A 57,671-nucleotide genomic window follows, 5' to 3' on the forward strand; every position below is an offset into this window, starting at 1 on the left:
CCGCCACTGTAATACTGTTCCTCCCAACTGCGAACCAGTGTGGAATTGCCGAGGTTGTAAAGCGCTGACGTGGCACGCAACGAAAGGTCTTCGCGCCATTTATGATGAAGAATGGCGAGCTTGAACTCGGCGCTGTAATGGCGGCCTGTTTTCTCCAGACTGGCCTGACCGTGCGTACGGTAGGCCGCGACCCAGCGACGAAGGAGCGTCGGATCCATTTGGAACTGTGCGGCAACATGGCGAAAGCCATACCCGCGATCAAGAAAGGCCTGAATGGCTGACAGCTTGAACTGCTTTGAATACCTGCGCATAAAAACCCCAAAAGTGGACGGATGTCCAACATTTGGGGCGCAGCTCATTCCGGTGTAGGAGCGGTCTTGTGCCGCGATGGGCCGCACAGCGGCCCCAACGATACGCGCTGCGAGCCAAAATCCCTGGGCTGCTGCGTTCCCCCTCGGGGTGCTTCCCCAGAACCTGGGCACCCCCTGCCACTGATCCCGAGCCCCGCCCCCCTCGAACCGTTCATCCCCCACGGTTGAAATCCCGCCTTGCACCCCCATATGAGTTTGCAACAGGCATTTTCGCCCCGCTGCGTGGAGACTCTCCCTTGACCACCATCGTTTCAGTCCGCCGCAATGGCAAAGTCGTCATGGGCGGCGACGGCCAGGTATCCCTCGGCAACACCGTGATGAAAGGCAACGCCAAGAAAGTGCGTCGCCTGTACCACGGTCAGGTCATCGCGGGCTTTGCCGGCGCCACTGCCGATGCCTTCACCCTGTTCGAACGCTTCGAAGGCCAACTGGAGAAACACCAGGGCCACCTGATTCGCGCGGCCGTGGAACTGGCCAAGGAATGGCGTACCGACCGTTCCCTCAGCCGCCTCGAAGCCATGCTGGCCGTGGCCAACAAGGATGCGTCGCTGATCATCACCGGCAACGGTGACGTGGTCGAGCCTGAAGACGGCCTGATCGCCATGGGTTCCGGCGGCGCCTACGCCCAGGCCGCAGCCCGTGCGCTGCTGAACAAGACCGACCTCTCGGCCCGTGAAATCGCCGAGACCGCGCTGAACATCGCCGGTGACATCTGCGTGTTCACCAACCACAACCTGACCATCGAGGAGCAGGATCTGGCCGAGTGATCAGCTGCTCTGGCGCCCCGTCCCGGTGACGGGGCTTTTCCACGCTGAATCATTCGTATCAGGACCCTATTGATCATGTCCATGACCCCCCGCGAGATCGTCCACGAACTCAACCGCCACATCATTGGCCAAGACGACGCCAAGCGCGCCGTGGCCATCGCCTTGCGCAACCGCTGGCGGCGCATGCAGCTCCCCGCCGAGCTGCGCGCCGAAGTGACGCCCAAGAACATCCTGATGATCGGCCCCACCGGCGTGGGCAAGACCGAGATCGCCCGGCGCCTGGCCAAGCTGGCCAATGCCCCGTTCCTCAAGGTCGAAGCCACCAAGTTCACTGAAGTGGGCTATGTGGGCCGCGATGTGGAATCCATCATCCGCGACCTGGCCGACGCGGCCTTGAAGATGCTGCGTGAGCAGGAAATCATCCGCGTGCGCCACCGCGCCGAAGATGCCGCCGAAGAGCGCATCCTCGATGCCCTGCTGCCACCGGCACGGGTCAGCAGCTTCAGCGAGGAAGCCGCCCAGACCAGTTCCGATTCCAACACCCGCCAGCTGTTCCGCAAGCGCCTGCGCGAAGGCCAGCTGGACGATAAGGAAATCGAAATCGAGGTGGCCGATGCCGTGGGCGTCGAAATCGCCGCGCCTCCTGGCATGGAAGAAATGACCAATCAGTTGCAGAGCCTGTTCGCCAACATGGGCAAGGGCAAGCGCAAGTCGCGCAAGCTGAAGGTTCGCGAAGCGCTGAAAATGGTGCGCGACGAGGAGGCTGGTCGCCTGGTCAATGAAGAAGAGCTCAAGGCCAAGGCGCTGGAAGCGGTCGAGCAGCACGGCATCGTGTTCATCGACGAGATCGACAAGGTCGCCAAACGCGGCAATGTCGGCGGTGCCGATGTCTCCCGTGAGGGTGTGCAGCGCGATCTGCTGCCGCTAATCGAAGGCTGCACGGTCAATACCAAGCTGGGCATGGTCAAGACCGACCACATCCTGTTCATCGCCTCCGGCGCGTTCCACTTGAGCAAGCCGAGCGACCTGGTGCCTGAACTGCAAGGTCGCCTGCCGATCCGTGTGGAGCTCAAGGCCCTGACGCCGGAAGATTTCCAGCGCATCCTGCGCGAGCCGCATGCCTCGCTGACCGAGCAGTACCAGGCACTGCTCAAGACCGAAGGGCTCAACATCGAGTTCGTCGAGGATGGCATCAAGCGCCTGGCCGAGATCGCCTACCAGGTCAACGAGAAAACCGAGAACATCGGTGCCCGTCGCCTGCACACGTTGCTCGAACGCCTGCTCGAAGAGGTGTCGTTCAGCGCTGGCGACCTGGCCAGTGCCCATGACGAAGCGCCGATCCAGATCGACGCAGCTTACGTGAACAGCCACCTGGGCGAGTTGGCCCAGAACGAAGACCTGTCCCGCTACATCCTGTAACGGGCCTGCGCCAGGCTGCAAGCGAGCCCGTGCGGCGCTTGCAGCCTGGCGACACAGGTTTTTTGCTCAAGAAGCTGGCGAGCGCTTCTTGCAGCGGGTAGCGTGCGGTGTGTAACTCAAACAGAGATCACGCCCATGGCTCGCATGCCTACCGCCATCAACCTGCACAAAGCCTCCAAGACCCTGCGCCTTACCTATGGGCCCGATGAGGTCTACCACCTGCCCGCCGAATTCCTGCGCGTGCACTCCCCCTCCGCCGAAGTCCAGGGGCACGGCAACCCCATTTTGCAGTTTGGCAAGGTCAACGTCGGCCTCGTCGGACTGGAGCCGGCGGGTCAATACGCCCTGAAACTTACCTTCGACGATGGCCATGACAGCGGCCTGTTCACCTGGGAATACCTGGAGCAGCTGTGCCTGCGGCAGGATGCCTTGTGGGCTGAATACCTCGAGGCGCTGCACAAGGCCGGCAAGACCCGTGACCCTTCGGAGTCCGTGGTCAAGCTGATGCTTTAGCCGCTCCCCTCGCACGCGCCTTCGTCCGCCATGCCGGCCCAACTGACAATGATAAGGAGCTTACGACAGCGCCAGGTTGCTTCGCGCCTGAAACTCGGGTAACCAGTAGAAGTGGCCATTTACCAGCATGGCGCTGCAGGCGCCTGATCGTCCGTAGCACTGCAGGACGCGGTCACGGATTACCCGAGTAGCGGTATCGGGGACACGTCGGTGCACCCACGCCAGCCGGTACTCGTCTCAGACAACGGAGCGTCGCGGATGAGTAACAACAACAATGAAGATCAGCAGCAGAGCCCGCAACGCGCCACGGGCCTGAACCCGATGGTCGGCGTTCGACGTAAGGACCTGTTGGGCACGGCCCAGACCGTGCTGCGCCAGGCTGTGCGTCAGCCCCTGCACAGTGCCAAGCACGCGCTTGCCTTCGGGCTCGAACTGAAAAACGTGATGCTGGGCAAATCGAGCCTTGCCCCTGCCAGCGATGATCGCCGCTTCAACGACCCGACCTGGTCACAGAACCCGCTTTACCGACGTTACCTGCAAAGCTACCTGGCATGGCGTAATGAACTGCAGGCCTGGATCAGCAGCAGTGACCTGCCCCCTGAGGACATCAGCCGCGGGCAGTTCGTCATCCAGCTCATGACCGAAGCGCTGGCGCCTACCAATAACCTGTCCAATCCTGCCGCGCTCAAGCGTTTCTTCGAGACCGGCGGCAAAAGCATGCTCGATGGTCTGTCGAACCTGGCCAGGGACGTGGTCCACAACGGCGGCATGCCCCGCCAGGTGAACATGGATGCTTTCGAAGTGGGCAAGGACCTGGGCAGCAGTAGCGGCGCGGTCGTGTACCGTAACGAGGTGATGGAATTGATCCAGTACAGCCCCCTCACCGAGCAGGTGCATGAGCGGCCACTGCTGGTGGTGCCACCCCAGATCAACAAGTTCTACATCTTTGATCTGTGCCCGGAAAAAAGCCTGATGCGCTTCTGTCTGGACGCCCGACAACAAACCTTCATGGTCAGTTGGCGCAACCCGACCAGGGCGCAGCGTGACTGGGACTTGTCTACCTATGTGCAGGCACTTGGCGAGGCGGTGGACGCCGTGCTGAGCATCACCGGCAGTGCGACCCTGAACATGCTCGGTGCATGCTCAGGAGGGATTACCTGCACCGCGTTGCTGGGTCATCTAGCGGCGCGTAATGAAACCAAGGTCAATGCCTTGACCCTGCTGGTCAGCGTGCTGGACGCCACGCTCGACAATGCGCTGGCATTGTTCGTCGACGACCAGGCGCTGGATGCGGCCAAGCGTCAATCCCAGCAGGCGGGGGTACTCGAGGGCAGCGACCTGGCCCGGCTGTTTGCCTGGATGCGTCCCAATGACCTGATCTGGAACTACTGGGTCAACAATTACCTGCTCGGCAATGAGCCGCCAGCGTTCGACATCCTGTACTGGAACAACGACACCACGCGCCTGCCCGCCGCATTCCATGCCGACCTGATCGAGATGTACAGGCGCAATCCGCTCACCCGTCCCGGTGGCCTCACCGTCTGCGGTACCGCCATCGATCTCAAGCAGGTCAAGTGCGACCTCTTCAGCGTGGCGGGCAATGCCGACCATATTACGCCTTGGCAGGCCTGCTATCGCTCGGCGCGACTGTTCGGCGGCAAGGTCGAGTTCGTGCTGTCCAACAGTGGGCACATCCAGAGCATCATCAATCCGCCCGGCAATCCGAAGGCGCGCTTTCAGGCTGGGGATGGCCAGCATGACGATCCGCTTGCCTGGCAACAGGACGCCGTCAGGCACGTCGATTCATGGTGGCTGCACTGGCAGGGCTGGCTGGCCGACCGAGCCGGGGCATTGATCGAGGCACCGAGCCACTTGGGGTGCCGCAGCCATCCTGCAGCCGAAGCTGCGCCAGGCAGCTACGTGCACCAGCGTTGAACCCCTGCGCCGTGGCCACCTGCGCGGTGCCAAGGCGTTTACCAGCTCCAGGAGCCATGCGCATGCCGTCACCTTACGTGTTCAAAACGGTCGAGCTCGATGGCCTGTCCATCCGTACCGTCGTGCGTCCAGGTCAGTCGACCTTGGCGCCCTTGCTGATCTTCAACGGCATCGGGGCCAACTTCGAGCTGATATTTCCGTTCATCGAAGCACTGGACCCCGACTTGCAGGTCATCGCCTTCGACGCCCCAGGTGTGGGCGGTTCATCCACGCCGCAGCGGCCTTATCGGTTTTCAGGACTGGCCCGGCTCGCCGCTCGGCTGCTCGACACGCTAAATTACGGCCAGGTCAACGTCATCGGCGTGTCGTGGGGAGGCGGGCTGGCTCAGCAATTCGCCCATGACTACCCGCAGCGCTGCCGAAAACTCATCCTGGCTGCCACGGCCGCAGGCGCGGTCATGGTACCTGGCAAGCCCAAGGTGTTGTGGAGCATGGCCAGCCCCCGCCGGTACGTAGACCCCTCCCATGTCATGCGCATCGCGCCGCTGGTGTATGGCGGCGGGTTTCGCCGGGATCCGCACCTGGCGCTAAAGCACGCGGCCACGGCACGCTCGGCTGGCAAGCTGGGTTATTACTGGCAACTGTTCGCGGCACTTGGCTGGACCAGCATCCATTGGCTGCACAAACTCCGCCAGCCCACCCTGGTGCTTGCCGGGGATGACGATCCGTTGATTCCGCTGGTGAACATGCGTCTGCTGGCCTGGCGTATCCCCAATGCGCAGTTGCACATCATCGATGATGGTCATCTGTTTCTGATCACCCGGCCACACGCCATCGCGCCGGTCATCATGAAGTTTCTGGCCGAGCCAACCTGAAACGCCCCATTCGCGATCACCGGCCGAACCGGGCCGAACGGCCGGTGTCCAGATTCAGGCAAGTGCCTTGTCCAGCGCCCGCTCGATTTCGCCCTTGATGGTGCCGCTCATCATCGACATCATCATGCCGAGCTTGAGATCGACACGGATGCTGTCCTGGCCGATGTGCACGCTGCCGTTCGCGCCGCTGCGTGCCACATCGACGCGGTCGCCATCCCACGAGGCCTTGAGGTCATACTCGCGGCTGAGGCGGTCCACCAGCGCTTGGGCCTTGGAACGGGCGGCGTCGCGCCCGAGGGTGTGTTTGCGTTCGACGCTGATCTGGGTCATGCGGGTGTTCCTGAACATGTAGACATAATCGGCATTATGCCCGCCCCCGCCTGGCGGCACACCCCGCCAAGACAAATCCGCTCGTTCGCCCTAGAATGGCGTCAATTAATTTCGGTGAAGCGATATGAACGACCAGCGCAAAGGCGACCACGCCGAACCCACGACCCATTTTGGCTACCAGGACGTGCCTGAAAGCCAGAAGGCGCGCAAGGTTGCCGAAGTGTTCCACTCGGTGGCGGCCAAATACGACCTGATGAACGACGTGCTGTCCGGCGGCATGCACCGCCTGTGGAAGCGCTTCACCATCGAGCTGTCGGGCGTTCGCAGCGGCAACCGTGTGCTGGACATCGCCGGCGGCACGGGCGACCTGGCAGCCAAGTTCTCGCGCCTGGTGGGCCCGACCGGGCACGTGGTGCTGGCCGACATCAACGAGTCCATGCTCAAGGTCGGCCGCGACCGCCTACTGGACCGTGGCGTGGCCGGCAACATCGAGTTCGTCCAGGCCGACGCTGAAAAGCTGCCGTTTCCGGACAACCATTTCGACTGCGTGACCATCGCCTTCGGCCTGCGCAACGTCACCCACAAGGAAGATGCCATTCGCTCCATGCTGCGCGTGCTCAAGCCGGGTGGCCGCCTGCTGGTGCTGGAGTTCTCCAAGCCGACCAACAAGCTGATGTCCAAGGCCTACGACGCCTACTCATTCGCCTTCATGCCCCTGGCCGGCAAGCTGATCACCAACGATTCCGAGAGCTACCGCTACCTGGCCGAATCGATCCGCATGCACCCTGACCAGGAAACCCTCAAGGCCATGATGGTGCAGGCCGGGTTCGACCGGGTGACCTACCACAACATGACCAGCGGCATCGTGGCCGTGCACCGGGGGATCAAGCCCTGATGCTCATGGCCGGTCTGCTCGCCAGTGCCGAACATGGCCTGAACCGCGTCCTGCGCATGGACAGCACGGCATTGCCAAGGCTAGCAGCGCTGGAAGGCAAGGTCATCGAGATCGACTGCCGCCAACCGGCCATGCAGGTCTTCATCCTGCCTGACGAGCAGGGCCTGATGCTGGCCAGTGCCTGGGAAGGCGAAGTCGACTGCCGGTTGAGCGCGCCGGCGGCAAGCCTGGCGCACCTGGCGTTGTCGCGAGACAAGACGGCAGTCCTGCACAGCCCCCATGTGGCGTTGCACGGCGATACCGCGGCCTTGCTCGATCTGTTCGGCATTTTCCAGGACCTGGAGCTGGACTGGGAGCATGAGTTGCAGAAGTGGCTGGGCCCTGTGCCCACGGCCCTGATCGCAGGGCACATCCGCCTGCGCACCCGGTGGACCCGTCAAGGCCTGGCACGCCTGAGCCAGAGCCTGTCCGAGTATCTGGCGGAAGAATCGCGTACGCTGGTAGGCAAACGCGAAGCCGAGGCCGCCTTCAGCGAACTCGATGCCATGAAGGTCGATACAGAACGCCTCGAGGCGCGCATCCTGCGCCTTTCCCGATCCCTTGATTCCAGCGATAACGCATGAAGCTGCTCGCCTTCCGCCGCCTTTTCCGCATCCAGCGCGTCGTCATCCGCTACCGGCTCGATGACTTGCTGTTCGACTACCCTCTGCCCTGGTGGTTGATGAGCCTGCGGCTGCTGTTGCCGTGGCGCTGGCTACCGCGTCGCGCCTCGGAACTGAGCCGCGGCGCGCGGTTGCGCATGGCGCTGCAGGACCTAGGGCCTATCTTCATCAAGTTCGGCCAGCTGTTGTCTACCCGGCGCGACTTGCTGCCCACTGACATTGCCGACGAGCTGATGCTGCTCCAAGACCGCGTACCGCCGTTCGACCCGCAAAAAGCCGTGGCGCTGATCGAAGCCCAGCTTGGGGCCAAGGTGGGTGAGGTGTTCAGCCGCTTCGACGTGGAGCCCCTGGCGTCCGCATCGGTGGCGCAAGTGCACGCCGCGCGCCTGAAAAGCGGTGAAGAAGTGGTGGTCAAGGTGGTACGGCCGGGGCTCAAGCCAATCATCGCTGCCGACATTGCCTGGCTGTTCCTGATCGCCAAGGGTGCCGAGCGCCTTTCTGCCGATGCACGTCGCCTGCACCCGGTGGAGGTTGTCGGCGATTACGAGAAAACCATCTACGACGAACTCGACCTGCTTCGCGAGGCGGCCAACGCCAGCCAGCTGCGGCGCAATTTCGAGGATTCCGAGCTCATGTACGTGCCCCAGGTCTATTGGGACTGGTGCCGGCCCAAAGTGCTGGTGATGGAGCGTATCTACGGCGTGCCGGTGACCGACATGGCCACCCTCGCCGATCAGCGCACCGACATGAAGATGCTGGCCGAGCGCGGCGTCGAAGTGTTCTTCATGCAGGTGTTTCGTGACAGCTTCTTCCATGCCGACATGCACCCGGGCAACATCTTCGTGAGCACGGTCAAGCCGTGGAGCCCCAAGTACATCGCCATCGACTGCGGCATCGTCGGCAGCCTCACCGATGAAGACCAGGATTACCTCGCGCGCAACCTGATTGCCTTCTTCAAGCGCGACTATCGCCGCGTCGCCCAGCTGCACATCGACTCGGGCTGGGTACCGGCCAACACCAAGGTCAATGAGTTCGAAGCGGCCATCCGCACCGTGTGCGAGCCGATCTTCGAAAAACCCCTCAAGGATATTTCCTTCGGCCAGGTGCTGATGCGCCTGTTCCAGACCGCGCGCCGCTTCAACATGGAAGTGCAACCTCAACTGGTGCTGCTGCAGAAGACCCTGCTCAACATCGAAGGCCTGGGGCGTCAGCTGTACCCTGAGCTGGACCTGTGGAGCACGGCCAAGCCTTATCTTGAGCGCTGGATGCGCCAGCGCATGAGCCCCAAGGCCTTGCTGGGCAACCTGCACAGCCAGGCTGAGCAGTTGCCGCACCTGGCCAACATGACCCGGGACTTGCTCGAACGACTGTCGCAACCGCACCTGCACGACCCCAAGATGCCAGAGCGCCGAAATGGCGACCATTGGGCCCTGCGCCTGCTCGGTGCCGGCTTGCTGGGCGGGGGTGTGATCCTGGGCGGTGTCGCCCTGCAGGCCGGTAGCCTGGCGGCCGCCACGGCGTGGCCGGCCTGGTTGATGCTGGCCGCAGGCCTTTACCTGATCGTGCGCCAATAGCCAGCCGCGCCCGTGGCTGGCACACTAGCGCAAAAGGCCCGCGACGCAGACGGGCCCGTTTTGGAGTCGACGATGAAAGACTGGCTGGACGAGATCAAGTGGAACAGCGATGGCCTTGTGCCGGCCATCGCCCAGGACCACAAGACCGGACGCGTGCTGATGATGGCGTGGATGAACCGTGAAGCACTGGCGTTGACCGCTGCTGAGCAACGCGCCATCTACTGGTCGCGCTCGCGTGGCAAACTGTGGCGCAAGGGCGAGGAGTCGGGCCATGTGCAAAAACTTCACGAAATGCGCCTGGACTGCGACGCCGACGTGATCATCCTCATGGTCGAGCAGGTGGGCCACATCGCTTGCCATACCGGCCGGGAAAGCTGCTTCTACCGCATCTACGCAGACGGCCAGTGGGCCACCGTCGACCCGGTCCTGAAAGACCCGCACGCCATCTACGACGCAGGACACTGACATGAGCGACACCCTCAACCGGCTGGCCGCCGTGCTCGAAGAACGCAAACAGGCGGCGCCGGACAGCTCCTATGTGGCCAGCCTGTACCACAAGGGCCTCAACAAGATTCTGGAAAAGCTCGGCGAAGAGTCGGTTGAAACCATCATTGCCGCCAAGGATGCTGCGCTCAGCAAGGACTGCAGCGACGTCATCTATGAAACGGCCGACCTGTGGTTTCACAGCCTGGTGATGCTCAGCGCCCTGGGTCAGCACCCGCAAGCCGTGCTCGACGAGCTCGACCGGCGCTTCGGGTTGTCGGGCCATGACGAAAAAGCCGCCCGCCAGCCTTCGGCCTGATGTATGTTCAGGGCTGACGCCCGGTGACCTTCACACAATTTTCGGGAGTACGAAATGGGTATCTTTGACTGGAAACACTGGATCGTCCTGCTGGTCGTGGTGGTGCTGGTGTTCGGCACCAAGAAGCTGAAGAACCTCGGCAGCGACCTGGGCGAATCGATCAAGGGCTTTCGCAAGGCCATGAACGAAGAAGAAACCAAGCCGGCTGAACCTACCCCTCCTCCGGCCCAGCCCGTACCCCCTGTGCAACCGGTGCAGACCACTGCCCAGGCCAGCCAGGGCCATACCATCGAAGGCCAGGCCCAACCGGTCCAAGAGCCGCAGCGGAAAGACTGACTTATGTTCGGCATCAGTTTCGGCGAGCTGCTGCTCGTCGGCCTCGTCGCCCTGCTGGTGCTCGGCCCCGAGCGCCTGCCGGGCGCCGCCCGCACGGCGGGCTTGTGGATCGGCCGGCTCAAACGCAGCTTCAACAGCATCAAGATGGAAGTCGAACGCGAAATCGGCGCCGATGACATCCGCCGCCAGCTGCACAACGAGCACATCATGCACATGGAAGAGCAGGCCAAGCGCATCCTCAACCCCAATGCGCCGCCTGCCCAGCCTCCGGTGACCACGGCCACCGTGCAGCCCCCTGCTGGCCTGCCAACTACGCCAGCTGAAACCGATGTAACTGCCCCTGCCACTGCGCACCCTACCCCTGTAGCGCCCGAGCCGCCGCGAGCCCCATGAGCGAGAACCCGGAACACGACCAGCCCATGCCGCTGGTTTCGCACCTGACCGAACTGCGCACCCGCCTGCTGCGTTGCGTTGCCGTCATCTTCCTGATCTTTGCCGGGTTGTTTTCCTTCGCCCAGCAGATCTACACCCTGGTCTCGGCGCCGCTGCGTGATCATCTGCCCGCCAATGCGACCATGATCGCCACTGACGTGGCCTCGCCCTTCCTGACGCCGTTCAAGCTGACCATGATTGTTTCGCTGTTCCTGGCGATCCCCTTCATCCTGCAGCAGATCTGGGGCTTCATCGCACCAGGCCTGTACCGTCATGAAAAGCGCATCGCCATACCCCTGCTGATGTCGAGCATCGTGCTGTTCTATGCCGGCATGGCCTTTGCCTATTTTCTGGTCTTCCCGTTGATCTTTGGCTTCTTCGCCAGCGCAACGCCTGAAGGCGTATCGATGATGACCGACATCGCCAGCTACCTGGACTTCGTGATGACGTTGTTCTTCGCCTTCGGCGTAGCCTTCGAGATTCCGGTGGCCGTGGTGCTGCTGGTCTGGATCGGCGTGGTCGATGTGAAGTACCTGAAGAAGATCCGCCCCTACGTGATCATTGGCTGCTTCGTTGTCGGCATGGTGCTGACGCCCCCGGACATCTTCTCCCAGACCCTGTTGGCCGTCCCCATGTGGCTACTGTTCGAGGTCGGCGTGCTGTGCGGCAGCCTGATTCGCAAGCGTGGCAGCGACGAACAGCCTGCCGATGATCATCAAGACCAACCACCCGCGACGCAGCCGTGAACCTGCTTCTGCTGGAGGAGGCCGATTTCATCGCGGCTGACCGGGTTGTATTGGCTGATCGGCGTTTCGTCCATATGCAGGATGTGCACGGGGTCGCCGTAGGTGACACGTTGCGCGTTGGCCGCATCAACGGCCTGATGGGCCTGGCGATGGTGCAGCGCCTGGAGCGCCATGAAGCCGAGCTTCACGTCAGCTTCGATCAGGCGCCACCGGCCAAGCTGCCGTTGACCCTGGTGCTGGCGGTGCCACGGCCCAAGATGCTGCGCAGGCTGTTCCAGACCGTCGCCACCCTTGGGGTGCCGCGCCTGATCCTGCTCAACAGCTACAAGGTGGAAAAGAGCTTCTGGCAAACCCCCTTCCTTCAGCCCGACGTCATCCGTGAAAACCTGATCCTGGGTCTGGAACAGGCACGTGACACCGTGCTGCCAGAAGTCATCATCGAAAAACGCTTCAAACCCTTCGTCGAGGACCGTCTGCCTGCCATTGCCGAAGGCACCCTTGGGCTGGTCGGTCACCCAGGCGACTATCCCGACTGCCCTCGCGCGGTAGAACAGGCAGTCACCCTGGCCATTGGCCCGGAAGGCGGGTGGATCCCCTACGAGGTGGATCTGCTGGGCAAAGCGGGTTTGGCCCCGGTGCAGCTCGGTGCACGCATCCTTCGGGTGGAAACGGCCGTCACGGCCTTGCTCTCACGTATATTCTGACGAACCGGTCAGCTTTTACCCATCAAGTTTCTGTTTCCCTGGCCGATGGCATTGGCAACAACAACTAAATCGTGCTGCCAAGCCGCCAGGGAGTTTCTATGAATCAATGGTTAACCCAGCTTTTGGGCAACGTGAGTGTGACCCGCAAACTGGCGCTGGGCTTCGGCCTGGTGTTGCTGCTGACACTGATCATCACCCTGACCGGGTGGCACGGCATGAACAGCATCACGGCCAGGGGTGACAAGCTGGGCAACATCTCGGTCATCCAGCAGTACGCCCAGGAGCTGCGCATTGCCCGTCAGCATTATGAACGCCAGCGCGACGAAGCCTCGATCGGCGAGATGGAGAAGGCGCTTGGCACCCTGGACCGTCAGGTTCAGCTGATGCTTGGCCAGATCGACGAACCCGCCGATCATCAGCGCCTCGAACAGCAGCGCGATGCGGTAGCGGCCTACCAGCAAGCCTTCGCGCAGCTCAAACAGTCGAACTTGCGGCGCGAGGCCAGCCGTGGCGTGTTGGGGGACAGCGCGGACAAGGCCGTCGAACTGGTGGGCCGGGTCCAGCAGCGCCTGCTTCAAGCGGGCGATATCACCCAGTACCAATATGCCGTCACCGTCAACAGCCTGCTCCAGCAAGCGCGCTTCCAGGTGCGTGGTTACACCTATAGCGGCAACGCCGACTATCAGCAAACGGCACTCAAGGCCATCGACCAGGCGCTGGACGAGTTGCGAGGGCTGCCCGCCAAGCTGCCTGCTGAATTCGCCGCCGGTTTGAGCGACGCCAGTACCGCCATGGGCGGCTACCGCGACGCCGTGATGCAGTTCGGCGAAGCGCAGAGCGCCAGCGCCCAGGCGTTGCAGCAGATGGCCGACCAAGGCGTGACCTTGATGCAGACCAGCCAGGCCATGACCAGCTCGCAGACCCAGGTACGTGACACGGCGGCCGCTCAGGCAAAGGCGTTGCTGGGGTTGGCCACGGGCCTGGCCGTCTTGCTGGGCCTGCTGGCAGCCTGGGTGATTACCCGCCAGATCATCCTGCCGCTGCGCGAGGCGCTGCGCGGGGCTGAACGGGTGGCCAGCGGCGATCTCACCCTGCATGAGCCTTCGAGGCGTCGAGACGAGCTTGGCCAGTTGCAGGCCAGCATGCAGCGCATGACCCAAGGCCTGCGCGACCTGATTGGTGGCATAGGCGATGGCGTAACCCAGATTGCCAGTGCTGCCGAAGAGCTCTCGGCAGTGACCGAGCAGACCAGCGCAGGGGTTACCAACCAGAAGGTGGAGACTGACCAGGTTGCCACGGCGATGAACCAGATGACGGCGACCGTTCACGACGTGGCACGTAACGCCGAGCAGGCCTCGGAGGCAGCCGTCATGGCCGACCAGCAGGCCCGTGAGGGCGATCGTGTGGTCAGCGAAGCGGTGGCGCAGATCGAGCGGCTGGCCAGCGAGGTGGCCAACTCCAGCGAGGCCATGAGCCAGCTCAAGGGGGAAAGCGACAAGATCGGTAGCGTGCTGGATGTGATCAAGTCGGTGGCCCAGCAGACCAACCTGCTGGCACTCAACGCGGCGATCGAAGCGGCCCGTGCAGGCGAGGCCGGACGCGGGTTTGCAGTGGTGGCTGACGAGGTGCGCAGCCTGGCGCAACGCACGCAGCAATCCACCGAAGAGATCGAGGAACTGATCGCCGGCCTGCAAAGCGGCACCCAGCGCGCAGCGAGCGTGATGGACAGCAGCCGGCAACTCACCGACAGCACCGTCGAACTGACCCGCCGTGCAGGCAGCTCGCTGGAAAACATCACCCGTACGGTCTCGTCCATCCAGGCGATGAATCAGCAGATCGCCACGGCAGCCGAGGAGCAAACGGCGGTGGCCGAAGAGATCAACCGCAGCGTGATCAACGTACGGGATATTTCAGACCAGACCTCGGCGGCCAGCGAACAGACTGCCAGCTCCAGCGTCGAACTGGCCCGCCTGGGCACTCATTTGCAGGGCTTGGTGGGGCGTTTCAAACTCTGACGGGCAGGCCTGTCGATACGATTAATGACAATGCCGGTCAATCGGCGCATTGGGACTGAGGCTGCTACGCAGCCTCTTCATGCGCGCGCGGGTGGCTGGAACGGGCGCGCACTGGGCATTGCCGTTATGGCTGCGTAACCGAAAAAATCTGACCGATCGCTCCGAATTTTCCTACGCGGATTTCAGGTCAAGTCCTACACGTCCTCCGCCGATGGGCAGGGATGGCTTGCACGTATTGCGCGTGCTCTTCATTCCTTCCACTTGCACGGAGAATCCCCATGCTCGGTTACCTCAACCGCAAGCTCGGCAACATCAGCGTCGCCGCCAAGTTGGCCCTCGGTTTCGCCGTGGTCCTGCTGCTCACGCTGGTCACTACGATCAGTGGCTGGCGCGCTTTGGACGGCGCCATCGTTCGTTCGCAGCAATTGAGCGAAATTGGCCAAATCAATGACCTGACCAAGGATCTGCGCGCCGAGCGCATCACGTACCGTGTGCTCGACGATGAGCAGAGCAAGACGCGGATCGGCCGCATACTCGAACAGCTGAGCGATAGGCTCACTACCCTTCAGCAGCGCAGCAACGTCGAAGAATCACGGCAGATGCTCACCGAAAAGCTGGGTTTGCTGCAGCAATTGCGCGATGACTTCACTGAGCTGCAGCGCACTGCCACCAGCCGCGCCACCTTGCGCCAGGCTCTGCTCGTTCAGGAACAGAAACTCAGCACGGCCATCGATGAACTTGAAACCCAGGCCCTGTTGAAGATGCCTGCCGATGGGCAGCAGACCAACGTGCTGGGCATGATGGACACCCTGAGCCGGCATGTGGAGAGCGCCAACCAGCAGAGCCTGGTACCGGCCTACACTTTCTCCCCTGTCGAAGACTTCGCCAAGGTCGGTGAAAGCGCCTTGGAGGCCGCAAGCACTAGCCTGGCTCAGCTGGTCAAAGGCCTGGCGCCTCTCGGGCTGCCGCGCGCCGTGATCGAGCAACCAGGCACCGAATTGGCCCGATACCGTGCCACCTTGGATCAATACCGCCAAGTTGCCGTCAAGGCGGAGCAGCTGCAGAACACCATGGAGCGCCGCGGCGACGAGTTACGCTCGGTGAGCCTGGAACTTGGCAAGCGCAAGGTCGAACAGCGCGACAGGGAAGCACTGGCCGCCCGCTCGCTGTTGACCACCGTGGCACTGCTGGCGCTGTTGGTCGGCGTGGTCGCCGGGTGGCTGATCACATTGCAGATCACCCAACCGCTGCGCCAGACCCTGGAGGTAGCTGCGCGTATCGCCAAAGGGGATCTGAGCCAGGTCGAGCCGGTGCAGCGCCGCGACGAGATGGGCAAGCTGCAGGCCAGCATGCGTGAAATGACAATAAGCTTGCGCGAACTGATCGGCGGCATCGACCACGGTGTCGGGCAACTCTCGCAAGCCGCGTCGCAATTGGCCTCCAGCAGCGAAGACACCAAGGTGCGCATCAACCAGCAGCGAGAGGAGACCGACCAGGTCGCCACTGCCATGAACCAGATGAGCGCCACGGTCCAGGAGGTGGCGCAAAATGCAGAGCAGGCATCGATGGCCGCCACCAATGCCGACCAGCAGGCGCAGGTGGGCGATCAGGTGGTGACCGAAGCCATTGGGCGTATCGAACAGTTGTCCGGGCAGATGGACCATTGCCTGGCAGCCATGCAGCACCTGGCCGGCGAGAGTCAGCGCATCGGCAGTATTCTGGACGTGATCAAGTCTGTCTCCGAACAGACCAACCTGCTGGCGCTCAACGCCGCGATCGAGGCGGCACGGGCGGGTGAAGCCGGGCGGGGCTTCGCGGTGGTGGCCGACGAAGTGCGCGGCCTGGCCCAACGCACCTCCACCGCCACGGAAGAAATCGGTCAACTGATCGACAGCCTGCACAACGGCACCGACGAAGTTACGCGCTTGCTGGACAGCAGCAAGAACCTTACCGAGCAAAGCGTGGAATTGAGCCGCAAGGCAGGCGATGCGCTGAGCCAGATCACCGGGACGGTCTCGAGCATCCAGGGTATGAACCAGCAGATCGCCACTGCCAGCGAACAGCAGAGCGTGGTGGCCGAACAGATCAATCGCAGCGTGTTGAATGTGCGTGATGCGTCCGATCAGACCAGTGCAGCCAGCGAACAGACTGCAGCATCCAGTGGTGAGCTGGAACAGTTGGGGCAGCAGCTGCGGGGTATGGTAAGGCGGTTCAACATCTGAGCGCTTGGCTTGGGAGCCCTGTAGCTCACAATCCGAAGGCTACCCACTGCGGGTGGGTAGCCTTCACGTTCAGAGCACTTGCCGCAAAAATGCCTGCGCACGCGGATCTTTCGGGGCGGCGAAGAACTCGGCGGGCGATGAGTCTTCCAGCAGCTTGCCATGGTCGAAGAACAGCACGCGATCGGCCACTTCACGGGCAAAGCCCATTTCGTGGGTGACACAGACCATGGTCATGCCCTCCAGGGCCAGGGTCTTCATCACATCCAGCACCTCCCCTACCATTTCCGGGTCCAGCGCCGAGGTGGGCTCGTCGAACAGCATCACTTTCGGGTCCATGGCCAACGCGCGGGCAATCGCGACCCGTTGCTGCTGACCGCCCGACAACCGCGACGGATACTCGTTGGCTTTCTCCGCGATCCCCACCTTTTGCAACAAGGCCCGGGCCTTGGCTTCGCGGTCGGCCTTGTTGCGCTTGCGCACCACCTTCTGTGCCAGACACAGGTTTTCCAGCACGGTCATGTGCGGAAACAGGTTGAAATGCTGGAACACCATCCCGACTTCGCGGCGGTAGGCGTTGATGTCGGTCTTGGGGTGCGCCAGATCCAGGCCGGCGATGGCCACATGGCCCTCGTCGAAGTGCTCCAGGCCGTTGAGGCAACGCAAGAAGGTCGACTTGCCCGAGCCCGAAGGGCCGAGGACCACGACTACTTCGCCTTTTGCCACGTGCGTGGTGACGTTGTCGACCGCCCGCACCACATGGCCACGGGTGTCGAATACCTTGAGTAGGTCACGGACTTCAATCACTTTGCGCAAGCCTCCGCTCGAGCCGGCTGGCAATGTGCGACAGCGGCAGGTTGATCAGCAGGTACAAGCCTGCCACGCAGAACCAGATCTCGAAGGTCGAGAACGACGTGGTGATGGCTTCCCGTCCGCTTTTCGTCAGTTCGGTAATGGCGATCACCGACACCAGCGAGGTGTCCTTGACCAGGCTGATGAACTGACCAGCCAACGGCGGCAGTACACGCTTGAACGCCTGGGGCAGTATCACATGACGCATCGACTGCCCGGCATTGAGGCCCAGCGAGCGCGCAGCTTCGTTCTGCCCCTTAGCGATGGACTGCACGCCGGCACGCACGATTTCCGCCACATAGGCACCTGTGAACAGCGCCAGGGCGGCTACACCGGCAAACTCCCGCGACAGGTTCAGGACCGTGCCGATGAAGAAGTAGAAGATGAAGATCTGAACCAGCAGCGGCGTGCCGCGCACCAGCTCGACATAGACGGTCGACAGGTCATGCAGCGTGGGGTTGGTCGACAACCGGCACAGGCCGGCAAACAGCCCGATCAGCAGCCCCAGCGCACCGGAAACCACCGAAATCCACAGTGTGGTCCACAACCCCCAAGCCAGTGGCCCTGCGGCCCAGTGCCGGGTCACCCCTATCTGGTCCCCTTCGGCCACATCGTCGCCGCGGCTCAGTTGCAGGCTGTCCTTGGCCACGTCCAGGACCTGAAGCGCCCCGCTTTCATCCTTCAAGGTGACGCGGGCTTCATCCCCGGTGATGACGACTTCCTGCACGGTGCCGTAGTCGCTCGCGCGCTGTACGTCCTCGGCCTGATAGGCGAAATACTGAGGGACGCGGTTCCAGCGCCACTCGTAGGAAATCATCGAGGTGGCCATGTACAGGCTGACGGCCAGGCCTACCAGGACCAGTGCAGTCAGCCCATGCCAGGGCCACTGGGCCTTCTTGTGTTTGATCACGTTGGATACTCCGGAAAACGGCAGGCCGCAAGCCACAAGCCGCAGCCTATGGCCGATCCCGTAAGGTCGGTCACTGGCTGCGGCCTGCAGCTTGCGGCCTGAAGGTGCCTTTTATTCCATGTCCTTGAGCCAGTCCTTGTTCTTGAACCACTTGTCGTGAATACGATCGTAGGTCCCGTCATGCTTGATCTGGTGCAGGAAGTTGTTGATGAAGTTGATGCTGTCGTAGTCGCCTTTCTTCAGGCCGAAGGCCAGCGGCTCGTAGGTGAAGGGTTCTTCGAGGAACAGCAGCTTGCCCGCACCGGCCTTCTCGACGGCCACTACGTTATAAGGAGCGTCATAGACAAAGGCATCCGCCTTGCCGTTGACCACATCCATGACCGCTTCCTGCTCATTGTCATAGCCGTGGTACTTGGCTTTGCCGATCAGCTTCTTGGACACCATCTCGCCGGTGGTCCCCAGCTTGGAGGTCAGGCGATACTTCTCGTTGTTCAGGTCCTTGTACGACTTGATCTCGCCGGCCAGGTCCTTGCGGATCAGCAGGGTCTGGCCCACGACGATGAAGGGTTCGCTGAAGTTCAGGCGCAGGTTGCGCTCCTGGGTCAGGGTCATGCCGCTGCCGATCATGTCGAACTTGTCGGTCAGCAGGGCGGGAATGATGCCGTCATAAGCGGTGGATACCGCTTCGAACTTGACGCCCATTGACTTGGCCATGGCCTTGAGGATGTCGACCTCGAAGCCGATGATCTCGCCACGCTTGTTGGTCATCTGGAACGGCATGTAGGTCGGGTCCATGCCCACACGCAGCGTGCCACGCTTGACGGCCTCGTCAATGGCCCCGGCCTGGGCAGCGGACACCGCTACCAGAGCGGTCATGCCCACCAGCAGCCGCGAAAGGTATTTCTTGAACATCACCAAGTCCCCTGAAAGTAGAAGTAGCGCGTTTTCTTATTGGTACGGCCTTGCGGGCCGCCGTGAGCTATCGGAGAGGGATGCTAACGCATGGCGCGCTGGCGATATAGCATCGGGGGGGACTTTGTTGGCCTAAATCGGCCAGAAGGGCGAAAGCGTCGCGGGCCAACCCGCTCCGGCCTGACCCTGCAACCCTCGGCTGCAGGGCAGGTCAGAACGGGCTGGCCCGCGTATGGCGCAGGTCAAGAGCCTGCGAGCGCCGGTTGGCCTTCCTGTTCAGGATGCAGCGGTAACAACGGCGAATGCGGGTCGCTCTTGATCGAAGCGCGCCAGGCATCGATCCATGCCGCGTGCTGCTGCGACCATACTTGGTCGTGCAGGCGGGTCAGCGCAACGGGATCGCTCAGCAATGCCAGGCGCGTGCCGAGGTCGAGCCCATGGGGGCCGACTTCCAGGGCTTTGGCGATACGTTCGGCCCGCATGGCCTCGATGGGTGCTGCCTGACCGTGCCGGGCAGTGGCCATGGCGCACGCCAGGGCATTCTGCCGCGGGTCCACAACAGCGCGCACAAAACCGTCGCGCAGGGCGTGCCAGCGGTTCTCGTGGGTGTACTGGTCCGTGGCCAGCAGCTCTTGCGGCGTGGCGTACTCCTCAGGAATCAGGAACAGCTTCTCGTCCTTGGCGGCCAGACCCAGGCGGGTACGGCTGGAAATGACCGAGACCGGGATGGACAGCATCAACGAGCCCACGATCGGCGTCAGCCACCACAGGAAGCTGGGGTTCAGCCAGGCTACCAGGCCTGCCCATCCCACGCCCAGCAAGGTTTGCGGACCATGGCGCTTGACCGCCTCGCTCCAGGGCGTGGAGTCATCGTCGCGCTGGGGAGAGTTCCAGGTGGCGGCCCAGCCCAGGAATGCGGCGAGCACGAAGCGGGTGTGGAAGATCATGCGCACCGGAGCCAGCAACATGGAGAACAGCATTTCCATGAGCATCGACAAGGTGACCTTGATCCGCCCACCGTACTCCACCGCGCCCTTTGCCCAGATCAGGATGACGCTGAGCAGTTTGGGCAGGAACAGCAGCACGATGGTGGTGGAGAACAACGCCACGGCTTTTTCCGGGTGCCATTGAGGCCACAGCGGGTACAGCTGGTACGGCTCGATGAAGTACTGGGGCTCCATCAAGGTGTTGGTCGCCAGCAACGCGGTCGACAGCACCAGGAACAGGAACCACAACGGCGCAGACAGGTAGGACATGACACCCGTCAGGAACACGGCACGGTGCACCGGGTGCATGCCCTTGACCAGGAACAGCCGGAAGTTCATCAGGTTGCCATGGCACCAGCGACGGTCGCGCTTGAGTTCGTCGAGCAGGTTGGGCGGCAGTTCTTCATAGCTGCCCGGCAAGTCATAGGCGATCCATACCCCCCAACCGGCACGGCGCATGAGCGCGGCTTCGACGAAATCGTGGGAGAGAATGGCCCCAGCGAACGCACCCTTGCCTGGCAATGGCGCCAATGCGCAGTGTTCGATGAACGGCTTCATGCGGATGATCGCATTGTGCCCCCAGTAGTGCGACTCGCCCAGCTGCCAGAAATGCAGGCCGGCCGTGAACAATGGGCCGTATACGCGCGTGGCGAACTGCTGCATGCGTGCATACAGGGTATCCATACCCGACGCCTTGGGCCCGGTCTGGATGATGCCGGCATCAGGGTTGGCCTCCATCAGGCGCACCAGGCTGCTCAGGCATTCGCCGCTCATGACGCTGTCGGCGTCCAGCACCACCATGTACTTGTACTCGCTGCCCCAGCGGCGGCAGAAGTCGTCGAGGTTACCGCTTTTGCGCTTCACCCGACGCCGGCGACGGCGGTAGAAGATACGGCCGAACCCCTTGGTTTCACGGCACACGTCCAGCCATGCCTGTTGCTCGGCAACGGCAATGTCGGTGTCGTTGGTGTCGCTGAGCACAAAGAAGTCGAAGCGGTCCAGGTTACCGCTGGCTGCCACCGACTCGAACGTTGCACGCAGGCCTGCGAACACCCGCGGCACGTCTTCGTTGCAGATCGGCATGACCAGCGCGGTCCGTGCGTCTGGCGCGATGGGTTCGTTGCCGGCACTGCTGCCGGAAATCTTGTACTTGTCGCGCCCGGTCAGCAGCTCGAGGAAGCCCATCAGGGCTGTCCAGAAGCCGGCCGACACCCAGCAGAACAGAATCCCGAAGAGAATCAGGATGGACGTCTGCAAGGCGTACGGCCATACCTGCACCACCGTATCCCAGATCGGCTGGGCGAAGATTTCGTCCAGATCGACAAACGACCAGCCCTGGTAGGGCAGGATGCTCTTCATGTACCAGCCAGCGACCAAGGTCTGCCCGATCATCAGTGCCAACAGGATGTATCGGCGGATCGAACCGACAGTACGCCAGCGGGCCGCCGGCAACTCACGCTTGGGTGGCTGCGGTACGTTGGTACGCCCGGTCAGGCGCCGCCATGCCCGCACCAGCAGGTTGGTACGCCATGGTTCGGGCACGACCTTGGTACGCGTGATGGGCGGCGCGATCTTCAGGCACAGGCGCCCGTTACCGTCCACACCGAGCATTTCGGCCTCTTCCAGTTCGCCGGCGGTGCCGACCGTCAGGCGCGAGCCCACCGAGGCCTGCACGGCCTCGGCTGGGCTGGCGGGCGAGGTGGCCGCCAGGCGCTGGTGCAGTTCGCTGAACGATGTGCAAGTGGCAAGTTCCGCGCGCTGCTCATCGCTCAGTGGAAGGTGGGCCAGGTATTCGCCAAGCGATACCGGCCTTGGGCTCGGATTACTCATCGGCAGGCAACTGATAGGTCCAGGTTTCGGTCAGCACCTTTTCGGTGGTGGCCGCAGCCCCGGCAGTGGGCGCCGCGTCGGCGGCAGGTTGTTCGGCCTTGACGGTCTTCTCGGCCTTGGCATGCTTGGCAGACGCCTTGTCCTGCTTGGCGTCCTTGGCAGGCGCTGGCGCCTCTACCGGCACATCACGTACCAGCGCTGCACGCATTTCAGTCGACTTGTTGGCTTCCTTGACCTTCAGGCGCAGGGTCAGGCGCCAGCCCTTGGTTTCAGGGTTGTAGCGCAGGTTGTTCTCGACCACCTCACCGTTGTCGCCCACGCTGATCTGGCTGCGCACCGGGGTGTCTTCAGGCAAGGCGGCCAGGGCCGGGCCTGCGAAGTCGACCAGGAACGCCACGCTGCCATCAGGCTGGCGGATCAGGTTGGACTGCTTGACGTCACCGGTGGAGCGCAGGGTCTGCTTGACCCAGCCCAACTCAGGCGCCTGGAACTTGGGCTCGTCGATGGTCCAGTGCAGGCGGTAGGCGAACTCGGCCGCTTCGCCAGGCTCGGGCAGCTTTTCCGGGCTCCAGAAGGCAACGATGTTGTCGTTGGTTTCGTCGGCCGTCGGGATTTCCACCAGGTCGACGGTCCCCTTGCCCCAGTCGCCTTTGGGTTCGATCCAGGCACTTGGGCGCTTCTGGTAGTTATCGTCCAGGTCTTCATAGTCGCTGAAGGCGCGCTGGCGCTGCATCAGACCAAACCCGCGCGGGTTCTCGACGCTGAAGTTGCTGACCGACAGATGCTTGGGGTTGTTCAGCGGGCGCCACAGCCACTCGCCGTTGCCGGTATGGATGGACAAGCCTTCGGAATCGTGCAGCGCTGGGCGGTAGTTGAGGACCTTGGACGGCTGGTTCGGGCCGAACAGGTACATGCTGGTCAACGGCGCTACGCCCAGGCGGCTGACGTGATCGCGCAGGTACACGCGCGACTGCACGTCAACGACCGTGTCGTTGCCAGGACGCAGGGTGAGCTTGTAGGCACCGGTTGAGCGCGGCGAGTCCAGCAGCGCGTAGATCACCAGGTGCTTGTCGGCCGGCTGCGGCTTCTCGACCCAGAACTCGGTGAACCGTGGGAATTCTTCGCCCGAGGGCAGCGCCGTGTCGATGGCCAAGCCACGGGCCGACAGGCCATAGACATGGCCCTTGCCAACGACGCGGAAATAGCTGGCGCCAAGCAGGGTCATGATTTCGTCCTGCTTGTCGGCCTTGTTGATCGGGTACAGCACGCGGAAGCCCGCATAGCCCAGGTTCTTGGTGGCATCGGCATCATGCGGCACGTCGCCGAACTCGAAGCGGCTCGGGTCGTACTTGATTTCCTGGACCTTGGTGGCGGTGACTTCGTTGATTTTCACCGGCGTATCGAAATGCATGCCCTGGTGGTAGAACGACAGCTTGAACGGCGTCTTGTCGTTGGCCCACTCGGCCTTTTCCTGCAGGAAATGGATCTTCTGGTAGTCCGCGAACTTCATGTCGCGGAAAACGGCCGGCAGGTTGCTTTTGGGCGCTTCGTACTTCTGGCCGGCCAGATCCTTTGCCTTGGCGGCAACATCGTCAAGATTGAATGCCCACAGCTGGCCCGCGCTCATCAGGCCAACGATTGCCATGCTGGCCATCAGCGCCTTGCGTAGCCTGACGCCGGGGATTCTTGATGCTTTTTGGGGACTAACAATCACGAGCAACCCTCGCCGAAAACAGATCATGAAACCAACGGCCAGCGACAAATGCCGGGTTGGCGAGCACTGTTCGGACCCCGTAAGGGCGTAATGATTCCCCAAACGGCTACGGACAATGCTCGAGTCAGAGTGAAACGGGCCTGCGAACGCAGGCCTCATGCAGCGCGCGATTATCCAGCAGGTCGCGTGACAACGCATCAGGCTGCAACAACTATTTATGGTATAGAACCGCTTATTCATTCAGGAAAGCGGCTTTTTTAACCTTAAATTTGTAACAGTAGCGTTACAGGGCCATCATTGACGAGGTGCACCTGCATATCGGCACCGAATTGACCGGTAGCAACGTCGGCATGGCGGCCTCTGGCTTGCGTCACCAGGTAGTCGAACAGCTCGGCCCCCAGGGCCGGGGGTGCCGCCGTGGAAAAGCTGGGTCGCATGCCGTTGCGGGTGTCGGCCGCTAGTGTGAATTGCGAGACCAGCAGCAGACCGCCACCCACCTCTTTCAACGACAGGTTCATCTTGCCCTGCTCATCGCTGAACACGCGGTAGTTCAACAACTTGTGCAGCAGCTTGTCGGCATGCTCGCGGGTGTCGTCCGGCTCCACGGCCACCAGTACCAGCAGGCCTTGCTCAACAGCGCCAATGACCTGGCCCTGCACTTCCACCCGCGCGTTGCGCACCCGTTGCAACAGGCCCTTCATGCTTCTTCCAGGGGCAAGTCGAGCAGGCGCCTGGCCATCTGGTCGGCTGCGCGCACCAGGGCATCGGTAATGCCCGGTTCGGAGGCGGCATGCCCGGCATCACGAATCACCTTCAATTCGCTGTTCGGCCACGCCTGGTGCAGCTCCCAAGCGTTGTCCAGTGGGCAGATCACATCGTAGCGCCCGTGCACGATCACCGCTGGCAGGTGGGCGATCCTGGGCAGGTCGCGCACCAGCTGGTTAGGCTCGAGAAAGGCGTTGTTCATGAAGTAGTGGCATTCGATGCGGGCGATGGACAAGGCCCGTTGCGGCTCGGAGAAGCGATCCACCACCAGGGGGTTGGGCCGCAGCGTGGCCGTACGGCCCTCCCAGGTGGACCATGCCTTGGCCGCGTGCATCTGGGCAATCTGGTCAGAACCGGTCAGGCGCTTGTGGAACGCGCTGACCAAATCGCCGCGCTCCTCCGGTGGAATGGGCGCAATGTAGTCCTGCCAGTAGTCCGGGAACAGGCGGCTGGCACCTTCCTGGTAGAACCACTGTATCTCCTGAGGCCTGCACAGGAAGATCCCGCGCAGGATCAGGCCATGCACGCGTTCAGGGTGGGTCTGGGCGTAGGCCAGGGCGAGCGTGGAGCCCCATGAGCCGCCGAACAGTACCCACTTGTCGATGCCCAGGTGTTCACGGATGCGCTCCATGTCCTCCACCAGGTGCCAGGTGGTGTTGTTTTCCAGGCTGGCATGGGGAGTGGAGCGGCCGCAGCCGCGCTGGTCGAAGGTGATGATGCGGTACAGGGTGGGATCGAAATAGCACCGGCTCTGGGCATCGCAGCCTGCACCCGGGCCGCCATGAATGAAGAGCACCGGCAAACCTTCGGGTGAGCCGCTTTCATCGACGTACAGCACGTGTGGCGCTTCCACGGCCAGATCGTGCCGGGCGTAGGGTTTGATCTGCGGGTAGAGGGTCTGCATTGCGCACTCCGTGTGAAGGTTGTTCGGCCGTGAGCCATCATAAACCTGAATTGAGCGCAGAGCATGCTTGTACATCAACTCCATGCCTGGCCCGATACAGTTGCCAGGCAGACATATCTACCTCCTTTCTCCGTCCCCGGCCCTACAGAGTCCTTCACCCCATCGTGCTGAGGACTACGAAATGCCCACCCCAACCAGCGATACCCTACCCTTACAAGGTGTCCATTACTCCACCATCGCCAAGCGCATCCCCCAGTGGCTGAAAAAGAGCCCGGCCCAGACGCATCAAGCCTTGCGCAACTGGCGGCAGGCACCTGCCTGGCTGGCGTCAGCGATTACAGAGCAACCGGCCATCGCGCGTGCCTGGAGCATGGAACATGCTCAGCACCGTCAACACCAAGCGCAGGTCGCGGCGCTGTTCGAGCAGGTTGCAGACCTGAAGAGCTATGCTAGAAAGGCGTTGACCGAAGCCATCGCTGAACGCTTTGGTCTGCAGGTCGATGTCGACCGGAGCTACCTGGTGGACGCGCGCCTGATCAAGGAGCACAACGCCCTGGACGGGCGGCAGGCCGTGGAACGGGCGACCCGCTCACTGCTTCAGGCAGCCCTGCATAATTTCGAGGCATCGGCCGCCGTTGAGGGGGGCATGGATGCACCCGACGCGCTCTTGAAAAAATCGGTGATTCTCGACCACCGACGCTTCATGGGCACCGTGCCCATCACCAATGCGCTGGATATACCGGCAGAGGCCTTCGCCGACCTGTGTCGAACGCTGGACATTGGTAGGAAATATCACGACCTGATCCACGCGATCTATTACCCGGCCGCAACGGCCGACCGCAGTGCCGACGAGGTGGCCTTGGAGGTGTATCAAACACTGGGACGGGCAGAGGGGTCGGCCTGGCGGCAGTCCCTGCATTACGCTCGCTTGAAGGGCGATATCAGCGAGACGTTCTACACCGCCGCGCTGGCAGTGCCGCTTGATCAAAAGCTGGACCCTTACGCCTCAGGGATCAGGTTCAGCGAGCTGCAACTCTGGGGCTGCGTACTGACGGGGGTAGTGGCCATCGACACGCAATCGACTACCGATAGCCGCGTTGCGCTGTACATTCCCGCCGACGAGCATACTCCTCTCAAGGAGTTCGCTGATACGCAGGCCATGCATGACGCGCTGCGGGATCGGCTTCAGGCCGACATGGGCTACCTGGACAAGCATGTGCCCGAGCGCGACAAGGCGATGGTTCGACAGCGCCTGCAAGCGCGTCTGATGCCGCTGGGCTGGAGTACTCGCGGCGTGTACGAGCCCGTACTCGATCCCAATGCCAGGCTCTATCCCGTTCAAACGCCTTTCAGTCACGCGTTTGAGGGGCTCATGGCTTTTCGCAAGGTGGAACGTCATGAACAGGACATTCTCTTTCACGCCGTTCCAACCGAGATCGTCGACCGGCGTGCGGCCCAGGCTCACCGCGAACTCATTGCCGAGCGCGCATTACTGGCACTGAACATCGCCGGCTTCTTCGTGCCTGGCCTCGGTGAGGCCATGCTACTGGTGGGTATCGTCCAGCTAGCCCATGAAGTGTATGAGGGCATCGAAGCCTGGGAAGCAGACGAGCGCGACACGGCTTACGACTATCTGGTCGATGTCGTCGAGAACGTAGCGGTCATGGCTGCGCTGGCAGCTGCTGGCCATGCGCTCAAGGGAACATCGGAAGCCTCCGAGGGCGACGAACCCATCGTCGAGGAACCCGACGACGAACCCGGTGACGCGCGCACTCCCGTAGAAACCCCGTCATTCATCGAGGTGCTGGAAGACGTGGGCATGCCTGATGGGCAGGTAAGTCTGTGGAAACCTGATCTCACGCCCTATCAAATCCAGGACCCACTGCCGCAGCCAGGGGTGCCCAATGAGCAGGGCCTGTTGGTGCATGAGGGTCAACAACGGCTGATACTGCAGGGCCGCCAGTATCGGGTCGTGTCAGACGCTGGCACCGGCCAATACCGGCTGCAACACCCACGCGGCGAGCATCGCTATCAGCCACCGCTGCGCCATAATGGCGCTGGCGCGTGGATACTGGTCACGGACCGCCCAGCTACCTGGACAGGTTCGACACTGTTGCAAAGAATGGGGCACCTGAGTGCCGACTTCGATGAGCCGACGCTGCGACGAATGCTAAAGATCAGTGACACGGACGAAGATGCCGTGCGCAGGGCGCTGGTGGAGAACGAGCGGTTGCCTGCGTTGCTACAAGACACGCTGCAGCGATTCAAGCTTGACCAGTCGATAAGCCAGTTGCCCACCACGGCAGACCGATCAACCGAATTTTTCAGAGCCTACAGCCGCATGACATCGGCCCAACTGCCCGATGCCGAACCGATCATGCGTGCATACCCCGGTCTTCCAGCCGCCATTGCCGACGAGCTGGTAAGCAGCGCCAATGCCAACGAACGAGGCGTGCTGGCAAGCGGTAGGGTGCCGCTGCGGCTGAGTGAGGAAGTTCGTGTTTATCTGCAACAGGTCCGTCTGGCGCGGGCTTACGAGGGGTTGTTCCTGGTAGGGGCTCAAGGCTGGGACAGCGATCGACTGGTGCTGCACACCCTGCCCACACTCAGCAAATGGCCTGCCGAAACCAGACTACAAATCGTAAGGGGTGGGTCCTGGCCCACTCAAGCCGAGGCAGTCGGCCCCGAGCAAGGCAGCCCCCGCGTAACCATCATCCATGCCCATGCGGGGTACATCGTCCAGGATCAAGACGATCCATCTCGGCTGATAACGGCACATCCGGACCTCTTTACCGCGCTGCACGCGGCGCTGCCAGAGGTCATGGCAAAACTCGGCGCGGCTGACGCGCCGGCCCTGCAGCACCTGATGCAGGAAAGCCCGCTGCTGCCTCGCCCAGCCTTGCGCAAGGTTCTGGGCATGCGGCCGGTGCGCCCCGGCTATCGCTCACCCATGCGCCTTGCCGATGGTCGCCTGGGGTATCCGCTGAGCGGCGGTGGCCCGCAAGCCCATGCGGTCTCTCACTCACAACTCATTGCAGCGGTCGAGGCACTGGAGTTGGCGCAGCGTACCGGCCGCTCTGCCGATCAAGTGATCAATACGCTGGCCAGTGGCGGCCGCACCCGCCTGCAGATTTTCGAGCACCTGCAACGCTTGGCCGAACAGCGCACCGAACTGCAAAGCAGGCTCGATGACTGGAGCGAGGCCATCTCGCCGCCGACCGACGAGGCAGCACGCAACTACGACGCATTGCGCGAGGCGATCGTGCAGTTCTGGTATGACACGGCGTTGGACGAAGGCGACCGGAGCTCGGCCGTGTTACGCCTGGCGCATATCTCTCTGGCTGATATTCCGCTGAACTTACCCGAGTTCTTCTACCAGCGAGTGAGCAGCCTGATCTTGTATGACCTGCCCTCAGGCGCGATGGCCAGTTGGGCGCAGAACGAGCGTTTGCTGCAACGCCTGCTCCGTCAGATGCCGCAACTCGAGGCATTGGAAATCGACCGTCCCTACACACCCCGGGCAACACCCTCGGCATTCATGTTCAGCATATCCATCATTCTGGAGAACCTGCCACAGTTGCAGCGCCTGGTACTGACCAACCAGAACATTGCCTTGTCCTCCAGCGACCTAGATATGCTGGCCGGCGCCCGCCAGCTGCGTCATCTAGACCTCTCCGGGAACCGCCTGGCGCAGAATAACCGTCCGAGCTTCCACGCGCTCACACTCAATTACCTCGGGCTCGACCGCATGCAGCTGTCGCAATGGCCAATGGGCATCGGCAGCGACGCCTTGAGCCGCATCGGTGAGCTGTCGCTGCGCGACAATAACCTGCTCACGCTGCCAACGTTCCTGCTGCACGAAGCCGAATCACTTCGCCTGCCGCCGGTCATCAATCTTGAAGGCAACCCTATAAACGAAATTCACGTGCAGCGTTTGCTTATGAACGAGCAACTGGACACTTCCGGCATTCGCGTGGACCAACCGCCGTCGCTTATCGAGGGAATCACGCGCCTGCGCAACGAGCGCTCGCAGGTACGAGAAGCGCTCGAAGGCTGGGCGCAGGCATCGAGTTCCAGCAACCCTTTGACACAAACCGCCCTGGCCGAGCGTCAGCGCATTGAAACGGCGATCAACGATTTCTGGACGCATCAGGAACAGGGCCATCGATACCTCAGGCTGCAACTGGAAGACGTGTCGATTGAGCACTTCCCCAGACGCCTGCCGCCATTCTTTGGCGAGCGTGTTCGCGCCCTGGCCTTGACTCGCCTGCGGGGCACGACTGCGCAGCTCGATGAGTTGCTCAGTCGCTTTCCAGGTATCACGCGCTTGACCATAGACGGTCATCAAGCGCCGCAATCGACACTGCCTACCGCCTTGCTGCGCTTGCCAGCGCTGGAGTACCTGGAACTGCGCAACATGAACCTGGAAATCGACCAACCCATGTTCGAGATCTTTGGTCGCCTGCCCCACCTCACCTCACTGGACCTGTCGGGCAACCGGGTGGGCGCCATCAACCACGTCCCTGCTCACCTCGCGGCGAATCTGCAGTCCCTGGTGCTGAGCAACATGGACCTGCAGGGCTGGCCAAGCTGGTGCGATCAATTGCTGCCGCTCGAATTGCTGGACCTCAGCTCGAACAACATCACCGAACTGCCAGACCATATCCTGTCGAATCTGGATAACGCCATTCCGATTTCTTCCGTGTCCTTGCTCGACAACCCGCTGCCAGCTGCAACCATCCAGCGGGTCCGTACGTTTTCGGACAGCCACCACAGCTTCTCCTTCGCCCTGGACATTCCCAACGATCTACTGCTCACCGACGGTTCCAGTGATGGCTCCCTGGACCACCCGCATTTCCCGGTGGCCAGTGACGATACCCCCCGGATGGAGTCGTGGATGCTGGGAAATGCACTGCAAAATGAATCTTTGCAGGCATGCTGGGAGGCGCTTGCAGGCAGCGACTTGCTGCGCCTGGCAGGCCGTTTGCAAAACGCGGCCCCTTATGTGGAGCCTGCCACCCGGGGCAGCTTCTGCGAACGGGTGCGACTGATGCTGGTCGCGGCGGCGAGCAACCCGGCCGAGCGGCCATTGCTGGAAAGCATCGCTGTAGAGGCGCTGCCTGACGAGAGTGGCGCACAAACTTGCCATGACGGTGCGCTTCAGGCGTTCAACAACATCGAGTTGTACCTGATGCATCAACGTGTCGTGATTGATGCGGGGGATAGCCTGCAGCAGATGCGTCAAAGGCTGCTGCAGCTGTTCCGGGTAGAGGAACTCGAACGCCTTGCCCAGCACCGCGCGATACCGGGGGATCTGGTTTCGGTGCGCCTGGCCTACCGCCGCGAGCTGGCCAAGGAACTCGAGCTGCCCATCGCTGACCGTATGCGTTTCCGAAGTGCTGCCAACCTGGCAGCCGATGAGCTTTCGAGCGTTCTCGAACACGTGCGCAAGCGCGAACACAGCGAAGCCTTCATCGATTACCTGCTGTCCAACCAGGACTGGACCCAGCGCCTTCGCGGTGAATACGCCGAGCGGTTCGAGGAAATTGAGAACCGGTACCGCCAGCGGGTGATGGAACTGGCCAATACCAGCCATCCGCTGCAGGAAGAGGTGGTCTTGCAACAAGGCTTGCAAGTGGACCGGGAGCTCGAGGAGCAGGCACTGCTGCGCGAGCTCACGCTCAAGGAGGTCGCCAAAGACTGACGATAGACCAGGCCGCGCGTGCACCGCGCGCTGCCTGGCCGACTGGCTTCAGTTGCGATAACGCGCCTGGCCCCATGCCAGCAGCGCCTCCAGCAGCTGCTTGAGCACCGCCTGGGTTGGGCGTGCCAAGTCTTCACGGTAGGTAAAAGGTTCACGCTCTTGCATGTAGGTGCTTTGCGCGAGCTCCAGTTGGACGGCGTGAACGTGAGCGGCTGGGTTGCCGTAGTGACGGGTGATGTGCCCGCCCTTGAAGCGCCCATTGAGCACATGATCGTAACCTTGTGCCTGTTGGCAGACGTGCGTCAGCCGCTGGGCCAGGCTCGGGTCGCAACTCGCATCGTTGAAGGTCCCGAGGTTGAAGTCCGGCAGCTTGCCGTCGAACAGCCGAGGAATGTGCGAGCGGATGGAGTGGGCGTCCCAGAGCAAGACATAGCCAAACGTCTCACGCAAGCGTGCCAGCTCATGCCTGATTGCCCTGTGATAAGGGTGCCAGATGTGCTCAAGGTAGTGCTTGCGCTCTGCCGGGCTTGGCGCCAGCCCCTCCTTGAACAAAGGTTCACCCTCAAAGAGGGTGTCCGGATAGAGCCCGGTGGTGGCCCCTGCATACAGCGGCTTATCGTCCTCCGGGCGGTTGAGGTCGATGACGAAACGCGAATACTCGGCCGTCAGTACGCTGGCGCCCAGCGCCTGGGCGAAATCGTACAGACGGGGAATGTGCCAGTCCGTATCGGGCAGGCTGCGCGCCTGGTCGACCAGGCCATCGGCCACTGCCGGGGTCAGCTTCAGGCCCGCATGGGGAATGCTGATCAACAGCGGCAATTGACCCTGGTGAAAGCTCAGTACCTTGTCCATCTCGCCTCGCTCAGATATCACGTTCATGGCCGCCGCGCACCACGCGCTTGGGCAGGTCGCCGCCAAGCCAATAGGCCAGGTCGGCAGGGCGTTCTATTTGCCAGGCAACGAAGTCCGCAGCCTTGCCCGTTTCAAGGGTGCCATGGCTGCTTCCCATGCCCAGCGCGTGCGCCGCATGGGTGGTGACACCGGCAAGGGCTTCTTCAGGCGTCATGCGCATCAGGGTGCAGCCCATGTTCAGCATTAGCCGCAGCGACAGGCCCGGCGAAGTGCCCGGGTTCAGGTCGCTGGCCAGGGCGACTTTCACGCCGTGCCGGCGCAGGGCGTCCATTGGCGGAAGCTGGGTTTCGCGCAGAAAGTAGAACGCGCCGGGCAACAAGACGGCCACGGTGCCAGCCGCTGCCATGGCCATGGCATCTTCTTCTGTCATGAATTCCAGGTGATCGGCCGACAGTGCCTGGTAGCGGGCAGCCAGGCTGGAGCCGTGCAAGGAGGACAATTGTTCCGCGTGCAGCTTGACCGGCAAACCCAATTGCTGCGCCTTGATGAACAAGCGTTCAACCTGTGCGGGTGAGAAGGCCAAGTGTTCGCAGAAGGCATCCACCGCATCCACCAGCCCTTCTGCTGCCAATGCCGGCAGCATGTCATTGCAGATGTGGGCAATGTAGTCGTCGCTGCGTTCGGCGTATTCCGGCGGTAAGGCGTGGGCTGCCAGACACGTGGCCCGAACCGTGATACCCAGCTCGTCACCCAGACGTCGGGCTACACGCAGCATCTTGCGCTCGTTGGCCAGGTCCAGGCCGTAACCGGACTTGATCTCCAGGGTGGTCACGCCATCGCGCATCAACGCCTGGACGCGCTGCTGGGCGCTGGCGAACAGCATGTCTTCACTGGCGGCGCGGGTGGCCCTCACGGTACTGGCAATGCCCCCGCCCTGCGCGGCGATCTCGGCATAGCTCACACCTTGCAGCCGCTGTTCGAACTCGCCGCTGCGGTTGCCGCCGAATACCGCGTGCGTGTGGCAATCGATCAGCCCGGGCGTTACCCAGGCACCACCCAGGTCCACCGTCTGCTCGGCCCCTTCGACTGCCCAGTCGGCACGTGGGCCGATCCACAGGATTCGCCCACCACCGGTCACGATGGCGGCGTCTTCGATGATCGAATAACGGCCTTCGGCCATGGTTGCCACATGGCAGTGCTGCCAGAGGGTTTTCATGCAGGTTCTCCTTTGCTAGCGATGCAGCTCGGCGGCTTCGGCCACTGGCGCGCCCTGTCCTGTCCGCGGCTTGCACCACAGCAGGTAGGACGCCACCAGAAAGACCAGCCAGACCATGCCGACCAGCAACGCCGCCTGGGTGTCGGGGAAATAGCCAAGCACACCGAAGACAAAGACCATGAAGGCAATGGCCAACGCCGGCCCCCAGGGCCAGAACGGTACCGGAAACTTGAGCTCGGCCATCTGCTCGCGGCTCATGCTGCGCCGCATCGCCACTTGAGTGATGAGGATCATCAGCCAGACCCAGACGGTGGCGAAGGTGGCGATCGAGGCGATCAGCAGAAACACGTTTTCGGGGATCAGGTAATTGAGCAGTACGCCAACCAGCAGCGCTGCCCCCATGACCAGTACCGTCATCCACGGCACGCCATGCCTGGACAGCCGGCTAAAACCCTTGGGGGCATGCCCCTGCTGGGCCAGACCATACATCATGCGGCCCGCACCGAAGATATCGCTGTTGATGGCCGAAACGGCCGCGGAGATCACCACCACGTTCAGCACCGCAGCCGCAGAGCCGATCCCCAGGTTACTGAAGATCTGCACGAAGGGGCTGCCCTGGCTGCCAATCTGCGGCCAGGGGTACAGACACATCAGCACGAACAGGGTGAGTACATAGAACAGCAGGATGCGCAGGGGCACGGCGTTGATCGCCTTGGGAATCACCCGTTGCGGATCCTTGGCCTCGCCTGCGGTCACCCCGATGATCTCGATGCCGCCGAAGGCGAACATCACCACTGCGAACGAGGCGATCAGCCCGGCGACACCGTTAGGCATGAAACCACCATGGTCGAACAGGTTGCCCAGGCCCACGGCCTGCCCGCTGCCCACCTGGCTGAAGCCGAACGCCATGATGCCCAGGCCCGCCAGGATCATGGCCACGATCGCCCCCACCTTGAGCAAGGACAGCCAGAATTCCAGCTCGCCGAACACCTTGACGTTGCACAGGTTGAGCGCGCCGATGAACAAGACTATGCCCAGCACCCATGTCCAGCGGGCGACCTCCGGGAACCAGAAGCCCATGTAGATACCGAACGCCGTCACGTCGGCAATGGCGACGATGACCATCTCGAACGCGTAGGTCCAGCCGAGGATGAAGCCGGCCATGGGGCCCAGGTAGGTGCTGGCATAGTGACCGAACGACCCGGCTACGGGGTTGTGTACGGCCATCTCGCCCAATGCCCGCATGACCATGAATACCGCTGCGCCGCCAATCAGGTAAGCCAGCAATACCGCCGGGCCGGCCATCTGGATGGCCGAGGCCGAGCCATAGAACAGGCCGGTACCGATAGCCGAGCCGAGGGCCATGAAACGAATGTGGCGGGCAGTCAGCCCGCGCTTTAGACCTTGTGCAGGTTGCATGTCACGTCCTTGAATTGTTTTTGTGGTCGTGAGATCCGGGGGCCGCCACCAAAGGCCCCCAAGGGCATTACAGACTAGGGAGCACGCCCGCTGGCAACAGCGCGGTCAGGCTGCCTTCGGCCAGCAGGTGCACGGCCTTTTCGATGTCCGGTGCAAAGAACCGGTCGCGGTCGTAGTGCGGCACTTCACAGCGCAACGCCTGGCGTGCTTGCTCAAGCTTGGCGGAGGTCTTGAGCCCTTTGCGCAGATCCAGGCCCTGGCAGGCGCCCAACCATTCGATCGCCAGCACGCCCCGGGTATTTTCGGCCATTTCCCATAGACGTTTGCCGGCAGCCGGAGCCATTGACACATGGTCCTCCTGGTTGGCGGAGGTCGGCAGGCTGTCGACGCTGTGGGGATGCGACAGGGCCTTGTTCTCGCTTGCCAGGGCAGCGGCGGTGACCTGGGCAATCATGAAGCCGGAGTTGACCCCACCGTTTTCTACCAGGAAAGGCGGCAGTTGGGACATGTGCTTGTCCATCATCAGCGAGATGCGGCGCTCGCTCAACGAGCCCATTTCGGCGATGGCCAAGGCGATGTTGTCGGCGGCCATCGCCACCGGCTCGGCATGGAAATTACCCCCTGAAACCACGTCGCCTTCGGCGGCGAACACCAAAGGGTTGTCCGACACAGCATTGGCCTCGACGCCGAGCACCTCGGCAGCCTGGCGCAGTTGGGTGAGGCAGGCGCCCATCACTTGTGGTTGGCAGCGCAGCGAGTAAGGATCCTGGACCTTGTCGCAGTTCTGGTGCGAGAGCGATACCTCGCTGGTGTCCCCCAGCAGGTCCCGGAAGCAGGCAGCGGTGTCGATCTGCCCGCGCTGGCCGCGCACTTCATGGATACGGGCATCGAAGGGCGAGCGCGAACCAAGGGCGGCTTCCACGCTGAGCGCGCCGCAGGTGACCGCGGCGGCGAACAGGTCCTCGCCATGGAATAGCCCGCGCAGGGCATAGGCCGTGGAGGCCTGGGTGCCATTGAGCAGGGCGAGCCCCTCTTTGGCGGCCAGGGTCAACGGCTCAAGGCCAGCGATGGCCAGGGCCTCGGTAGCCGCAAGCCACTGGCCCTTATAGCGCGCCTTGCCCTCCCCCAGCAGTACCAGGGACATGTGGGCCAGCGGCGCGAGATCACCGGAAGCGCCGACCGAGCCTTTGAGGGGGATGTGAGGATAGACCTCGGCGTTGACCAGCGCGATCAGCGCGTCGATGACCTTGCGGCGAATACCGGAAAAGCCGCGGCTCAGGCTGTTGATCTTCAGCACCATGATCAATCGGACCAAAGCGTCATCGAGGGGCGCGCCGATCCCGGCAGCATGGGACAGCACCAGCGAACGCTGCAGGTTTTCCAGGTCGTGGCTGGCGATGCGGGTCGATGCCAGCAGCCCGAAACCTGTGTTGATGCCATAGGCGGTACGGTCCTGCGCGATGATCTGTTCGACGCAGGCCACGCTGGCATCGATGGCCAGGCCGGCGCTGGCGTCGAGCTGAAGCCTTACTGGGCCTGCATGCACAGTGCGCAGTTGCGCCAGGGTCAGGCAGCCGGGCTTGAGGGTAAGTTCGGTCACGTTGCTACTCCAGTTCGCGAGGCATGGCAGGCAGCGCCAGCCCGCCTCTTCTTGTTGTTGAGTATCACCTTGTGGGGCATTGCAGAGGACAGTGATCAGCCGGTGATCATCGGCAGGTCCAGCCCCTGCGCTTGCGCGCACTCAATGGCGATAGCGTAACCGGCATCGGCGTGACGCATGACACCGGTGCCTGGATCATTGGCCAGCACGCGAGCGATACGGGCGGCCGCCTCGTCGCTGCCATCACAGACGATGACCATGCCCGAATGCTGGGAGAAGCCCATGCCGACACCGCCGCCATGGTGCAGCGACACCCAGGTGGCACCGCTGGCGGTATTGAGCAGGGCATTGAGCAATGGCCAATCGGAGACCGCGTCGGAGCCATCGCGCATGGCCTCGGTTTCGCGGTTGGGGCTGGCTACCGAACCCGAATCGAGGTGGTCGCGTCCGATCACGATCGGTGCCGACAGCTCACCACTGCGCACCATTTCGTTGAACGCCAGGCCCAGCTTGGCCCGTAGCCCCAGCCCTACCCAGCAGATGCGGGCCGGCAAGCCCTGGAAACTGATGCGCTCGCGGGCCATGTCCAGCCAGCGGTGCAGGTGGGCGTCATCGGGGATCAGTTCCTTGACCTTGGCATCGGTCTTGTAGATGTCTTCGGCATCGCCCGACAACGCTGCCCAGCGGAAGGGGCCGATGCCGCGGCAGAACAGTGGGCGAATGTAAGCCGGCACGAAACCTGGGAAATCGAACGCGTTGGCCACACCCTCTTCCTTGGCCATCTGGCGGATGTTGTTGCCGTAGTCGAAAGTGGGGACGCCCTGCTGCTGAAAATCGAGCATGGCCTGCACATGCACGGCCATCGATTGCTTGGCCGCCTTGACCACGGCTACCGGGTCGGTCTGGGCGCGGTCGCGGTACTGCTCCCAGGTCCAGCCGGCAGGTAGGTAGCCGTTGAGCGGGTCATGCGCGCTGGTCTGGTCGGTGACCATGTCTGGCCGCACCCCGCGCCTGACCAACTCAGGCAACACTTCGGCCGCGTTGCCATGCAAGGCAATGGAAATGGCCTTGCCTTCGGCGGTGTAGCGGGCGATGCGCGCCAGCGCGTCGTCCAGGTCCGTGGCCTGCTCATCGACATAGCGGGTTTGCAGGCGGAAATCGATACGGCTTTGCTGGCACTCGATGTTCAGCGAGCAAGCCCCGGCCAGGGTCGCGGCCAATGGCTGGGCCCCACCCATGCCGCCCAAGCCTGCGGTCAGCACCCACTTGCCCTTCAGGCTGCCGCCATAGTGCTGGCGACCCGCCTCGACGAAGGTTTCGTAAGTGCCTTGTACGATGCCCTGGCTACCGATGTAGATCCAGCTGCCCGCGGTCATCTGGCCGTACATGGCCAGGCCCTTGGCGTCGAGTTCGTTGAAGTGCTCCCAGCTGGCCCAGTGAGGGACCAGGTTCGAGTTGGCAATCAGCACGCGTGGGGCGTTGCTGTGGGTCTTGAACACGCCGACCGGCTTGCCGGACTGGACCAGCAAGGTTTCGTCGTCTTCCAGACGGGTCAGGGTTTCGACGATCTTGTCGTAGCAGTCCCAGTTGCGCGCGGCCCGGCCGATGCCACCGTACACCACCAGCTCCTTGGGGTTTTCGGCGACCTGCGGGTCGAGGTTGTTCATCAACATGCGCAGTGGCGCTTCAGTCAGCCAGCTTTTGGCAGTGAGCGTATTGCCACGCGGGGCACGGATTTCAACGTCACGGTATTTGTTGTTGTCGGTCACGGGAATGTCCTTTGCGGTCGGCTGCAGCAGATATGTCGTGGAGCAATACAAACACATCTTTACTTGTATGTACAAGCATGGACAAGTGAAATTCTCAAACCGTGTCGCTGCAAGCGATGCCAGCCCAGGGTCAGCTCAACGGGGATCGAGTTCGATCAGGCAGCACCGCCCCTGTACGTCCAACGCCAGCAACGCTTCGTTGCCTTCCAGTTGCAGGCAGTCATGCTGCTCCAATTGCAGGGCCTGTTGCCCCGCCTTAACGTCTACCGCTTGGCTGCCGGCAAACAGCAGCACGGTCGAAGCCGAGGTGTGCACACGATTGAAACCTTCCAGCCATTGCAAGCGTGCCCGATAGCGCTGCGGTGCATAGATGAGGTTGAAATCACGAATCGGCCCGCCGATCAGTTGGCAATCGACCTCGCTTGCCCCGTCGAATGCAAACCCGTCGAAGGGCACCAACGGCCGGCTGGGTTGGCCGTCTACCAACAGACGCATGCCATCGCCCTGCAGCACGGTGATGATCCGCTGGTAGCCGGCGAAGCTCGAAAAGGCACCCGACGCCTGGATATCGGCAATCGACAGGCGCCAGCCGAAACCGTCCAGGCCCTGGCCTTGGTCACGGGCGATTTCCTCGGTGAAGCCGCCGCCGTTTTTCCAGGCCATGCGCGGGTAGCCCCGCGCCTGCAATACATGCACTCGGCTCATTTGCCAAAACGTCCTTCCAGGCGGTGGCGCGAACCGGGGTGAATCAGCCGCGCGGCCGTGACCGGCTGGCGCCCGGACCAGGTACGGCGGCGGATGAGCAGGCATGGCTCGCCGCGTTCGATTTGCAGGAGTTGGCACTCCTCGGGCTCTGCCAGGATCGCCTCGACCACATGCTCACCCTCTGTCAGTGGGGCTACCTGGGACAGATAGGCATAAGGCGTTTGACGGGTGAAGTCCTGCAGCAGATATTCGGGCGCCACGGCCGCGTTGACGTAGCGATCCTCGATCTGCACCGGGGTATCGTTCTCGAAATGCACGATCAGCGAATGAAACACCCGCTGGCCTTCGCGCATGTTCAAGGCCAGCGCTCGCTCGGAACCTGCCGCTTCCTCGGCAAGCACCACGACCTGACAACTATGCCGATGCCCACGCGCGGCGATTTCATCGGCGATGTTGTTCACTTCGAACAGCGCCGAGCGGCCTTTGGGTTCGGCTACGAAGGTGCCGACACCTTGCATGCGCACCAACAGCCCTTCGGCTGTGAGCTCGCGCAGGGCGCGATTGATGGTCATGCGGCTGAAGCCCAGTTGGCTGACCAGTTCGCTTTCCGATGGCACACGGTGATGCGGCGGCCAGCTACCGTCATCAATGTGCTGCTTGATCATCTGTTTGACCCGCGCGTACAGCGGCGCCGGGCCCTCGCCCATGGGGGCAACCAGCGCGTTGACAGGAGGTGTCGGCACGGCCAGGAATCCTTGTGCATAAGAAATGAGCATTAGCTTGCCGGAGTTTACCCGGCAGGCAAACGCCTGTATATGTATATACAACCTAACAAAAACAGGAGCCTGTAATGCCCGCCTATTTTGCCCAACGTGCCTTGTTGCCCTCAGGGTGGGCCCGCGATGTGCGCTTCGACGTCGGCGTGGACGGGTACCTGACGCGGGTTGAAGCCGACGCTTGCGCCGACGGCGCAGAGCATCTGGCGGGCCCCGTACTGCCCGGTATGCCGAATGTGCATTCCCATGCGTTCCAGCGCGCCATGGCCGGGCTTGCCGAAGTCGCCGGCGACCCCAGTGACAGCTTCTGGACCTGGCGCGACCTCATGTACCGCCTGGTCGGGCAGATCACAGCTGAGCAGTTGCAGGTCATCGCCCGCCAGCTCTACATCGAGATGCTCAAAGCGGGCTATACCGCGGTGGCGGAGTTCCATTACGTGCACCACGACCAGGCAGGTAATGCGTATGCAGACCCGACCGAGTTGTCTCGCCGGATCAGCGCAGCGGCCGCGCAGAGCGGTATCGGCCTGACCCTGCTGCCGGTGCTTTATAGCCATGCAGGCTTTGGCGGCCAGACGCCAAGCGCTGGCCAACGCCGGTTCATCCAGTCCACCGACCACTACCTGCAACTGCAGGCGCGACTGGCGCCGCTGGTGGCCGCGCAACCGGCGCAGAGGCTGGGCTTGTGCTTTCACTCGCTGCGGGCTGTGACGCCTGGGCAAATCGCCGAGGTGTTGGCAGCCAGTGACGATCAATGCCCGGTGCACATTCATATTGCCGAGCAGCAACGGGAAGTCGATGACTGCCTGGCCTGGAGCGGTCTGCGGCCCTTGCAATGGCTGTATGAACACGTGGCCGTGGATGAGCGCTGGTGCCTGGTACACGCCACCCACGCCCAGCCCGACGAAGTGACAGCCATGGCCCGCAGCGGCGCCGTGGCGGGATTGTGCCTGACGACCGAAGCCAACCTGGGCGACGGCATTTTCCCGGCTGCGGATTACCTTGCGCAGGGCGGGCGCCTGGGGATTGGTTCGGACAGCCATGTCTCGCTAAGCGTGGTCGAAGAGCTGCGCTGGCTGGAATACGGCCAACGCCTGCGCGACCAAAGGCGCAACCGCTTGCATCGCCATGATCAACCCATGGTCGGGCGCACCTTGCTTGACGCTGCGTGGGCAGGGGGTGCACAGGCGCTGGGCCAGCCCATTGGCGAACTGGCTGTAGGCAAGCGCGCCGACTGGCTGGTGCTTGATGATCAGGACCCCTACATCGCCACAACCGATGGCGACGGCATTCTCAATCGGTGGCTGTTTGCCGGCGGCGATCGGCAGGTGCGCGACGTGATGGTCAATGGACAGTGGGTGGTACGCCAAGGCCATCATCTGCAAGAGGAGCAAAGCCGGGCGGCATTCGCTCAGGTGCTGCGGCAGCTTTTGGGATGAAGGGATCGAGGCCGCGTAGTGGCGACCGCGATTCAAGCTGAGGCAGTACAGGAGAACCCGGTAGGCTTGACGTTCCTTTCGGCCCACCACGCCTGCAACGTCCTCAGTGCATCTTGACGATCTGCTGATCGGAAGCTCGCCAAATCAACCGGCTGGTGTCGTAGCCCTGCTGGCGAGCCTTGGCCAGCAAGTGCTCGCGCTCCCAGGCCGGCAAGCTGGGCGTGCGTGACAGAATCCACAAGTATTTGCGGTCCGGGCTGCCGACGACCGCGGTGCGGTACCGCTCGTCCACGTACAAGATCCAGTATTCGCCCCTGGCAACGCCCGGGACCAGCCGTGTGAACCAGTTATCGAACTCGACCCACAGCCTGTCGGTATGACCTGGCGCCTCGATATAGGCGCGGCCCTCGGCACGCAACCACTCGTCACCCAGGGTGCGGCAGCGGTTCAGCAGACCGAACGACCCGTCGGGCCGTAGGTTGTAATGCGCCTCGGACTGTTCGCAGCCGGCCTGATAGCGCATGGGCAAGCGTGCAAGCTCGTACCACTTGCCCTGATAACGCTTGAGATCAACCTGCCCTGCGGTTTTCGGTGCAAGCGGGTCATTCATCGACCCCGCGCACCCGCCGAGCAAGAGGGTTAGGCACAGACCCAACAGCAGACCGACAGCCCTCATTTGAGGCCCTGCCCGGAATACATCAAGACTTTGTTCGACGCGTACTGCACGCTGATGAAGCTACGTTCGTCCCCCCACGTGCAACTGCTCATGCCCAAAGCGCCCGAGCACTCGGTTGGCGTGCCGAGCAATTGCTCGACGTCGGCCTTGCTCATGCCAGCCTTGAGTTTGGAATAGTTTTCCTGATTGATCTTGCTGCAGGCGACAAGCACGACACACAGCGACAACAGGGCGAGGGAACGCAACGACATGAAGACACTCCTGAACGAGGGAGCAGGCGAGTGGCCTGCAGTGCCCTTCGACGGGAAAATGCCTCCCAGGTTCCCTGGTGGGCCTGCCCATGACTGCTACCGCTGATCGGGAAAACGGCTTATTCGAATGAGCCTCCGGGGGATGGGTGTGTTCTGTATGGGGTTTTATATGCTTGGGCTAGCCCTGAAATAGCGGACACCACTGGGGCCGCTGTGCGGCCCATCGCGGCCGGTCCGGCGCCCCGGCGAGGCCGCTCCTACACTGACCGCGTGATGCCTGAATAGGCGAGGCCGCAGAACGTGGCGGGACCGGCTTTACCGGTATGCCAGACTGGCCGTAAAGCGGCCCCAGCTGCGAACCCGTCAATTCAGGCGCTACGTGGTTGGTTGGAGCGGCCTCGCCGGGGCGCCGGACCGGCCGCGATGGGCCGCACAGCGGCCCCAACGGTTTCAAGTCAATCGCATTAGCCCATGAAGGGCGGCCTCAGGCATTGGACGCACAACGCCGCTTCAGAACCTGGAACCGGGCTCGAGCAGAAAGTCCATTTCTTCACTGGTACTTGGCCTGTCCAACACCAGGTTGCGGTGCGGGAACCGGCCGAACCGCTCGATCACCCGCTGGTGCTGCTGGGCATAATCCAGAAAACCTTCGAACAACCGACGGTTGGCTTCAGGCTGCTCATCGAGCAGCACCTGGTAGCGCTCGACGGACATGTTCTGCCAGTCCAGCACTTCGGCATGTTCGAGCACCAGCAGCACGAATACCCGCTGGATCGGGAGCAACTGGTAATCCCAGTCCTTCTGCAACCCTTGCAGGGCAACCACTTGCGCACGCCGATCACCTTCGAACGCACGCGGCGTGTCGCGGTAGATCATGCGTGGCAACTGATCGAGCAGAAGCAGAAGCCCGAGCCAGCCCTGAGGGCTTTGCTGCCACTCGTCTAGCCCGCCAGCCAACGCCTGTTCTACAAGCTCACCGAACAGCGCCTGAGCCTCGGCGTCGTGATGCTTGCCGAACCATTGGGCGCTCTTCTCGTCAGCCACGGCCTGGGCACTGGTGCCCCAACCGAACCACCATTCCAGCAAAGGCTGCCAAGGTGCGAGCATGACTTACTCCTTGTGGTAGGCGGTGACGCGCTCGACCTCTTCCTTCGAGCCCAGGATCACCGACACGCGCTGGTGCAGGCTTTCTGGCTGAATGTCGAGGATGCGGTCGTAACCGTTGGTGGACGCGCCACCGGCCTGTTCGATGATGAACGACATCGGGTTGGCCTCATACATCAGGCGCAGCTTGCCCGGCTTGCTCGGCTCACGGGCATCGCGCGGGTACATGAACAGGCCGCCACGGGTCAGAATACGGTGTACGTCGGCCACCATCGAGGCGATCCAACGCATGTTGTAGTTCTTTTTCAGCGGGCCGGTCTCGCCTGCCAGCAACTCGCCCACGTAGCGCTGTACCGGGGCTTCCCAGTGACGCTGGTTGGACATGTTGATGGCGAATTCGGCGGTGGTTTCCGGAATACTGATGTTCTCGTGAGTCAGCACGAAGCTGCCCAATTCGCGATCCAGGGTGAAGCCCTTGACGCCGTTGCCCAGGGTCAGGATCAGCATGGTTTGCGGGCCATAGATGGCATAGCCGGCCGCCACCTGCTCGGTACCCGGCTGCAGGAAGGCATTTTCGTTCAGGGTTTCGTTCTGGCTCAGGTACTCGTTGGGGCAACGCAGTACCGAGAAGATGGTGCCGACCGACACGTTGACATCAATGTTGGAGGAGCCGTCCAGCGGGTCGAAGACCAGCAGGTAGGCACCTTTGGGGTAGCGACCCGGAATCTGGTAGGCATTGTCCATTTCTTCGGACGCCATGCCGGCCAGATGACCGCCCCACTCGTTGGCTTCGAGCAGGATGTCATTGGAGATCACGTCCAGCTTCTTCTGAACTTCGCCCTGGACGTTTTCGGTGCCCATGCTGCCCAGCACGCCGCCAAGGGCGCCCTTGGACACGTGGTGGCTGATTTCCTTGCACGCACGCGCCACCACTTCGATCAGGAAGCGCAGATCGGCAGGGGTATTGTTGCTGCGGGTCTGCTCAATCAGATAGCGACTAAGGGTAACGCGGGACATGTATGGCTCCAACAGGATTGGGGATGGAAAACCCACGCAGTTTACAGGGAGAGCGGCGGGCTAGCGAGCGATGAGACTCGCCACGGCTGTCAGACGGCACAATGGATCGGGAGTTCAGCGCTCGCCAGGCCGACGGTCGGGCACCGGGCTGCCGGCCCCATCCTGGCGCCGGCCAGCCTGTGCTCGCTACAGATGGCAACGCTGACGAGCCAGAGCGGTGCCCCCCTGGCCGTCCCTGTGTCAGTCCAGTGCCTTCCAGATCTCGGTCGCGTACTCGCGGATGGTCCTGTCCGACGAGAACCAGCCCATGCGTGCCGTGTTCAGCACAGCCATGCGCCACCACTGCTGCGGCTGGTGCCACAGGTCTTCCACCCGTTGCTGAGCATCCCAATAGGCATCGAAGTCGGCGCAGACCATGAAGCGGTCGTAGCCAATCAGGCCATCGATCAGACCGGTGTAACGCGAAGGGTCGTCCGAGGAGAACACGCCACTGCGAATGGCCTGCAACACATCGTTCAAGCGCCCGGAGGCCGCGATGGCAGCAGAGGCACCAAAATCGCCAGCGCGCTTGCGCGCCTCGACCTGCTGCGCCGTCAACCCGAAGATGAACATGTTGTCGGGGCCGACCTGCTCACTCATCTCCACGTTCGCGCCATCGAGGGTGCCGATGGTCAGGGCGCCATTGAGGCCGAACTTCATGTTGCTAGTACCCGAGGCCTCGTAACCGGCAGTGGATATCTGCTCGGAAAGGTCCGCGGCCGGGATAATGCTTTCGGCTAGGCTGACGTTGTAATTGGGCAGGAACACCACCTTGAGCAGGCCGCGCACGGTGGGATCGTTGTTGACCACGCGCGCGATGTCGTTGGTCAGCTTGATGATGAGCTTGGCCTGATGGTAGCTGGCCGCCGCTTTGCCCGCGAAGATCTTGACCCGCGGTACCCAGTGCGTACCCGGGTCGTGGCGAATGGCCTGGTACAACGCGACGGTGTGCAGCAGGTTGAGCAATTGCCGCTTGTACTCGTGGATGCGCTTGACCTGCACGTCGAACATCGCCTCCGGGTTCACCGTAACGCCCACCCGGTCCTGGATGATGCTCGCCAATGCACGCTTGCTGTGCAGCCGCTGCGCCGCGAACTGCTTGCAGAAACTGGCTTTGTCGGCGAACGGAGCCAGCCCGGTCAACAGCCGCTCAGGATCGTCCAGAAGTTCCGGGCCCAATGCCTCCACCAGCATGCGGGTCAGCTGGGGGTTGGACTGGTAGAGCCAGCGGCGGAAGGTGATGCCGTTGGTCTTGTTGTTGATTCGCTGCGGGTACAGCTTGTGCAACTCGGAAAAGACCGTGCTTTTCATCAATTGGCTGTGCAGGGCCGACACGCCATTGACGCTGTGCGAGCCCAGGAAGGCCAGGTTGCCCATGCGCACCCGCCGGCCGTTGTCTTCTTCGATCAAGGACACAGCACGCAGCACGTCGAAGTCGTGCATGTCTTTGGCCCGCAACGAGTCGATATGGTAGGCGTTGATCAGGTAGATGATCTGCATGTGCCTGGGCAGCATGCGCTCCATCAATGCCACCGGCCAGGTTTCCAGGGCCTCGGGCAGCAAGGTGTGGTTGGTGTAGGCCAAGGTGCCCACGGTCAGTTCCCAGGCGGTATCCCAGGGGATCTGATGTTCATCGACCAGCAACCGCATCAGCTCGGCCACAGCAATGGAGGGGTGGGTATCGTTGAGCTGGATGGCCGCCGCATCGGGCAGGTTCAGCAAGTTATCGTGCATGTTCAGGTGCCGACGCAGCAGGTCTTGCAGCGATGCCGACACGAAGAAGTATTCCTGGCGCAGGCGCAGTTCCTGGCCAGCCTCGGTACTGTCGGCCGGGTACAGCACGCGGGAGATGCTTTCGGCGCGCGCCACCTCGGCAACGGCGCCCAGGTGGTCACCTGCGTTGAAGCGCTCCAGGTGCAGCTCTTCCAGCGCCCGTGCACGCCACAGGCGCAAGGTATTGACGCTGGAGCCTCGCCAGCCGACCACCGGCGTGTCATACGCCACCGCCCGGACGGTTTCGCTGGGTGACCACACCTGGCGCTGGTTGCCATGCGTGTCGCTGACCGTTTCGACGCTGCCACCAAAACTGATGGGGTAGATGACTTCGGCCCGCTCGAATTCCCATGGGTTACCGAAATCCAGCCAGTTTTCCGTCTGTTCCTGCTGCCAGCCGTCCACCATCGCCTGCCGGAACAGGCCGTGCTCGTAGCGGATGCCGTAGCCATGCGCAGCAATGCCCAGCGTCGACATGCTTTCCATGAAGCATGCCGCCAGCCGGCCCAGGCCGCCGTTGCCCAACGCCGCATCGGGCTCGAGCAGGCGAATGCGCTCCAGGTCCACATCCAGGCCGTCCAGCGCTTCGCGCGCGATGTCCAACAGGCCCAGGTTGCTCAGGCTGTCATACAGCAGGCGACCGATCAGGAACTCCAAGGAGAGGTAGTACACCCGCTTCTGGCTGCGTCGGTAGGATTGCCGGGTATGGTCCATCCAGTGATCGACCATATGGTCGCGCGCGGCCAGGGCGATGGCTTCGAACCAGTCATGGTCGAAAGCATGCTCCGGGTCCTTGCCGACGGCATAGGTGAGTTTATCCAGCACTGCGGCGCGAAAATCCGCGACTTCAGCGTCACGCGCTTTGGGTTCCTGGGACATGCGTCATCCTCGGGGCAAGTGGACAAGAGCAGAAAGCAAATGTTGAGCCTAGACGCTTCGACCGGCCGCAATCACCAGTGTTCGAGTATTTGCGCGGCAGCGTGCAACCGGTCATAAAATTGTTCATAAATTGAACAATTCCGGTATCATCGCGCGCCCTACACCGTGATCCACCTCATAAAACGATGAAAACGACCCTGATCGCCGCTGCCGAAGTCGACCGCCTGGAGACTTGGCAGCGCTATGCCAGCCACATGTGCGGCGGCTGCCACTCAACTTGCTGCACCTTGCCGGTGGAGGTCAAGATCAAGGACCTGATCCGCATCGGCGTGGTGGATGAATTCGAAAAAGACGAGCCGCCCAAAAACGTGGCCAAGCGCTTGCAGAAAGAAGGCATCATCGAGCGCTTCAACCAGAAGTCGGGCATCTTCACCCTGACGCGCATGAGCAACGACGATTGCATGTATCTGGATCGTAAGAGCCGGCTGTGCACCATTTATGACAAGCGCCCCGACACCTGCCGCAACCATCCGAAGGTCGGACCACGGCCGGGGTATTGTGCTTACAAGCCGAAGGTGGTTGGGCGCTGAGTCGCAATAGGGCTCGATAACCTTTCGTATTTTTACTGACTGCTGGAGCCTCGCTGGCCACCGACAGGGCAACGAGTCGCCAGACAAACAAAAACGCCCCCGGCCTTTCGACCGGGGGCGTTTTCATTGGGCCTGAGCTAACTCAGTTCTTGGCTTTCTTGGCAGCGCGGGTACGCTCGCCTTCGTCCAGGATCTTCTTGCGCAGACGGATCGACTTAGGTGTGACTTCGCACAGCTCGTCGTCCTGGATGAATTCCAGGGCCTGTTCCAGGGTGTGACGCACTGGCGGTACCAGGGCGATGACTTCGTCCTTGCCCGAAGCACGCATGTTGTCGAGCTTCTTGCCTTTGGTCGGGTTCACGCCCAGGTCGTTGTCGCGGCTGTTCAGGCCAATGATCTGACCACCGTAGATTTCCTGACCGTGCTCGACGAACAGCTTGCCGCGCGCCTGCAGGGTTTCCAGGGAATAGGTCAGCGCCTTGCCAGTCTCGACCGACACCAGCACACCGTTCAGACGACCGGACATCTGGCCCGACTTCATGGTGTCGTAGCGGTCGAAGATCGAGGTCAGGATGCCTGCACCGTTGGTCAGGGTCAGGAACTGGTTACGGAAACCGATCAGGCCACGGGCCGGGATGTTGTACTCAAGGCGCACACGGCCTTTGCCATCCGGAACCATGTTGGTCAGGTCGCCCTTACGCAGGCCCATCTCTTCCATGACCTTGCCCTGGGATTCTTCAGGGATGTCGATGGTGACGTTTTCGAACGGCTCTTGCTTGACGCCGTCGACTTCACGAATGATCACTTCCGGGCGGCCCACAGCCATCTCGAAGCCTTCGCGACGCATGGTTTCGATCAGTACCGACAGGTGCAGCTCGCCACGGCCCGATACCTTGAACTTGTCAGGGGAATCGGTTTCCTGAACGCGCAGGGCCACGTTGTACAGCAGTTCCTTGTCCAGACGGTCCTTGATGTTCCGGCTGGTGACGAACTTGCCTTCCTTGCCGCAGAACGGCGAATCGTTGACCTGGAAGGTCATGGATACGGTTGGCTCGTCAACGGTCAGTGGCTTCATCGCCTCGACCGCGGTTGGGTCACACAGGGTGTCGGAGATGAACAGCTCGTCGAAACCGCTGATGCAGACGATGTCGCCAGCCTGGGCTTCTTCAACGTCGACGCGGTGCAGACCGTGGTGGCCCATCAGCTTCAGGATACGACCGTTACGCTTCTTGCCGTTGGTGTCGATGGCGACAACCGGGGTGTTGGGCTTGACGCGACCACGGGCGATGCGGCCAACGCCGATCACGCCGAGGAAGCTGTTGTAGTCCAGTGCCGAGATTTGCATCTGGAACGGGCCGTCACGGTCAACCGAAGGCGCAGGTACGTTGTCGATGATCGACTGATACAGCGGGGTCATGTCTTCGGCCATATCGGTGTGGTCCAGGCCGGCGATGCCGTTCAGGGCCGAGGCGTAGACGACTTTGAAGTCCAGCTGCTCATCGGTGGCGCCCAGGTTGTCGAACAGATCGAAGATCTGGTCCAGAACCCAGTCAGGACGCGCGCCCGGACGGTCGACCTTGTTGATGACCACGATTGGCTTGAGGCCAGCTTCGAACGCCTTCTTGGTCACGAAGCGGGTCTGTGGCATCGGGCCGTCCTGGGCATCGACCAGCAGCAGCACGGAGTCGACCATCGACATCACACGCTCAACCTCGCCACCGAAGTCGGCGTGGCCGGGGGTGTCGACGATGTTGATGTGGTAGCCGTTCCAGTTGATGGCGGTGTTCTTCGCCAGAATGGTAATGCCGCGCTCTTTTTCCTGGTCGTTGGAGTCCATCACGCGCTCGTCGTTGAGCTCGTTACGCTCGAGCGTGCCCGACTGGCGCAGGAGTTTGTCGACCAGGGTGGTTTTACCATGGTCAACGTGGGCGATGATGGCGATGTTACGCAGATTTTCGATCACAACTGTATCTCGATCAGAGGATTCGGTTGCCGCCAGTGTAGGCGGCGAATAAGTACGTTTGAGGCTCAGCGGGCCCGTAGGTCGGGAGGGCGATGGCGGATGCTGCCGCCATACAGCCCTGGCGTCTTATGCCGGACGATAAACACGCACATTGGCATGTCCCTCACTGAGCAGGTGGTGTGCGTGCAGACGGCTCATCACACCTTTGTCGCAATACAGCAAGTACTGGCGCGTGGGGTCCAGGTGCTTGAACTTGCTGTTGATGGCATAGAACGGGAGCGCCTGGACTTCGATACCGTCGATCGCCAGAGGCTCGTCCTCCTGGGCGTCGGGGTGGCGGATATCGATGACGATCTGGCCCGGCAATGCCTCGGCCACTTCTTCGATCTCGATGTCCTTGCCCAGCTCATCGATCACATGGTCGATGGAGATGAACTTGGCGCGCTCAATGGCGCGCTCGAGCACCTGCATCTCGAACTGCTTTTCTTCGTGCTCCATGCGGTGACGCTTGGCATGGGTGGTCGGGTTCACCGAAATCACGCCGCAGTACTCAGGCATGTGCTTGGCGAAATCGGCGGTCCCGATGGCGTTGGCCTGGTCGATGATGTCCTGCTTGTGGGTCGCCAGCAGAGGGCGCAGCACCAGCATGTCGGTGGCCGAGTCGATGATCGACAGGTTCGGCAGGGTCTGGCTGGACACCTGGGATATGGCTTCGCCGGTCACCAGTGCGTTGATCTCGAGTCGCTCGGCCATGCGCGTCGCGGCGCGCAGCATCATGCGTTTGAGGGTGACGCCCATGTAGCTGTTGTCGACCTTGTTGAGGATCTCGCCGACCACTTCCTCGAAGGGCACGCTGATGAACAGTACGCGCTGGCTGCTGCCGTACTTCTTCCAAAGGAAATGTGCCACTTCCATCACGCCCAGTTCGTGGGCACGTCCGCCGAGGTTGAAGAAGCAGAAGTGCGTCATCAGGCCGCGACGCATCATCTGGTAGGCGGCCACGGTAGAGTCGAAGCCGCCGGACATCAGGACCAAGGTCTGCTCCAGGGCGCCAAGCGGGTAACCGCCGATCCCCTGGTGCTGGTTGTGGATCACGAACAGGCGCTGGTTGCGAATTTCGATGCGTACCAGCACATCCGGGTTCTTCAACGTGATACCGGCCGCACCGCACTGCTGGCGCAACTGGCTGCCAACGTAGCGATCAACGTCCATCGACGTGAAGTCGTGGTGCCCACCGCGCTTGCAACGCACCGCAAAGTGCTTGCCAGCCAGCAGGTGACCGAAGTGCTGCTTGCACTTGGCAACGATGTCGTCGAAGTCACCCAGGGGGTACTCCTCGACCTGCAGGAAGTGGGTGATACCCGGTGTACAGGTCAGGCGCTCGACGATCTCGCGCTGAACCTTGTCGTCCTCGATGCGGGTGATCACTTCGAGGTTGTCCCAGACACCATCGACCACGAGCTCAGGATCCAGATCCTTGAGCACGTTGCGGATGTTCTTGGCGAGCTGACGGATGAAGCGCTTGCGCACCGGCCGGCTCTTGATGGTGATCTCTGGGAAGACTTTGACGATAAGTTTCATTGGTTTACAGCGCGCGCAGGGCCTGCCGAAAATGAGGGGCGCGAATTATATCGGAAATTGCTCAGGATTTGACCAACTTTTGAGCAGAAGCTTGCAGAAAAATGCAGGAGACCACCTTCAGACACCGCGCTTTGGGGCTTGAGGAGGTATCTGCATGGTAGGGGTAGACGGCGCATAGCATCTGGTTGAACCCATACCTGGAACATGGCCAGCTCACAGCCATCCAACCCGACGCACCCTATTGGTGCGAAACTCAAAAAAATCGCATCGTAAGGGTGCACTTTTTCATCTGCAGCCCCAGCCAGATGCCCGTAAACGCCTCCTTCTGTCCAGACCTCGCCATTTTCGAGCACTGGCATGCAATTTGCTCCCTTGTGAGGCAGGTAAGCTTGGCCGACTATCCGCGCCCGGCAACACCCTTTTTCCAGGGCGGCGGCCAACCGTGCCCTAGACCATCCGGAGGACAACATGTCGAAGTCGGTTCAGCTCATCAAAGATCATGACGTCAAGTGGATTGATCTGCGTTTCACGGACACCAAAGGTACTCAGCACCACGTGACCATGCCGGCGCGTGATGCGTTGGACGAAGACTTCTTCGAAGTCGGCAAGATGTTCGACGGCTCCTCCATCGCTGGCTGGAAAGGCATCGAAGCCTCCGACATGATCCTGATGCCGGTGGACGAAACTGCCGTTTTGGATCCGTTCACCGAAGAGCCGACGCTGATCATCACCTGTGACATCGTCGACCCGTCGAGCATGCAGGGCTACGACCGCGACCCACGTGCGATCGCCAAGCGCGCAGAGGAATACCTCAAGAGCACTGGCATCGGTGACACCGTGTTCGCCGGCCCAGAGCCTGAATTCTTCATCTTCGACGAAGTGAAGTTCCAGTCGGACATCTCCGGCTCGATGTTCAAGATCTTCTCCGAGCAAGGCTCGTGGATGACCGGTGCCGATATCGAAGGCGGCAACAAAGGCCACCGTCCAGGCGTCAAAGGTGGCTACTTCCCCGTGCCACCCTTCGACCACGACCACGAAATCCGTACTGCCATGTGCAACGCACTGGAAGAAATGGGCCAACTGGTCGAAGTGCACCACCACGAAGTGGCCACTGCCGGCCAGAACGAAATCGGCGTCAAGTTCAACACCCTGGTGAAGAAGGCCGACGAAGTCCAGGCTCTTAAGTATGTCGTGCACAATGTTGCCGACGCCTACGGCCGCACCGCGACCTTCATGCCAAAGCCGCTGTACGGCGACAACGGCTCGGGCATGCACGTGCACATGTCGATCTGGAAAGACGGCAAGAACACCTTCGCAGGTGAAGGCTATGCCGGCCTGTCTGACACCGCCCTGTACTTCATCGGCGGCATCATCAAGCACGGTAAGGCCCTGAACGGCTTCACCAACCCGTCGACCAACTCGTACAAGCGTCTGGTCCCAGGTTTCGAAGCACCGGTAATGCTGGCCTACTCGGCGCGCAACCGTTCGGCTTCGATCCGTATTCCCTATGTTGGCAGCCCGAAAGCCCGCCGTATCGAAGCGCGCTTCCCGGACCCATCGGCCAACCCATACCTGGCCTTCGCGGCCTTGCTGATGGCTGGCCTGGACGGCATCCAGAACAAGATCCACCCAGGCGATGCAGCCGACAAAAACCTGTATGACCTGCCGCCTGAAGAAGCCAAGGACATCCCGCAGGTGTGCGGCAGCTTGAAAGAAGCGCTGGAAGAGCTGGACAAAGGTCGTGCGTTCCTGACCAAGGGCGGCGTCTTCTCCGACGACTTCATCGACGCGTTCATCGAGCTCAAGAGCGAAGAAGAAATCAAGGTCCGCACCTTCGTTCACCCGCTTGAATACGAGCTGTACTACAGCTGCTGATCTGATCGGCGCCTGGCGCCGATGACATGATCGAAACGGCCTCCCTTGGGAGGCCGTTTGCGTTTTGGACTTCAAGCATTTCGGAAGTTGCCTACCTCGATCCGTTGCCCTTCCCTCTCAAAATCAAGCCTCCATCCTAAGGAGGCACCCCATGCGCAATCGACTGCTTTGCCTGCTCACCGCGTTCAGCTTGAGCGGCTGCAGCGCCGCTTCACCGCGGCACCCTGCTCTTGAGCCGTTGCTAGATACCATTGAGCAGCGCCTGGCCATTGCACAGGCCGTTGCCCTGCACAAATGGGACAAAGAGCAACCCGTGCAAGCCACTGACCGCGAGCAAGCAGTCTTGGCGCGCGTGCAGGTGGCCGCGCCCGGGCTGGGCCTGGCCCCGCACGATGCCGAAGCCTTTTTTGCCGACCAGATAGAAGCCAACAAGCTCGTGCAGTACACCCTGCTTCACCAATGGCGCCTGGAAGGGCGGGCGCCGGACAACCTTCGGGCGGACCTGCAGACCGTCATTCGCCCGAAGCTGGACAGGCTACAAGGTCAGTTGCTTAAACAGCTCGCGGCATTCAGGCGTCAGGACGGTCAGGCCTGCGCACGAAGCGTGGCCACCGCTATTGCGAGCCGGCCAAGTGCACCGCTGATGAAGCAGGGCATGATCAGGGCAACTGGCCAGCTTTGCGATCCGTCTTAAACACCCTATGCTCCAAAATGGTGCAGCAATTCCATGGCCGCACTGCGATTCAAGCCATAATGAGGCACCTGAAACGTTAATGCAGTGTCTTCTGGTGCGAATCTGGGCGAAAACTCACAGGATTCTGTCGAATCTGCCTCTTTTCGGCGCCTTGGTTTGTTTCTTGCATTTCCAGACCAACAGCCACCACTGGATGTGTCGCGCATCGCGCGCCTCCTTTGCCAGCAAGCACCGAAAGAGGTCGACGCCGCACCATGACCATCAGCGATGCACAACACCGTCTGCTTTTGGACAACCTGACCACGGCCACGCTGCTGCTCAATGCCGAGCTGCGGCTGGAGTACATGAACCCGGCCGCCGAAATGCTGCTAGCCGTCAGTGGCCAGCGCAGTCACGGGCAGTTCATCAGCGAACTGTTCACCGAGTCCACCGAAGCGTTGAGTTCGCTGCGTCAGGCCGTGGAGCAGGCGCACCCCTTCACCAAGCGTGAAGCCCAGTTGACCTCGCTGACGGGGCAGACCATCACGGTGGACTATGCCGTCACACCAATCCTGCACCTGGGCCAGACCTTGCTCTTGCTGGAGGTCCACCCGCGCGATCGCCTGCTGCGCATCACCAAGGAAGAAGCCCAGCTGAGCAAGCAAGAGACCACCAAGATGCTGGTGCGTGGCTTGGCCCATGAGATCAAGAACCCGCTGGGCGGTATTCGCGGTGCAGCACAATTGCTGGCGCGTCAGTTGCCCGAAGAGAGCTTGCGCGATTACACCAACGTGATCATCGAGGAAGCTGACCGCCTGCGAAACCTGGTCGATCGCATGCTGGGCTCGAACAAGCTGCCGTCGCTGGCCATGACCAATATCCACGAGGTGCTGGAGCGGGTATGCAGCTTGGTGGAGGCCGAAAGCCAGGGCTGCATCACCCTGGCGCGCGACTATGACCCCAGCCTTCCGGACGTGCTGATCGACCGCGAACAGATGATCCAGGCGGTGCTCAACATCGTGCGCAACGCCATGCAGGCCATCAGCTCGCAAAATGAGCTGCGCCTGGGCCGCATCACCTTGCGCAGCCGGGCACTGCGCCAGTTCACCATCGGCCACGTGCGCCATCGCCTGGTGGCACGCGTCGAGATCATCGACAACGGCCCTGGCATCCCTGCCGAGCTGCAGGACACCCTCTTCTACCCCATGGTCAGTGGTCGCCCGGACGGTACCGGCCTGGGCCTGGCCATTACCCAAAACATCATCAGCCAGCACCAGGGGCTGATCGAGTGTGAAAGCCACGCAGGCCACACCGCCTTCTCAATCTATCTGCCCCTGGAACAAGGAGCCACCGCCTCATGAGCCGAAGTGAAACCGTATGGATCGTCGACGATGATCGCTCCATTCGCTGGGTCCTTGAAAAAGCCCTGCAACAGGAAGGGATGACCACCCAGAGCTTCGACAGCGCCGAGGGTGTCATGGGTCGCCTGGCCCGTCAGCAGCCAGACGTGATCATTTCCGACATCCGCATGCCTGGCTCCAGTGGCCTGGAGCTTCTGGCGCAGATACGCGACCAACACCCTCGCCTGCCGGTCATCATCATGACCGCACACTCGGACCTGGATAGCGCAGTGGCGTCATACCAGGGCGGCGCTTTCGAGTATTTGCCCAAACCTTTCGATGTGGATGAAGCGGTTGCCCTGGTCAAGCGTGCCAACCAGCACGCCCAGGAGCAGCAAGGGTTGGAGGTGCCGCAAAACCTGGCGCGCACGCCTGAAATCATCGGTGAAGCACCGGCAATGCAGGAGGTGTTCCGTGCCATCGGGCGCCTGAGCCATTCCAACATCACCGTACTGATCAATGGCGAGTCCGGTACGGGCAAGGAGCTGGTCGCCCACGCACTGCATCGGCACAGCCCGCGTGCAGCCGCACCTTTCATCGCCTTGAACATGGCGGCGATCCCCAAGGACCTGATGGAGTCGGAGCTGTTTGGCCATGAAAAAGGCGCTTTCACTGGCGCGGCCAACCTGCGTCGAGGACGCTTCGAGCAAGCGGACGGCGGCACACTGTTTCTCGATGAAATCGGCGACATGCCGGCCGATACCCAGACGCGCCTGCTGCGCGTGCTGGCCGACGGCGAGTTCTATCGCGTCGGCGGCCACATTCCGGTCAAGGTCGATGTGCGCATCATTGCAGCGACCCACCAGAACCTGGAGGCGCTGGTGCAGGCCGGCAAGTTCCGCGAAGACCTGTTCCATCGCCTGAACGTCATTCGCATTCATATCCCTCGGTTGGCAGATCGCCGTGAAGACATTCCCGCCCTTGCTCGCCATTTCCTGGCCAGGGCGGCCCAGGAGCTGTCGGTAGAACCCAAGGTACTCAAGCCCGAGACCGAGGAATTCATCCGCAACCTGCCATGGCCGGGCAACGTGCGACAGATGGAAAACACCTGCCGCTGGATCACGGTAATGGCTTCGAGCCGTGAGGTACTGATCGGCGATTTGCCACCTGAGTTATTGAACCTGCCGCAGGATGCCACGCCGGTTACCAACTGGGAGCAAGCGCTGCGCCAGTGGGCGGACCAGGCACTGGCGCGCGGGCAGACCAGCTTGCTCGACAGCGCCGTACCGAGTTTCGAACGCATCATGATCGAGACGGCCCTCAAGCACACCGCAGGGCGGCGCCGAGATGCGGCATTGTTGCTGGGATGGGGTCGCAACACCTTGACGCGCAAGATCAAGGAGCTGGGCATGAACGTCGCCGGTGGTGATGAGGAAGAGGGTGAAGACCACTAGGCGTCGACTGCTGCAGAACACCAGAGAAGGGCCGCTTAGCGGCCCTTTTCAGTTTGAGGGTTAGGTGCACCGTTGCTGTGCCACACGCACCGCCTGAAGGCACAAATGGCCGCGCATACTGGCCGTTTTCCCCCTTTTACCCCGCATTAACAGGGTTCAAAAGTTGGCACGGCACCTGCAATAAGACAAATAACTCCAGTTTCGGGGCCCTGGTACAGGCAGGCCAGGTGACCCCTCTTTTATTCGCTCACGCACACGTTTCGGGGACCTTGGTACAGGCAGGCCGGGAATCCCCTCTTTTATTCGTGCAGGTCCACCTGCACACGCCAGCGTCCAGATACTTCTTCACTGGACCAGTGACCCTGCAGCGTACGCGCAGCCACCACCGTCAACAGCAGGCCCTCCTGACTGTCCTGCACTCGCCAGCTGACCGGCTTGCCACGCACGGTCAGCTGCCCTCGCTGAGGGCGGCCCTTGGCCTGAAACAGCAACGCCACGGTGCCTTCCACAATCTCGCCATGCAGCTTGGGTTCTGCGTTGAACCACAACACCAACCCGTCTTGCGCCACGCTCACCTGCTGCAACTCACGCTCGACGGGCGCGGTCAGGCGGCCAATCATCAAGCCGATCATCACACCCACAATCGCCAATGAAAGCATCACCCGAGGGAAGGCTTTCGATCGCACGTCCAGTTCAGGGGTAGAATGCTCGCCATCTTCATGCTTGGAGCCGTGCATGTTTCACGTCATCCTTTTTCAACCCGAAATTCCACCCAATACGGGCAACATCATTCGCCTGTGCGCCAACAGCGGGTGCGCGCTGCACCTGATCGAACCCATCAGCTTCGAACTGGACGACAAGCGCTTGCGCCGCGCAGGCCTCGATTACCACGAGTATGCCACGCTCAAGCGCCACCCGAGCCTGGCGCACTGCCTCGAAAGCCTGGGCCAGCCACGGCTCTTCGCCTTCACGACCAAAGGTTCGCACCCTTTCCATGAAGTGGCCTACCAGCCAGGCGATGCGTTTCTGTTCGGCCCCGAAAGCCGCGGCCTGCCGACCGAAGTGCTGGACAGCCTGCCTGCCGAACAACGGCTGCGACTGCCCATGCGCCCCGGCTGCCGAAGCCTGAACCTGTCCAACACAGTGGCGGTGACGGTCTATGAAGCCTGGCGCCAGAATGGGTTTGCCGGCAGCTGACAAAGCGCCACGCAGCAGCGCAATAGCCCACGGGGGCCTGCTAGGGGCTTTATGCCAGGCAAACAAAAAGCGCCACTAAGGGCGCTTTTCGTGATGCGGGCGATCACTGCACGGTGGGTGCTTCGCCGGCTTCCTGCATGCGCTGCATTTCTTGCGCATACAGCGCATCGAAGTTGACCGGCGACAGCATCAGGGCCGGGAACGAGCCACGGGTCACCAGGCTGTCCAGGGTTTCGCGGGCATACGGGAACAGGATGTTCGGGCAGAACGCACCCAAGGTGTGGCTCATCGACTCGGCATCCAGGTTCTTG

Annotated in this window: 49 protein-coding genes and 2 pseudogenes (1 of these 51 running past the window's edge); 26 read left to right on the top strand and 25 right to left on the bottom strand. The window is 62.0% G+C overall.

The window, feature by feature from the left end; translation table 11 throughout:
* Positions 1 to 311: transposase (locus ACF8E5_RS08510; protein WP_392475150.1), on the bottom strand; the 311-nt coding region annotated here is incomplete at its 3' end.
* A gap of 296 nt (positions 312 to 607) precedes the next feature.
* On the opposite strand from ACF8E5_RS08510, the gene hslV reads away from it, so the two are divergent.
* The 5 genes from hslV to phaZ all read left to right on the top strand — a co-directional run bounded on the left by hslV (position 608) and on the right by phaZ (position 5,880).
* Entirely contained in the window at positions 608 to 1,138 is a 531-nt protein-coding gene (gene hslV / locus ACF8E5_RS08515) for an ATP-dependent protease subunit HslV (RefSeq protein WP_023533032.1), read from the top strand.
* A 75-nt stretch (positions 1,139 to 1,213) separates the two neighbouring features.
* Complete coding sequence (gene hslU / locus ACF8E5_RS08520; protein WP_058604290.1) at positions 1,214 to 2,557, top strand: ATP-dependent protease ATPase subunit HslU; 1,344 nt, start codon at positions 1,214 to 1,216, stop codon at positions 2,555 to 2,557.
* Positions 2,558 to 2,692: 135 nt separating this feature from the next.
* Positions 2,693 to 3,070, top strand: a complete 378-nt coding sequence (locus tag ACF8E5_RS08525) for a gamma-butyrobetaine hydroxylase-like domain-containing protein (RefSeq protein WP_058639878.1) — start codon at positions 2,693 to 2,695, stop codon at positions 3,068 to 3,070.
* 258 nt (positions 3,071 to 3,328) lie between these two features.
* Positions 3,329 to 5,005 (top strand): class II poly(R)-hydroxyalkanoic acid synthase, encoded by a 1,677-nt coding sequence (phaC, locus tag ACF8E5_RS08530; RefSeq protein ID WP_196186592.1) that lies wholly within the window; start codon positions 3,329 to 3,331, stop codon positions 5,003 to 5,005.
* A 62-nt stretch (positions 5,006 to 5,067) separates the two neighbouring features.
* Complete coding sequence (gene phaZ / locus ACF8E5_RS08535; RefSeq protein WP_058604287.1) at positions 5,068 to 5,880, top strand: poly(3-hydroxyalkanoate) depolymerase; 813 nt, start codon at positions 5,068 to 5,070, stop codon at positions 5,878 to 5,880.
* Positions 5,881 to 5,934: 54 nt separating this feature from the next.
* Here the strand turns inward: phaZ and ACF8E5_RS08540 are convergent, their stop codons facing one another.
* Entirely contained in the window at positions 5,935 to 6,210 is a 276-nt protein-coding gene (locus ACF8E5_RS08540; RefSeq protein WP_058639876.1) for a polyhydroxyalkanoic acid system family protein, read from the bottom strand.
* Between the two features lie 124 nt (positions 6,211 to 6,334).
* Between ACF8E5_RS08540 and ubiE the strand changes: the two genes are divergently transcribed.
* The 13 genes and pseudogenes from ubiE to ACF8E5_RS08605 all read left to right on the top strand — a co-directional run bounded on the left by ubiE (position 6,335) and on the right by ACF8E5_RS08605 (position 16,598).
* Positions 6,335 to 7,105: a bifunctional demethylmenaquinone methyltransferase/2-methoxy-6-polyprenyl-1,4-benzoquinol methylase UbiE gene (gene ubiE, locus ACF8E5_RS08545; protein WP_058604286.1), complete on the top strand. Its 771-nt coding sequence runs from the start codon at positions 6,335 to 6,337 to the stop codon at positions 7,103 to 7,105.
* Positions 7,105 to 7,728: an SCP2 domain-containing protein gene (locus tag ACF8E5_RS08550; protein ID WP_196186591.1), complete on the top strand. Its 624-nt coding sequence runs from the start codon at positions 7,105 to 7,107 to the stop codon at positions 7,726 to 7,728. Before ubiE ends, ACF8E5_RS08550 begins: the two co-directional genes overlap by 1 nt.
* Positions 7,725 to 9,341, top strand: a complete 1,617-nt coding sequence (gene ubiB, locus ACF8E5_RS08555) for a ubiquinone biosynthesis regulatory protein kinase UbiB (RefSeq protein ID WP_058639874.1) — start codon at positions 7,725 to 7,727, stop codon at positions 9,339 to 9,341. Before ACF8E5_RS08550 ends, ubiB begins: the two co-directional genes overlap by 4 nt.
* 72 nt (positions 9,342 to 9,413) lie before the next feature.
* Positions 9,414 to 9,806 carry a phosphoribosyl-AMP cyclohydrolase gene (hisI, locus tag ACF8E5_RS08560; RefSeq protein ID WP_182139345.1) on the top strand — a complete coding sequence of 131 codons (393 nt, stop codon included), beginning with the start codon at positions 9,414 to 9,416 and terminating at the stop codon, positions 9,804 to 9,806.
* 1 nt (position 9,807) lies between these two features.
* A complete protein-coding gene (locus ACF8E5_RS08565; RefSeq protein WP_023532983.1) occupies positions 9,808 to 10,143 on the top strand; it encodes a phosphoribosyl-ATP diphosphatase in 336 nt (111 codons plus the stop codon).
* 54 nt (positions 10,144 to 10,197) lie between these two features.
* Positions 10,198 to 10,479, top strand: a complete 282-nt coding sequence (locus tag ACF8E5_RS08570) for a twin-arginine translocase TatA/TatE family subunit (RefSeq protein WP_023533071.1) — start codon at positions 10,198 to 10,200, stop codon at positions 10,477 to 10,479.
* Positions 10,480 to 10,482: 3 nt separating this feature from the next.
* On the top strand, positions 10,483 to 10,872 hold the full coding sequence (gene tatB / locus ACF8E5_RS08575) for a Sec-independent protein translocase protein TatB (RefSeq protein WP_058604282.1): 390 nt from the start codon (positions 10,483 to 10,485) through the stop codon (positions 10,870 to 10,872).
* On the top strand, positions 10,869 to 11,657 hold the full coding sequence (gene tatC / locus ACF8E5_RS08580; RefSeq protein ID WP_058604281.1) for a twin-arginine translocase subunit TatC: 789 nt from the start codon (positions 10,869 to 10,871) through the stop codon (positions 11,655 to 11,657). The genes tatB and tatC overlap by 4 nt, the downstream gene beginning before the upstream one ends.
* Complete coding sequence (locus ACF8E5_RS08585; protein ID WP_392475151.1) at positions 11,654 to 12,361, top strand: 16S rRNA (uracil(1498)-N(3))-methyltransferase; 708 nt, start codon at positions 11,654 to 11,656, stop codon at positions 12,359 to 12,361. The genes tatC and ACF8E5_RS08585 overlap by 4 nt, the downstream gene beginning before the upstream one ends.
* Before the next feature lie 215 nt (positions 12,362 to 12,576).
* Positions 12,577 to 13,521 (top strand): annotated as a pseudogene (locus ACF8E5_RS08590) (methyl-accepting chemotaxis protein); the annotation flags it as partial.
* The gene (locus tag ACF8E5_RS08595; protein WP_392475194.1) at positions 13,513 to 14,376 is read left to right on the top strand and encodes a methyl-accepting chemotaxis protein; all 864 of its coding nucleotides are present in this window, start codon (positions 13,513 to 13,515) and stop codon (positions 14,374 to 14,376) included. The pseudogene ACF8E5_RS08590 and the gene ACF8E5_RS08595, both read left to right, overlap by 9 nt.
* Before the next feature lie 278 nt (positions 14,377 to 14,654).
* Positions 14,655 to 15,695: pseudogene (locus ACF8E5_RS08600) on the top strand (methyl-accepting chemotaxis protein); the annotation flags it as partial.
* Positions 15,696 to 15,893: 198 nt separating this feature from the next.
* Entirely contained in the window at positions 15,894 to 16,598 is a 705-nt protein-coding gene (locus ACF8E5_RS08605; RefSeq protein WP_392475195.1) for a methyl-accepting chemotaxis protein, read from the top strand.
* Positions 16,599 to 16,667: 69 nt separating this feature from the next.
* Here the strand turns inward: ACF8E5_RS08605 and ACF8E5_RS08610 are convergent, their stop codons facing one another.
* From ACF8E5_RS08610 to pip, 7 genes are all read right to left on the bottom strand, one after another.
* Positions 16,668 to 17,402 (bottom strand): amino acid ABC transporter ATP-binding protein, encoded by a 735-nt coding sequence (locus ACF8E5_RS08610; protein WP_196186595.1) that lies wholly within the window; start codon positions 17,400 to 17,402, stop codon positions 16,668 to 16,670.
* On the bottom strand, positions 17,395 to 18,357 hold the full coding sequence (locus tag ACF8E5_RS08615; RefSeq protein WP_058639867.1) for an amino acid ABC transporter permease: 963 nt from the start codon (positions 18,355 to 18,357) through the stop codon (positions 17,395 to 17,397). The genes ACF8E5_RS08610 and ACF8E5_RS08615 overlap by 8 nt, the downstream gene beginning before the upstream one ends.
* A 111-nt stretch (positions 18,358 to 18,468) precedes the next feature.
* On the bottom strand, positions 18,469 to 19,269 hold the full coding sequence (locus ACF8E5_RS08620; protein WP_023533017.1) for a transporter substrate-binding domain-containing protein: 801 nt from the start codon (positions 19,267 to 19,269) through the stop codon (positions 18,469 to 18,471).
* A 242-nt stretch (positions 19,270 to 19,511) separates the two neighbouring features.
* Positions 19,512 to 22,085, bottom strand: a complete 2,574-nt coding sequence (mdoH, locus tag ACF8E5_RS08625) for a glucans biosynthesis glucosyltransferase MdoH (protein ID WP_196186588.1) — start codon at positions 22,083 to 22,085, stop codon at positions 19,512 to 19,514.
* Positions 22,078 to 23,799: a glucan biosynthesis protein G gene (locus tag ACF8E5_RS08630; protein ID WP_392475152.1), complete on the bottom strand. Its 1,722-nt coding sequence runs from the start codon at positions 23,797 to 23,799 to the stop codon at positions 22,078 to 22,080. Before ACF8E5_RS08630 ends, mdoH begins: the two co-directional genes overlap by 8 nt.
* A 263-nt stretch (positions 23,800 to 24,062) precedes the next feature.
* Complete coding sequence (gene dtd / locus ACF8E5_RS08635) at positions 24,063 to 24,500, bottom strand: D-aminoacyl-tRNA deacylase (protein WP_058604273.1); 438 nt, start codon at positions 24,498 to 24,500, stop codon at positions 24,063 to 24,065.
* Positions 24,497 to 25,468 (bottom strand): prolyl aminopeptidase, encoded by a 972-nt coding sequence (gene pip / locus ACF8E5_RS08640; protein ID WP_058604272.1) that lies wholly within the window; start codon positions 25,466 to 25,468, stop codon positions 24,497 to 24,499. Before pip ends, dtd begins: the two co-directional genes overlap by 4 nt.
* A gap of 181 nt (positions 25,469 to 25,649) precedes the next feature.
* Here pip and ACF8E5_RS08645 point away from each other — a divergent pair, with 181 nt between their 5' ends.
* Complete coding sequence (locus tag ACF8E5_RS08645; RefSeq protein ID WP_230384498.1) at positions 25,650 to 31,172, top strand: dermonecrotic toxin domain-containing protein; 5,523 nt, start codon at positions 25,650 to 25,652, stop codon at positions 31,170 to 31,172.
* Positions 31,173 to 31,220: 48 nt separating this feature from the next.
* On the opposite strand, the gene hutG is transcribed toward ACF8E5_RS08645, so the two are convergent.
* From hutG to hutC, 7 genes are all read right to left on the bottom strand, one after another.
* On the bottom strand, positions 31,221 to 32,024 hold the full coding sequence (gene hutG / locus ACF8E5_RS08650; protein WP_058639865.1) for an N-formylglutamate deformylase: 804 nt from the start codon (positions 32,022 to 32,024) through the stop codon (positions 31,221 to 31,223).
* A gap of 10 nt (positions 32,025 to 32,034) precedes the next feature.
* Positions 32,035 to 33,240, bottom strand: a complete 1,206-nt coding sequence (hutI, locus tag ACF8E5_RS08655; protein WP_145253749.1) for an imidazolonepropionase — start codon at positions 33,238 to 33,240, stop codon at positions 32,035 to 32,037.
* Between the two features lie 15 nt (positions 33,241 to 33,255).
* Complete coding sequence (locus ACF8E5_RS08660) at positions 33,256 to 34,659, bottom strand: amino acid permease (protein ID WP_058639863.1); 1,404 nt, start codon at positions 34,657 to 34,659, stop codon at positions 33,256 to 33,258.
* Positions 34,660 to 34,726: 67 nt separating this feature from the next.
* Positions 34,727 to 36,259 carry a histidine ammonia-lyase gene (hutH, locus tag ACF8E5_RS08665; protein ID WP_058639862.1) on the bottom strand — a complete coding sequence of 511 codons (1,533 nt, stop codon included), beginning with the start codon at positions 36,257 to 36,259 and terminating at the stop codon, positions 34,727 to 34,729.
* Between the two features lie 95 nt (positions 36,260 to 36,354).
* Entirely contained in the window at positions 36,355 to 38,028 is a 1,674-nt protein-coding gene (gene hutU / locus ACF8E5_RS08670; protein WP_058604267.1) for a urocanate hydratase, read from the bottom strand.
* Positions 38,029 to 38,163: 135 nt separating this feature from the next.
* On the bottom strand, positions 38,164 to 38,733 hold the full coding sequence (locus tag ACF8E5_RS08675) for a HutD family protein (protein ID WP_196186586.1): 570 nt from the start codon (positions 38,731 to 38,733) through the stop codon (positions 38,164 to 38,166).
* Complete coding sequence (hutC, locus tag ACF8E5_RS08680; RefSeq protein ID WP_173645899.1) at positions 38,730 to 39,440, bottom strand: histidine utilization repressor; 711 nt, start codon at positions 39,438 to 39,440, stop codon at positions 38,730 to 38,732. The genes ACF8E5_RS08675 and hutC overlap by 4 nt, the downstream gene beginning before the upstream one ends.
* 143 nt (positions 39,441 to 39,583) lie before the next feature.
* Here hutC and ACF8E5_RS08685 point away from each other — a divergent pair, with 143 nt between their 5' ends.
* Entirely contained in the window at positions 39,584 to 40,948 is a 1,365-nt protein-coding gene (locus ACF8E5_RS08685; RefSeq protein WP_145253761.1) for a formimidoylglutamate deiminase, read from the top strand.
* A 103-nt stretch (positions 40,949 to 41,051) separates the two neighbouring features.
* Here the strand turns inward: ACF8E5_RS08685 and ACF8E5_RS08690 are convergent, their stop codons facing one another.
* From ACF8E5_RS08690 to ACF8E5_RS08710, 5 genes are all read right to left on the bottom strand, one after another.
* The gene (locus ACF8E5_RS08690; protein ID WP_058604264.1) at positions 41,052 to 41,624 is read right to left on the bottom strand and encodes a lipocalin family protein; all 573 of its coding nucleotides are present in this window, start codon (positions 41,622 to 41,624) and stop codon (positions 41,052 to 41,054) included.
* Positions 41,621 to 41,875, bottom strand: coding sequence for an outer membrane protein assembly factor BamE (bamE, locus tag ACF8E5_RS08695; RefSeq protein WP_058604263.1), 255 nt, complete (start codon positions 41,873 to 41,875; stop codon positions 41,621 to 41,623). The genes ACF8E5_RS08690 and bamE overlap by 4 nt, the downstream gene beginning before the upstream one ends.
* A gap of 510 nt (positions 41,876 to 42,385) precedes the next feature.
* Positions 42,386 to 42,982: a DUF924 family protein gene (locus ACF8E5_RS08700; protein WP_023533038.1), complete on the bottom strand. Its 597-nt coding sequence runs from the start codon at positions 42,980 to 42,982 to the stop codon at positions 42,386 to 42,388.
* Between the two features lie 3 nt (positions 42,983 to 42,985).
* Complete coding sequence (locus ACF8E5_RS08705; protein WP_023532920.1) at positions 42,986 to 43,996, bottom strand: class 1 fructose-bisphosphatase; 1,011 nt, start codon at positions 43,994 to 43,996, stop codon at positions 42,986 to 42,988.
* Between the two features lie 240 nt (positions 43,997 to 44,236).
* Positions 44,237 to 46,687 (bottom strand): glycogen/starch/alpha-glucan phosphorylase, encoded by a 2,451-nt coding sequence (locus tag ACF8E5_RS08710; RefSeq protein ID WP_392475153.1) that lies wholly within the window; start codon positions 46,685 to 46,687, stop codon positions 44,237 to 44,239.
* Between the two features lie 185 nt (positions 46,688 to 46,872).
* Here ACF8E5_RS08710 and ACF8E5_RS08715 point away from each other — a divergent pair, with 185 nt between their 5' ends.
* Entirely contained in the window at positions 46,873 to 47,277 is a 405-nt protein-coding gene (locus ACF8E5_RS08715; RefSeq protein WP_016712459.1) for a YkgJ family cysteine cluster protein, read from the top strand.
* Between the two features lie 142 nt (positions 47,278 to 47,419).
* Here the strand turns inward: ACF8E5_RS08715 and typA are convergent, their stop codons facing one another.
* Together typA and thiI are read right to left on the bottom strand one after the other, a co-directional pair.
* Positions 47,420 to 49,240, bottom strand: a complete 1,821-nt coding sequence (gene typA / locus ACF8E5_RS08720) for a translational GTPase TypA (RefSeq protein ID WP_023532979.1) — start codon at positions 49,238 to 49,240, stop codon at positions 47,420 to 47,422.
* A gap of 126 nt (positions 49,241 to 49,366) precedes the next feature.
* Positions 49,367 to 50,821 (bottom strand): tRNA uracil 4-sulfurtransferase ThiI, encoded by a 1,455-nt coding sequence (thiI, locus tag ACF8E5_RS08725; protein ID WP_326383660.1) that lies wholly within the window; start codon positions 50,819 to 50,821, stop codon positions 49,367 to 49,369.
* A gap of 468 nt (positions 50,822 to 51,289) precedes the next feature.
* On the opposite strand from thiI, the gene glnA reads away from it, so the two are divergent.
* The 4 genes from glnA (at position 51,290) to ntrC (ending at position 56,163) form a co-directional block, all read left to right on the top strand.
* On the top strand, positions 51,290 to 52,696 hold the full coding sequence (gene glnA / locus ACF8E5_RS08730; protein WP_023532915.1) for a type I glutamate--ammonia ligase: 1,407 nt from the start codon (positions 51,290 to 51,292) through the stop codon (positions 52,694 to 52,696).
* 151 nt (positions 52,697 to 52,847) lie between these two features.
* Complete coding sequence (locus ACF8E5_RS08735) at positions 52,848 to 53,390, top strand: chorismate mutase (RefSeq protein ID WP_392475154.1); 543 nt, start codon at positions 52,848 to 52,850, stop codon at positions 53,388 to 53,390.
* Positions 53,391 to 53,644: 254 nt separating this feature from the next.
* Positions 53,645 to 54,730, top strand: a complete 1,086-nt coding sequence (gene glnL / locus ACF8E5_RS08740; protein WP_058639155.1) for a nitrogen regulation protein NR(II) — start codon at positions 53,645 to 53,647, stop codon at positions 54,728 to 54,730.
* A complete protein-coding gene (gene ntrC, locus ACF8E5_RS08745) occupies positions 54,727 to 56,163 on the top strand; it encodes a nitrogen regulation protein NR(I) (protein ID WP_058639156.1) in 1,437 nt (478 codons plus the stop codon). The genes glnL and ntrC overlap by 4 nt, the downstream gene beginning before the upstream one ends.
* A 299-nt stretch (positions 56,164 to 56,462) precedes the next feature.
* Here the strand turns inward: ntrC and ACF8E5_RS08750 are convergent, their stop codons facing one another.
* On the bottom strand, positions 56,463 to 56,900 hold the full coding sequence (locus ACF8E5_RS08750) for a hypothetical protein (protein WP_058639157.1): 438 nt from the start codon (positions 56,898 to 56,900) through the stop codon (positions 56,463 to 56,465).
* Here ACF8E5_RS08750 and trmL point away from each other — a divergent pair.
* Positions 56,899 to 57,360 (top strand): tRNA (uridine(34)/cytosine(34)/5-carboxymethylaminomethyluridine(34)-2'-O)-methyltransferase TrmL, encoded by a 462-nt coding sequence (gene trmL / locus ACF8E5_RS08755; protein WP_058604254.1) that lies wholly within the window; start codon positions 56,899 to 56,901, stop codon positions 57,358 to 57,360. The two genes, ACF8E5_RS08750 and trmL, sit on opposite strands and share 2 nt — an antisense overlap.
* 103 nt (positions 57,361 to 57,463) lie before the next feature.
* Here trmL and secB read toward each other — a convergent pair whose 3' ends face one another.
* Positions 57,464 to 57,671 carry the final stretch of a protein-export chaperone SecB gene (gene secB, locus ACF8E5_RS08760; RefSeq protein WP_023532907.1) on the bottom strand. It continues 278 nt past the right edge of the window, so only the last 208 of its 486 coding nucleotides appear in the window; the start codon falls outside the window, past its right edge — the gene reads right to left on this strand; the stop codon is at positions 57,464 to 57,466.

The sequence above is a fragment of the Pseudomonas sp. WSY_20 genome (assembly GCF_043104335.1).
Lineage (GTDB): Bacteria > Pseudomonadota > Gammaproteobacteria > Pseudomonadales > Pseudomonadaceae > Aquipseudomonas > Aquipseudomonas parafulva_B.

Excerpts from the sequence above, each read along its gene's own strand:
- hslU (WP_058604290.1), top strand. The coding sequence starts at position 1,214 with ATGTCCATGACCCCCCGCGAGATCGTCCACGAACTCAACCGCCACATC.
- ACF8E5_RS08525 (WP_058639878.1), top strand. The coding sequence starts at position 2,693 with ATGGCTCGCATGCCTACCGCCATCAACCTGCACAAAGCCTCCAAGACC.
- phaC (WP_196186592.1), top strand. The coding sequence starts at position 3,329 with ATGAGTAACAACAACAATGAAGATCAGCAGCAGAGCCCGCAACGCGCC.
- phaZ (WP_058604287.1), top strand. The coding sequence starts at position 5,068 with ATGCCGTCACCTTACGTGTTCAAAACGGTCGAGCTCGATGGCCTGTCC.
- ACF8E5_RS08540 (WP_058639876.1), bottom strand. The coding sequence starts at position 6,210 with ATGACCCAGATCAGCGTCGAACGCAAACACACCCTCGGGCGCGACGCC.
- ubiE (WP_058604286.1), top strand. The coding sequence starts at position 6,335 with ATGAACGACCAGCGCAAAGGCGACCACGCCGAACCCACGACCCATTTT.
- ACF8E5_RS08550 (WP_196186591.1), top strand. The coding sequence starts at position 7,105 with ATGCTCATGGCCGGTCTGCTCGCCAGTGCCGAACATGGCCTGAACCGC.
- ubiB (WP_058639874.1), top strand. The coding sequence starts at position 7,725 with ATGAAGCTGCTCGCCTTCCGCCGCCTTTTCCGCATCCAGCGCGTCGTC.
- hisI (WP_182139345.1), top strand. The coding sequence starts at position 9,414 with ATGAAAGACTGGCTGGACGAGATCAAGTGGAACAGCGATGGCCTTGTG.
- ACF8E5_RS08565 (WP_023532983.1), top strand. The coding sequence starts at position 9,808 with ATGAGCGACACCCTCAACCGGCTGGCCGCCGTGCTCGAAGAACGCAAA.
- ACF8E5_RS08570 (WP_023533071.1), top strand. The coding sequence starts at position 10,198 with ATGGGTATCTTTGACTGGAAACACTGGATCGTCCTGCTGGTCGTGGTG.
- tatB (WP_058604282.1), top strand. The coding sequence starts at position 10,483 with ATGTTCGGCATCAGTTTCGGCGAGCTGCTGCTCGTCGGCCTCGTCGCC.
- tatC (WP_058604281.1), top strand. The coding sequence starts at position 10,869 with ATGAGCGAGAACCCGGAACACGACCAGCCCATGCCGCTGGTTTCGCAC.
- ACF8E5_RS08595 (WP_392475194.1), top strand. The coding sequence starts at position 13,513 with ATGACCCAAGGCCTGCGCGACCTGATTGGTGGCATAGGCGATGGCGTA.
- ACF8E5_RS08605 (WP_392475195.1), top strand. The coding sequence starts at position 15,894 with ATGAGCGCCACGGTCCAGGAGGTGGCGCAAAATGCAGAGCAGGCATCG.
- ACF8E5_RS08620 (WP_023533017.1), bottom strand. The coding sequence starts at position 19,269 with ATGTTCAAGAAATACCTTTCGCGGCTGCTGGTGGGCATGACCGCTCTG.
- mdoH (WP_196186588.1), bottom strand. The coding sequence starts at position 22,085 with ATGAGTAATCCGAGCCCAAGGCCGGTATCGCTTGGCGAATACCTGGCC.
- dtd (WP_058604273.1), bottom strand. The coding sequence starts at position 24,500 with ATGAAGGGCCTGTTGCAACGGGTGCGCAACGCGCGGGTGGAAGTGCAG.
- pip (WP_058604272.1), bottom strand. The coding sequence starts at position 25,468 with ATGCAGACCCTCTACCCGCAGATCAAACCCTACGCCCGGCACGATCTG.
- ACF8E5_RS08645 (WP_230384498.1), top strand. The coding sequence starts at position 25,650 with ATGCCCACCCCAACCAGCGATACCCTACCCTTACAAGGTGTCCATTAC.
- hutG (WP_058639865.1), bottom strand. The coding sequence starts at position 32,024 with ATGGACAAGGTACTGAGCTTTCACCAGGGTCAATTGCCGCTGTTGATC.
- hutI (WP_145253749.1), bottom strand. The coding sequence starts at position 33,240 with ATGAAAACCCTCTGGCAGCACTGCCATGTGGCAACCATGGCCGAAGGC.
- ACF8E5_RS08660 (WP_058639863.1), bottom strand. The coding sequence starts at position 34,659 with ATGCAACCTGCACAAGGTCTAAAGCGCGGGCTGACTGCCCGCCACATT.
- ACF8E5_RS08675 (WP_196186586.1), bottom strand. The coding sequence starts at position 38,733 with ATGAGCCGAGTGCATGTATTGCAGGCGCGGGGCTACCCGCGCATGGCC.
- hutC (WP_173645899.1), bottom strand. The coding sequence starts at position 39,440 with ATGGGCGAGGGCCCGGCGCCGCTGTACGCGCGGGTCAAACAGATGATC.
- ACF8E5_RS08685 (WP_145253761.1), top strand. The coding sequence starts at position 39,584 with ATGCCCGCCTATTTTGCCCAACGTGCCTTGTTGCCCTCAGGGTGGGCC.
- ACF8E5_RS08690 (WP_058604264.1), bottom strand. The coding sequence starts at position 41,624 with ATGAGGGCTGTCGGTCTGCTGTTGGGTCTGTGCCTAACCCTCTTGCTC.
- bamE (WP_058604263.1), bottom strand. The coding sequence starts at position 41,875 with ATGTCGTTGCGTTCCCTCGCCCTGTTGTCGCTGTGTGTCGTGCTTGTC.
- ACF8E5_RS08700 (WP_023533038.1), bottom strand. The coding sequence starts at position 42,982 with ATGCTCGCACCTTGGCAGCCTTTGCTGGAATGGTGGTTCGGTTGGGGC.
- ACF8E5_RS08705 (WP_023532920.1), bottom strand. The coding sequence starts at position 43,996 with ATGTCCCGCGTTACCCTTAGTCGCTATCTGATTGAGCAGACCCGCAGC.
- ACF8E5_RS08710 (WP_392475153.1), bottom strand. The coding sequence starts at position 46,687 with ATGTCCCAGGAACCCAAAGCGCGTGACGCTGAAGTCGCGGATTTTCGC.
- ACF8E5_RS08715 (WP_016712459.1), top strand. The coding sequence starts at position 46,873 with ATGAAAACGACCCTGATCGCCGCTGCCGAAGTCGACCGCCTGGAGACT.
- thiI (WP_326383660.1), bottom strand. The coding sequence starts at position 50,821 with ATGAAACTTATCGTCAAAGTCTTCCCAGAGATCACCATCAAGAGCCGG.
- glnA (WP_023532915.1), top strand. The coding sequence starts at position 51,290 with ATGTCGAAGTCGGTTCAGCTCATCAAAGATCATGACGTCAAGTGGATT.
- ACF8E5_RS08735 (WP_392475154.1), top strand. The coding sequence starts at position 52,848 with ATGCGCAATCGACTGCTTTGCCTGCTCACCGCGTTCAGCTTGAGCGGC.
- glnL (WP_058639155.1), top strand. The coding sequence starts at position 53,645 with ATGACCATCAGCGATGCACAACACCGTCTGCTTTTGGACAACCTGACC.
- ntrC (WP_058639156.1), top strand. The coding sequence starts at position 54,727 with ATGAGCCGAAGTGAAACCGTATGGATCGTCGACGATGATCGCTCCATT.
- trmL (WP_058604254.1), top strand. The coding sequence starts at position 56,899 with ATGTTTCACGTCATCCTTTTTCAACCCGAAATTCCACCCAATACGGGC.
- ACF8E5_RS08750 (WP_058639157.1), bottom strand. The coding sequence starts at position 56,900 with ATGCACGGCTCCAAGCATGAAGATGGCGAGCATTCTACCCCTGAACTG.